This is a genomic window from Phytopseudomonas daroniae, assembly GCF_004327275.1.
Classification (GTDB): domain Bacteria; phylum Pseudomonadota; class Gammaproteobacteria; order Pseudomonadales; family Pseudomonadaceae; genus Aquipseudomonas; species Aquipseudomonas daroniae.
This window is the reverse complement of record NZ_QJUJ01000016.1, coordinates 1-57,101: the sequence shown is the minus strand read 5'-3', so window position 1 is coordinate 57,101 and position 57,101 is coordinate 1. Positions and strand designations below refer to the sequence as shown.

Genomic DNA, 57,101 nt, shown 5'->3' with positions numbered 1-57,101 from the left:
TCTCGACAGAGGTCTGGGGTTTCGTCTTTTCGGCACGGGAAAAAGGCCGCAGGCAGGCAGGGGGCGAGCGAGGGTGTGCGGGCAAGCTACAGGTCGCACGTCGGAGCCGGCTTGCCGGCGGGCCGCGGTTCAAGAGCATCGCCGGCAAGGCTAGGCGCCCCCGCAGCTCCTACAAAGGCGCGTCCGACCTGACACGCAACAAACGTAGCCCGGTGTTGAGCTAAGTGATGCCCGGGAAATGTTTGCAAGCGGAAATAATCGGCATAACTGTGCGTAGCTACCGGGGTCTCGTTTAGAATGGTTCGATCCTTTCGAGAATTCCATCCATGCCCGAGTCGGCCGAGCAGCAGTCGTTCGCTGAAGTACCTCTGACGGAGCTGGTCGCATGCCATGAGTGTGACCTGCTGATGCGCAAGCCACACATCAGTGATGGTGAACGTGTGGAATGCTCGCGGTGCGGCTACGAGCTGTATAACCATCGGCACCAGGTGGTACGCCGGAGCCTGGCGTTGGTGCTGGCGGCGCTTCTGTTGTACGTCCCTGCGAATTTCCTGCCGATCATGCATTTGAATCTGCTGGGGCAAACCACTCAGGATACGGTCTGGAGCGGTGTGCTCGGGCTGTATGACAGCGGTATGCAGAGCATCGCCGTTGTGGTGTTTCTGTGCAGCATGGCAGTACCGCTGCTCAAGCTTCTCTGTCAGTTACTGGTGCTATTGAGCATCAGCCTGAAGCTCGGCCGTGGCTATGGATTGCTGCTGTATCGCATCTATCACCACATGCGTGAATGGGGCATGCTCGAGGTCTATCTGATGGGTATTCTGGTTTCCATCGTCAAATTGGCCGATATCGCCGCGCTTTCTCTGGGTTTCGGGTTGCTCTGTTTCATTGCGCTGCTACTGGTGCAGGTCTGGCTGGAGGTGACTATGTCGCCCCATCAGATCTGGGAAGCCCTGGCGGGGGAGGATGTCAGTGCGCGCCATTGATGCCGGGCTGCTGATCTGCCACGAATGCCATCAACTCAACCGCCACCAGCCTGAGCTGAAGCGACAGTTCTGTTCGCGCTGCGGAGGGCGGATACACCCGCGCCAGCCCAACAGTCTGATGCGTACCTGGGCGCTGCTGCTCACCGCGGCCATTCTCTATATTCCCGCGAACATACTGCCGATCATGACGGTCAATTCCCTCGGCAAGGGCCAGCCGGACACCATCATGTCTGGCGTCATCACTCTGGTCGGTCATGGCATGTTGCCGATTGCGGCGGTGGTGTTTATCGCCAGTATCGTGGTGCCGACCTTCAAGCTGGTCGGCATTGGTCTGCTGCTTTATTCGGTGCAGCGCCATCAGCCGATGTCGGCTCGCCAACGAATTTTGATGTACCGCTTCATCGAATGGATCGGCCGCTGGTCCATGCTGGATATCTTCGTCATCGCCATTCTCGTGGCAGTGGTCAGATTCGGCAGCCTGGCGAGCGTCGAGCCAGGAATGGGAGCGGTGGCTTTCGCCAGTGTGGTGATCCTGACCATGCTGGCAGCGCTGACCTTCGACCCTCGCTTGATTTGGGATAACACGGAATCGGATGACGACCATGAATGATCTGCCCACGGCCAGGACGCGTCCGGCCTCCAACTGGTCTGCGATATGGGTGCTGCCGCTGATCGCGCTGCTGATCGGTGGCTGGCTGGGTTGGCGTGCCTACAGTGAGGCGGGCATCGAGATCCAGGTGGTATTCGCTAGCGGCGAAGGGATCGAGGCGGGCAAGACCGAGGTGGTCTACAAGGGCATGTCGATCGGCAAGGTCACTGGCCTGGCTTTGGATCAGAGCGAGAAGCAGCGCGGGGTGATCGCCACGCTGGAGATGAGCAAGGACGTCGAGTACCAGCTGCGTTCCGGCACGCGCTTCTGGCTGGTCAAGCCGAGTGTGAGCCTGGCCGGTATCACCGGGCTGGAGACGCTGGTCTCCGGGAACTACATCGCTGTCAGTCCAGGGAACGGCGAGCCGACCTATGATTTCCAGGCGCTGCCTCAGGCGCCGCCCTTATCGGATGAGCAACCCGGCCTGCACCTGACACTCAAGGCCGAGCGACTTGGCTCGCTGAACCGTGACAGCCCGGTGTTCTACAAGCAGATCCAGGTCGGTCGGGTGAAAAGCTATGAGCTTGCCGATGATCAGACTTCGGTCGATGTGAAGGTATTCATCGAGCCCGCCTATGCCGATCTCGTGCGCAAACATACGCGTTTCTGGAATGCCAGCGGCATCAGCGTCGACGCTAATTTCTCCGGCGTTAAATTCCGCAGCGAATCCCTGGCCAGCATCGTTGCCGGTGGTATCGCCTTCGCCACGCCCGAGCATCGTAAGGACAGTCCGCCTACCGACCCGAGCAAGCCGTTCCGGCTCTACGAAGACTTCGATGCCGCGCAAGCGGGTATCAAGGCGGTGGTCAAGCTGACCGACTTCGAGGGCCTGCAGGCCGGGCGCACGCCTGTCATGTACAAAGGTATCCAGGCGGGAACGTTGAAAGTCCTGAAGGTCGATCCGGATCTGAAAAGTGCCACGGCCGAATTGGCCATGGATCCACTGGCCGAGGATTATCTGGTCGAAGATAGCCAGTTCTGGGTGGTCAAACCGTCGATCTCCCTGGCAGGTATCACCGGTCTGGAAGCGCTGGTCAAAGGCAACTACATCGCCATTCGCCCCGGTGAACTGGGGGGAACGCCGCGTCGTGAATTCGTTGCCCGGGCCAAGGCGCCACCATTGGATCTCGGTGCCGAAGGCCTGCACCTGGTGCTGTTCAGCGACACCCTCGGTTCAGTGGATGTGGGCAGCCCCATCCTCTATCGGCAGATGAAGGTGGGCACGGTGCAGAGCTTTCAGCTGGCAAGGGACAACAAGCAGGTGGTGCTCGGTGTGCACATCGAGCCGGAATACGCCGGGCTGGTGAATCGCACCACGCGCTTCTGGAATGTCAGCGGCATAACCCTCAAGGGCGGCTTGTCCGGTATCGAGGTCAAGAGCGAATCCCTGCAGACCCTGATGGCCGGTGGCATCGCTTTTGAAACCGACGACCTGAAAGCGCCGGCCGAAGCCAAGCGGGTGCAGCGTTTCAACCTGTATGCCGACCGCGATGCGGCGATGCAGCACGGTGATGTGCTGAGCATCCGCGTGGCGCGTGGTGACGGTCTGTCTCCCGGCACCGAGATTCGCTTCAAGGGACTGCAGATCGGCAAGATCGAGCGTGTCGAGCTGACCGACGATTTGCAGGCGGTAATGCTGCATGGTCGAATCACCACGGCGGCGCAGCAGGTGTTGCGACCCGGTTCGCGCTTCTGGGTGGTCAAGCCTGAGCTGAGTCTTGCCGGTGCTGCCAACCTCGATACGCTGATCGGTGGTCAATACATCGAAGTATTGCCTTCGAACCAGGGCAATGGTCGGCAGAGCGAATTCGTCGCGCTGGAGCAGCCGCCTGAGCAGGTCGCCGAAGAGCCTGGCCTGCGCTTGGTGCTGAGTGCCGCGCGACGTGGTTCTTTGAAGGCCGGTGCGCCGGTTACCTACCGGGAAATTCAGGTCGGTAAGGTAACGGGTTACGAGCTGGGCGCCACGGCGGATCGGGTGCTGATTCAGGTGCTTATCGAGCCGCGTTATGCCGGGTTGGTGAAAACCGGCAGCCGTTTCTGGAACAGCTCGGGTTTCGGTATTGATGTTGGCTTGTTCAAGGGCATGACGGTACGTACCGAGTCTCTGGAAACCCTGATCGCTGGCGGCGTTGCCTTTGCCACTCCGGAGGGTGACAGCAACACGGCCAGAGCCGGGCAGACCTTCGCGCTGTTCGATGAGTCGCAACCGCAATGGCTGGAGTGGGCACCCAAAATAAGCCTACCCAAATGATGTGACCGAAAACGAAAAGGGCCGCTAATGCGGCCCTTTTGCGTTGTACAGCGATATCAGGCCGGCTCGGCCGCATCCTGCTCGCTGCTTGCCGGTGCTTCGACTTGCTCGCGGCGCTTGATGTACTTCCAGTCCGCTTCGTCGATATAGATGCCGTTCGGCCCGCTGCCACCTTCCAGGTCGATGGCCACGGTGGCCGATACCTGGGGTTTTACCGAGGCGAGAATCGGCACGAAGCCCAGTTGCAGGCTGGTTTCGATCAGCGCCTGCTGGTTGCGCTCATCGATGTCCGCCGCCTCGTCGAGGTAGTAGGGCAGGCGTACACGACCGGCCTGATCGCGATCCATCAGGTGCAGTAACAGATACATGTTGGTCAGCGCCTTGATGGTCATCGTGGTGCCGTTGGAAGCGGCGCCATCGATATCGGTGTGGATCACCGGCTGGCCGTGCACCTTGGTGATCTCGAAGGCCAGTTCGAACAGATCCTTGAGGCCCAGCTGGTTGCCGTTGGCGGCGACCAGGCGCGCCAGGTACTCCTTGGCCTCCTCGTTCTTGGCATCCTGTTCGCTGGACTGACTGAGGTCGAACACCGACAGGGTTTCGCCTTCTTCGTACTGGCCAGCGCTGTGAATGATCTGATCGATATGTCGCAGGGCGTCCTTGTTCGGTGCGAGGACGATGCGGAAGCTCGAGAGGTTGGAAACCTGACGCTTGTTGATCTCGCGGTTGAACAGCGCCAACTGGTGTTCGAGGTTGTCGTAGTCGCTGCGGATATTGCGCAATGTCCGCGCAATGTCCGTCACCGCCGCTCGGCGTGCCTTGGCCAGGGTCAGTGCTTCGTCCTGGCGGTGAGCGTAGGCGTTGACCAGCAGCTTCAGGCGGCGCTCCATGTCGTCTTCGCTGTCGAACTTGGCGACGCCCTTGAGACGCACCTGGGCGTACAGCGCCTCGATCTGCCCGTCGATGCGCTGCAGACCCTGCCAGGTGTCCTGATAGTCATTGAGCAACGGCAGCAGGTTGTCCAACGAGTCGTCGACCGGTTCCATGTACGGCGTGCCGAAGGGCAGGTCGGCGGGCAGCAACTGGCGACGGCGTAGGGCATCTTCCAGCGTGCGTTCCTTTGCCTCCAGGTCGGCGATCTGACGGCCGACCAGTTGCAGCTTGGCGGATAGCTGCTGGACGCGCTCGGTGAAGGCATCACTGGCGCGCTTGAGTTCGTCCTGGGCGGCTTCCAGTTGCGCGAGCTTCTCCAGCTTGCTGCCTTCCTCGGCTGTCAGCGTCTGGCTGCGGCGGAAGTCTTCCAGCGCCTTCTGGGCATCGAGCACGGCCTGATACAGCTGCTCGGCCCGGGCCTTGCTGGCGGCGCGGTCGGCGGCGACCGATTGCTGGGTCTTGAGCTGCTTGTATTCGCGGTCGAGGCGATCCTTCTGGTCGCGCAGGGCGGCGCGGTCGGCCAGGGCCTGCAGGGCCGGCGGCTCGATGTGCGACAGGTCGATATCCAGGCCGGGCACCTGAAAGCGCTCGCCCTTGAAGCCGTCGAGAATGGCTTCCAGGGATTTGACCCACACGTCGCCGTCGTCGAGCTGAATGCCTTTCTCGCCCAGCGGCAGGCTGAACAGCTGGCCGTTGAACAGGCGCATCAGGCGATCGACGTCGGCCTGGGAGAATTCTTCACGCAGGCGCGAATAGCTGTTGTTGTCGGCGTGGTCGAGCTGCTGCTTGACCGACTTGAGGCGTTTTTCCAGATCGCGCAGACGCTCGTCCAGGTCTTCGCTGGAGAATTGTCGGGACTGAGCCAGGGCGCCGGCCAATTCATCGTGGGCGTCCTTGGCGGCAAGCAGCTGGGCTTCCAGCACTTTGACGTCATCGACCAGGGCGAAGCGGTTCTTCAGTACCGCCAGTTCGCCGAGCCAGCGCTGGATCTCGCTGATCTCGCGCTCCATGCGCATCAGTTCCTGGGTGCCGCCACGCTGATCGTTCTGCAGGCCGTCCTGCTCGTTGCGGTAGTGCTCGGCCTGAATCACCAGCTCTTCCTTGCGGGCATCGGCGTAGTCGTGCCAGGTGCCGAGCAGCGAGTCGAGCAGCGGCGACAGGCGATGCAGCTTGCCGCGCAGGTTTTCGCGCTGGGTGACGCCCGAAGCCAGGGCCTCGATCAGCGGGCCGGCGGTGACCAGGGCCTGATAGTCCTGCTCCATGCGGCGCACATCACGGAAGGCTTCTTCGGTGGCGGCGATGTAGTCGACGCTGCCGGAACGCAGGCTGTGCTCGAAGGCATCGAGGAACAGCTGCTTCAGTTTCGCCGCGGTGATCTCTCTCATATGGAGAAGGTTGATAAACAGCGCGCGGAAGGTCTTCAGGCTCTGCTCGCTGGTCGAACGCAGCGGAATCAGGGTCAGATCCAGCGGAATGCTGGTGTGTCCGCCGACCAGCAGGCGACGCAGTTCGTCCGGCTTCAGCTCATAGGCGGTGATACCGGCCTGGCCGAGGTTCTTGAACAGCTCGCGCTGACGCAGGCAGGTACCACCCTGCTGGTAGTGATCCAGATCCAGTTCGCCTGCGTAGGCGAAGAACTGGTGGCCGAAGCCGCCACCCGGCCCGCGCCCGGCCACGCCGATCACGTGTGGGCCGTGGGGCAGGGCGACTTCGACGAGGATGTAGCTGGTGTCGGTGGCGAAGTAGAACTTGCGCGACTGCTCCAGGCTGTACTTGCCGAAGCTCATGTCCGACATGCGTGCCAGGATCGGAAACTGCAAGGCGTTGATCGATGCGGATTTGCCGAGGTTGTTGGCGCCATACACCGACAGCGGGTTCTCCAGCGGGAACAGGCCGAGGCTATAGCCGGCGGTATTGAGCAGCGCGAAGCGGCGGATGCCGTAGCGTTCCTGGGTCATGCGTCTTGCTCCTGTGCGGCGCGCTCTTCGGCCAGGGCACGTGCCATGGCCTCTTCCTCGGATTCTTCGACGGTATCGTCGAGGGTGATGATCGGGTCACCACTGTCATCGTCGATCAGCACCGGCGCCGGCAACGACAGCTCCGTGCTGTGCAGGCTGGCCGCCAGGTCGCGGTCGTGCTGCACCGACAGGCAGACGTCGAGAAAGCGATGCATCGGTGGCAGAAAACGGTATACGCCGTTGCTGTCCTCGGCGAAACCGAGCTGGGTCAGACGGCGGATGATCTTGTCTTCGAGTTCTTCGTGGGTGGTGACTTCGGCCTGCTGGAACAGGTCGCGGTACTTGTCGAGCAGGGCCGGCAATTCATCGCGGCCGATGCTGCCTCCGTCGAGTACCGACAGCGGGTCGCGGCCCTGGTCGGCGAGGTGTTCGACCATGATGAAGGTGAACAGCGCCAGACGCTGGGCGGTCTTGTTGACCTGGGCGGCAGCCTGCTCCGGCACGAAGTAGTAGAAGCCGCGCGGGTCACACACCAGTTCGAAGCCCATCGCCCTGAACAGGGCGCGATACTGATCCTGCATGGTGGAGAGCTGGGCGTAGCATTCGGGCTCGCTGCGCGACAGGTGATAGCCCTTGAACAGTTCGCGGAAGATGGCCGCGAGCTGGGTCATTTCTTTCAGGTCGATATTCATATGCGATGCTCGTTGGCAGCTGGAGCCCAGGCTGCAGCGGATGATTCGTGGTGGCCGATGGTGGATAAATAGCGCGTTGCCCACGTGCCGCTCTGGGGTAGGGTGGACGTCGCTTCATCCGTCCACCGCCCGGCGGTCGCCAAGGTGGACAAAAAAAGCGTTGTCCACTCTACGCAGCACTCAGGCATTGGGGCGGCCCACCAGTGCGAAGGAGCTCAGGCTCACCTCGTGTTCGCGGGTCAGGTACTGGCGGCGCTCCAGGCGATCGCGCTGGAAGCGGCTTTCCCGGGACAGGCGCGAGAACCAGTAGAGCAGTTCGTCGGTGGCGCCTTCGGGCTCCTGCTCCAGTAGCCAGACCATCAGATCCGGCAGCGGCAGGGCCTGCTCGCAACGTTCGATCATTTCCCGGGCGGTCTTCGGCGCACGCGGGCTGTCGCCCTTGCGCTTGCCGCTGGCCTTGGGGAAGTGGTTGGGCTTGGCCTCGAAGCGGGCCAGGGCGTAGACATAGGCCTCGACCTGGGACGCGCTGCCGAGGAAATTGCTCTGCGGCCGAGAGAACAGTGGCATGGCAGCCTGGGGGACGGCATCGATGCCTTTCTTGCGGATCACCGACAGGGCCAGGGCTGCGCCACGCGTCACGGCGTTGTGTCGGCGTGCCTCTTCACGCAGCGGTAGCAGGAGCTCGCGGGCCTTGCGCAGTGTCAGCTGGGCTGTGGTCTGCATTTCCAGGATGCGCGCGTGAGTGCGCAGCAGCAGGTCGTCGTCGACCAGTTGGCCGAGGCGCTGCTGTTCGCCGAGCAGTTTGAGCAACACCTGCTCGACGCGGCGTACACCCTGCTCGAAGGCACCGTCGGCGGCGACCAGTTGGATCATCGGCTCGACGTATTCATCCCAGGTGGCCAGCACTTCGGCGTAACGCTGACGCAGGGGAATCTGCCGGTCGCTGGTCTTGGCCCGTTCGGCCACGCCCATCAGCGCCTGCTCATCGTTGCCGAGCTTCTTCAGAACATCGCGCACACGCATGTCGAGCAGGCGCAACTGGCGGGCCAGGTCGTTGCCGTCGCGAATCTCGAAGGCGTCCTGGATATAGCCGGCCAGGCGCTCGAGATGGCGCAGGTAGGCTTCGATTTCCAGGCACAGACCGAGACGGTGCTCGCGGCGCAGGTAGGCGAGAAAGTCATGGATCTGCGCGTTCAGCTCGAAGCGGTTGGGGCTCTTGGCCACGGGCACCAGGATGTCCAGGCGGATCCACTGATCGAGCAGGGCGGTCACATCCACGGGCGTGCTTTGCGGCGGCAACTGAGCGGTGAGCTGGTTGCGCAACTCCACCAGGCTCAGGGTGCCGGCATCGAAGCGTTCGCAGAGCGGTTCGAGCAGCGCCCAGTGCTCGGCAAGGGCGCGCAATACGCGTTTGGGGTCGATCATCGCGGGGCTGTCGCTCGATTTCGAAAAAACGCCAATTGTACGGGAAAGCGGCGCCAAGCTCTAAGTGACACGCTGCGCATCACGAGAGCTTGTCACGCGGTCGTCATGGCGGGTGGGCATGCTTTGCGGCGGATCGACCGATCATCGCGTGTCCGGCTCGCGGCCCGAAATATCCGCAAATGGACAAAATATGCTCAATGGACTTTCGATATGCGTCGGTTGTCGGCACAATTCGCGTCCGCTTTTTTCAGGAGGCTGGCGGGCTCCTGTTGGCCGACCTTTATTACGGACTGCGCAATGATCAAAACGCCGTACTACCTCATCGACAAACAGAAGCTGCTGGGCAACATGGAGAAGATCGCCTACGTGCGTGAACACTCCGGTGCCAAGGCGCTGCTGGCCCTCAAGTGCTTCGCCACCTGGTCGGTGTTCGACCTGATGCAGCAGTACATGGACGGCACCACGTCATCCTCGCTCTACGAGCTCAAGCTCGGTCGCCAGAAGTTCGCCGGCGAGACCCACGCCTACAGCGTGGCCTGGGCCGACGACGAGATCGAGGAGATGCTGGAAAACTGCGACAAGATCATCTTTAACTCCATCGGCCAGTTGGAGCGCTTCGCCGAGGCGTCCGTTGGCAAGGTGCGTGGCCTTCGGGTGAACCCGCAGGTGAGCAGTTCGGACTATCTGCTGGCCGACCCGGCGCGCCCGTTCAGTCGCCTGGGCGAGTGGGATCCGGTGAAGATCGAAGCCGTCATCGGGCAGATCTCCGGCTTCATGTTCCACAACAACTGCGAGAACGGCGATTTCAGCCTGTTCGACCAGATGCTCGGTCATATCGAAGAGCGCTTCGGTCACCTGCTGCACAAGGTCGAATGGGTCAGTCTCGGCGGCGGCATTCATTTCACCGGCGAAGGCTATGCGCTGGACGCGTTCTGCGCGCGGCTCAAGGCCTTCTCCGAGAAATACGGCGTGCAGGTCTACCTGGAGCCTGGCGAGGCGGCCATCACCCAGAGCGCATCGCTGGAAGTCACCGTGCTCGACACCCTGTACAACGGCAAGCACCTGGCCGTGGTCGACAGCTCCATCGAAGCGCACATGCTCGATCTGCTGATCTACCGTCTCAATGCCAAGCTGGCGCCCAGCGAAGGCGAACACACCTATATGGTGTGCGGCAAGTCGTGCCTGGCCGGAGACATCTTCGGTGAGTACCAGTTCGATCGTCCACTGGCCATTGGCGATCGGCTGTCGTTCGTCGATGCGGCGGGCTACACCATGGTCAAGAAAAACTGGTTCAACGGCCTGAAAATGCCGTCCATCGTAGTGAAACAACTCGACGGTAGCGTCGAGGTGGTTCGTGAGTTTGGTTTTGAAGACTACCTGTCGAGCCTGTCGTAGAGGCGGCAGCTATAAGGCGGGAGCGGCCTGCCGTAGGGTGGACGACGCTTTATCCGTCCACCGCTCTGCAATCGCAATGGTGGATGAAAAGAGCGTCATCCACCCTACGTCTGCTTGCGCCTTGCTCCGGCCATCGATGTCGGGATGGAACAAGCCTGATTCTCGTGAGCCGGTTCTTGATAACGCAGCAACTGTCATAGAAATGCAGTACTCAGGAGGTGAAACAATTGAAGAAGAACGTTCTTATCATTGGTGCAGGAGGTGTCGCCAAGGTGGTGGCCCACAAGTGTGCGCAGCACAACGACGAACTCGGTCGTATTGCCATTGCGTCACGGAACATCTCCAAATGCCAGGCCATCATCGACAGCGTGCATGCCAAGGGCAGCCTGAAACAGGCGGCCGAGATCAAGGCATTCGCGCTTGACGCACTGGATATCGAAGCGACCAGGACGCTGATCCGCGAGACGGAATCGCAGATCGTCATCAACGTCGGTTCCGCCTTCCTCAACATGTCGGTGCTGCGTGCCTGCATCGATACCGGCGCTGCCTACCTGGACACCGCCATTCACGAAGAACCGGGCAAGATCTGCGAAACGCCGCCCTGGTATGGCAACTACGAGTGGAAACACCTCGAGGAATGCCAGCAGAAGAACGTCACCGCCATTCTCGGCGTGGGCTTCGACCCGGGTGTGGTCAATGCCTATGCGGCGCTGGCCCAGCAACAGCATTTCGACCGCATTGATTCGATCGACATTCTCGACGTCAATGCCGGCTCCCACGGCAAGTATTTCGCCACCAATTTCGATCCGGAGATCAATTTCCGCGAGTTCACCGGGCAGGTCTACAGCTGGCAGAACAGCCAGTGGACGACCAACAGCATGTTCGAGGTCAAGCGTACCGATGATCTGCCCGTCGTCGGCGAGCAGAACCTGTACCTGACCGGCCACGATGAAGTGCACTCTATTTCCAAGAACCTGAACGTGCCGAATGTGCGTTTCTGGATGAGTTTCGGCGAGCACTACATCAACGTGTTCACCGTACTGAAGAACCTTGGCCTGCTCTCCGAGCAACCGGTCAGGACTGCCGAAGGCCTCGAGGTCGTGCCGCTGAAAGTGGTCAAGGCCGTGCTGCCCGATCCCGCCTCGCTGGCGCCGGGTTATACCGGCAAGACCTGCATCGGCGATCTGGTCAAAGGCAGCAAGGATGGCCAGCCGCGCGAAGTCTTCATCTACAACGTCGCCGACCACGAAGAAGCCTACGCCGAGACCGACAGTCAGGGCATCTCCTACACCGCGGGCGTACCACCCGTGGCAGCTGCCCTGCTGGTCGCCCGTGGCGAGTGGGACGTGCAGCGCATGGTCAACGTCGAGGAGCTGCCAGCCGAGCCGTTCCTCAAGGCGCTGGACGTGATGGGCCTGCCGACGCGCATCAAGGATGAGCACGGCGATCGCCCCTGGGATCAGGCGCTTTGAGCCTAGCCCGATGAACGAAAAAAGGATCGCCTCGGCGATCCTTTTTCTTTGGGCATTGGTTGGACATTGGGGCTACCCGCAGCAGACGATTCACGCGACAATCAGCGCCCTTGAAAATCGAAGTACCGGGTACCTGACGTTTGAACACCGAGCTGCGACGCCGCGCCTATCTGGATGCCATGCAAGTGGCCAGTTGGCTGCCCCGTGTCGAATTGCCTTTCGCAGCGCCTTCGCGGCCCGAGTTGCTGGTTTCCTTCGAGCCAGAGCCGGAGCCTGAAGTTGTCGCGCCACCCCAGGCACTGGCGAAGCCACCGGAGCCTGTGGTCGTTCCGGCAGGCAACGAGGTGGTTCGCGAGCGGCCACGCATCGAGGTGCCCAAGCCCGGCTCCGCAATCAGAACCAATGAGCCCGTAGCGATTGCCGAAGTCAGTGCGCCGCCACCTCGTGAGCGCCCGGCCCCGCCGCCACGTTTCGCCCTGCAGCTGTTGCGCGCCGGAAGTTGTGCGCTGCTGGTCGAGCTGCCGACTGGCGAGCCTTTTCAGAGCCGCGATCCGGCCTACCTGCTGCTCAAGGATCTGTTGCGCGCCGCCGGCCTGCCGGACAGCCCACAGATCATCGGCGAGCCGGTACGCTGGCCGCTGCTGGTGCGCGGCAATATGGATCAGGGGCCGCAAGCAGCGTTGGACTTCGTGCAGAGTTTCATCGGTGCGCGACTGGAAGAGCAGGAGCCCTGCGTCTGCCTGTGGCTGATCGGCTTGCCGGCTATTCGCTTCGCGGGCGACGCGGATGGCGATGCCTACAACCGCGAGCTGCAGGTCGAAGAGCTGGGTGCCGCCTGGGCGCTCCCCGGCCTGGAGCTGTTGATGGATGAGCCACAGCGCAAACGTGAGCTGTGGCAGGCGATGCAACGGGTTAGGCGGCGCTGGTTGGAGGCGTCGGCATGAGTGACGCGATTTCCTTCCGCCGGGCGACCGAGGCGGATATCGATGCGGTGCTGAAGATCGAGTACGCGGCCTTCAGCCACCCGTGGACACGCGGCATCTTTCTCGACAGCCTGAAGTCTTACGAAGTGTGGCTGATGTTCGAAGGCAGCCAGCAGGTCGGCCATGGGGTGATCAACGTGATCATCGACGAGGCCCATCTGCTCAATATCACCGTCAAACCGGAAAGCCAGGGTCGCGGGTTGGGCTTGCGCTTGCTGGAGCAACTGATGTTACGCGCCGCTCAGCTCAAGGCTGGCGAGTGCTTTCTCGAAGTGCGCTCCAGCAATCAGGCCGCTTACCGTCTGTACGAGCGCTACGGCTTCAATGAAATCGGCCGGCGACGTGATTACTATCCGGCGCCGGGGGGCCGTGAAGACGCCCTGGTGATGGCTTGCACGTTGGTCGAATGAGTCAGCGGCGTGCCTGACGGCGCTCTCCGTCGACCAGGTTCAAAGCGTATTCATTCGACAATAGTGGTGCCTGCTCGTCGCCATCACGGCTATCGACTGTGCGATCGACGGGCGTACCGTCGCGGGTGAGGCCGGCTTCGGGCTGGCCCTTGGGCGAAAACGCCTTCACCACATCATGAAGAAGAACGGACGGCTCTCTCAGGTTATCGATGACCTGCTGCCCGGTGGTTTCCGGCGTTTTGTCAGCCATGACGAACTCCAGAACCGTCGGCCTTGGCGACTGAACGATTCAGCGTTTCGTACGTCATGCTCCAGCCCGTGAAGCGTGAGGTTGAGTGGAAATCGTCTTGTCAAAAAGGGCGATGCATCCGTATGGTGCACATCGATCCTTTCGCGAGCCACAGGCATGAGCGACCTGAAGCACCTGTTCGATAACAATGAGCGCTGGGCTGAAACCATCACCCAGAACGACCCGGACTTCTTTCCCCGCCTGGCTCGCCAGCAGACGCCGGAGTATTTGTGGATCGGCTGTTCGGATGCCCGGGTGCCGGCCAACGACATCGTCGGGCTGCTGCCCGGTGAGTTGTTCGTGCACCGTAATGTGGCCAACGTCGTGCTGCATACGGATCTCAACTGCCTGTCGGTGATCCAGTTCGCCGTCGATGTGCTCAAGGTCAGGCATATCCTGGTCACCGGTCATTACGGCTGCGGTGGTGTGCGGGCGGCCATGCACGATGTGCAATTCGGTCTGATCGATGGCTGGCTGCGCAATATTCGGGACATCTACTACGAGCAGCACGAGCACCTGGCCGCTCTTGCGGACGAAGAGGCGCGTGTCGACCGCCTTTGCGAACTGAACGTGATGAAGCAGGTGGGCAACGTCAGCCACACCAGCATCGTGCAGAACGCCTGGCACCGTGGTCAGCAACTGTCGGTGCATGGCTGCATCTATGGTTTGAAAGATGGTCGCTGGAAGGATCTCGGCGTTACCGTCAGTGGTGCCGAGCAACTGCCCGAGCAGTACCGCCTGCGCCCACCGCAGTCATGAAAATGAGTGGATCCTCACGCCAGCTGGCGATTGCCGGTGTTCTTGTGGCCGTACTGTGCTGGGCCGGCAATGCATTGGTGGCGCGCGCCTTCGCGGGTGAGATTCCGCCGTTTGCCCTGGCATTCTGGCGCTGGAGCCTGGCTTTGATAATCGTGCTGCCGTTCGTGGCGCTGCCGCTGTGGCGTCATCGCGCCGCATTGCGGCATGCCGGCTGGCGCCTGCTGGTCATCGCCGCGTTCGGCATCGCCGGTTACAACACCTTCCTGTACAGCGCGGCGCAAACCACTGCGGCGATCAACATTACTCTGGTCAATACCTGCATCCCGTTGATGACTTTCATCTGTGCCGGGCTGTTGCTGGGCGAGTGGCCGGCACGCCGAGCCTGGTGGGGAATGGGCTTGGCGGTATTGGGTCTGCTGGTGCTGATCAGCCGTGGCGACTGGCAGATACTGGCCGGGTTGGCATTCAATCGCGGTGACCTGATCATGCTGCTGGCGGTGATCGACTGGGCGCTCTACACCGTATTGCTGCGGCGCTGGTCGTCGTACCTGGCGCCGATCCCGCCGCTGGCGCTGCTTGGCATCTTCATGCTGCTGGGCGTGCCGCTGATCCTGCCGCTATACCTCTACGAACTCTCCACCGGTGCTCAGGTGCTGGCGACCCCTGCCAACCTGGCCGCCATCGCCTACACCGCGGTATTCGCTTCGCTGCTGGCCTATCTCGGCTGGAACCACGGAGTGAAAGTGCTCGGTGCATCGACGGCAGCCATGGGCAATTACCTGATGCCGGTGTTCACCGCGATTCTTGGCTGGATCCTGCTGGGCGAGGCGCTGCAGATATTCCACTGGACGGGTGGCGCGATGATCTTTGCCGGCCTGCTGCTGGCGACGTTGCCGAGGCGGTCGCAGCAAGCGGTGGGCTGAAGCAGCCCACCAAGTAGGAAGCGTAGGGTGGATCGGGGCGCGTAGCTGACGCTCTTGTCATCCACCTTTACACGCCACCAACCTGCTCAACGATAAGCAGCCAGCACCTGGTCGATCTGCAGATCCAGGCTTTGCAGGCCGCCGCCGGACAGGTACCACAGTGGTGGATCCAGATAGACGATGCGCTTGGCCTGGGCGGCCGGTGTGCTGGCCAGCTGCGAGTTCGCCAGCGTGGCGACATCCAGAGGTGTGGCACCGATGGCGGCGCTGCGGTCGATGATAAAGATCACGTCCGGGCTGGCGGCTGCGATGTCCTCTGCCGTCAGCGGCTGTGGGCGCTGGCGGGGGGCGTCGGGCGCTTGCGGTTCGGGGGCGGGCAGGGTGCGCGGCGCCTGCAGCAGCGAATAGATCACTGGTTGTTCGGTAGGCGAGAAGCGGCCATCGTTATGGGTCAGCACCAAGGTGCGCTTGCCCGACGAGGCGACGATCTGGCGGGTCTTTTCGGCTTTGTCGTGCAGCGTGGCAAGCGCCTGCTTCGCTTCGGCGGACTTGCCGAAGATCTGCCCGAGCAGGTTGACGTTATGGGCCACACCCGTGAAGTAGTCGTCAGCGGCGATACCCATATCCAGGGTCGGGGCGATCTGCTGCAGTGCGGCGCGGCTTTCGCCCTGGCGCCCGGTGACCAGGATCAACTCCGGTTGCAGGCTGCGCACGGTGTCCACATCCGGTGTCTTCATGCCCCCGGCGTCGCGAAGATCACCGCTCTTGTCCGCCAGATATGGCGGCACACTGGCGGGAGTCGCTATAACGCGGTCGCCAACGCCCAGGGCAATCAGGCTGTCGTAACTGCCGTAATCGAAGGTGACGACCCGCTTTGGATCGTGAACGACTTCGACCTGCCCGTCGGCCTGGGCGATGCTGACGGTGCCCGGCTGTTGCTGGGTATTGTGGCTGCAACCGGCGATTGCCAGTGCCAGCAGGGTAAGCAGAGTGACCTTCTTCACCTGAATGATGCTCCTTGTTGTGATGGGTCGCGGCTGACGTGCCGAAATCCTCAGGTCGGGGAACATAGCACTCGATGCTGATCGAGAAACTTTCTCAACGGGTAAAGATTGCAAACGTTGCCAGACCAGGACGGCAAAGCCCGTAACTACGGCCTTCGTAGGGCTAATTTCGGGCTGTGGAAAACTTTGTTCGGTGATACGGGGTCTATGTCCGTGGCTGGTGCCCACGCAAACGTGACGTTGTCATGGGCGCAAAGGCAATTCGGATGCTAGTGTTATGCCATCTGTAGACGGATGAATCGTGAGTTAATGGATTACTCGGCTACCTCTCGAACTCTCAGATCATGCGCCGTCACCCTGCTGACGGCGTCTTTCGTGCCTCGTCGCGGTGTCCGCTGGAACGGACTGATGTTGCTGACGCTGGCGCTCTGCCTGAGTGGTTGCGCCCGCGACCAGGACAACCGGGCTTTTCTCAGCAACAGCTCTCCCGCCAACCCCGGCGAACTGTTCCAGACCCATTCCGACCGCCTCGCCACCATCGGCATGCGCAATAACCTCAACAGCCTCTATCGCCTGATGGAAAAGCTCTACCAGCGTAACCCACGGGAATGGCGCAAGAGTGGCCTGGGCGACCGCGAGGCTACCCAGCGTGCGGTGCAACAGGCCATCGAGGCGAGGCAGCCGCCGCCATCATTGGCCGGCCGGCAGGATATCGTCGCGCTCAGCTATGCGCTGAGCGCCGAATTTGAAGGTGACCGGGTTGGCGCCTTCATCTATGCCATCGGCAGCATGCTGGTGACCGCCCATGGAGGGCGTACCCAGTTCTATCTCACCGATTCGATCGACGCCCAGTTCGTGCACAACGCCGCGCGCAATATCGAGAAGGCCACCTGGATGCTGGCGACCCGACGTGATGCCCAGGGCAATCCGTTGCTGCTGTCCAACGAGATATCCGAGCAAGGCCGCAACCTGAGCTTCGCCGTGGAGTTCGGCAAGATCGTCGCGCGCCTGGATTATCTGAGTGATGTGCTCGACGAGCGTTACCGGCGTATCGGCGTGAATTACGCCCACAGCCTGCTGTTTCTCAATTTTCTGCCGGTGCAGTAACAGCTCGCCACCTGAAACCGGCGAGCTGTTGCAGCGATCAGACCTTTCTGACGAACTCGGACTTGAGCTTCATCGCACCGATGCCGTCGATCTTGCAGTCGATGTCGTGATCACCGTCGACCAGGCGAATGCCCTTGACCTTGGTGCCGACCTTGACCACCAGCGACGAACCCTTGACCTTGAGATCCTTGATCACGGTGATGGTGTCGCCGTCCTGCAGTACGTTACCGACTGAATCCTTGATCACCTTGGCGTCGTCGCCGACCGCTTCGTTGGCGTTGGGCGACCATTCGTGGGCACATTCCGGGCAAATCAGCAGGGAGCCGTCTTCGTAGGTGTATTCGGAGTTGCAGGCGGGGCAGGGTGGCAGCGCGCTCACGGGGGGATCCTTCTGAGACCATTAATAAAAAGGCCGTAGATTATATAGGGTTTAACGGTTGTCAGGGGATCGCTGCATCAGGGCGGTGTTGGTCATGGAATAACCTGACAACTATTGCCCGTTGTACGGTGTGGGTGTGGATAACCCGAACTCATGTCGGGTTCGGTACCTCCAACCGATAGCAGCCGCCTGATCTGGGATCGGGCACTGCATCTACCGATGATTCACCGGGGCGCGAACGGGCGGCCCGTCATAGCCAGTGGAGGCGCTATGTTTTTACCCAAGTTGCAGGGTGTCAGCCTGTTCCAGGTGATGAAGACCACGGTGAACGATTTCATCGAGGACGAATTACCTACCTACGCGTCGGCTCTGGCTTTCCAGATGTTCTTCTCGCTGTTTCCCTTTCTGTTGTTCCTGGTCGCGCTGATCAGCCTGCTGGATATGCAGCCGTTCTTCGACTGGTTGCGACAGCAGGCCGAACTGGTGCTGCCACAATCCACGGTCGAGCTGGTCAATCCGGTCATCGATCAGTTGCAGACCCAGAAGGCCGGTCTGTTCTCGATCGGTATCGTGGTGGCGCTGTGGACGGCCTCATCGGCAGTGCGCTCGGCCATGGATGCGATGAACAAGGCCTACGGCGTTAAAGAGGGCCGCAAACCCTGGAAGCGCATCCCCTTGTCGCTTCTCTACACCGTCGGCATTGCAGCAGCACTCCTCACGGCGGCGGCGCTGATGGTGCTCGGTCCGCAGGTAATGAGCTGGCTGGCGCAACAGATCGGCATCGAGCAGATCGTGGTGACTCTGTGGAACTGGCTACGCTGGCCGATAGCGGTGTTCCTGCTGATGGTCGTGGTGGCGGTGGTGTACTTCGTGGCACCGGACGTTGAACAGCGCTTCCGCTTCATCACGCCGGGTTCGGTGCTGGCCGTGGTGGTGTGGATCGGTGCATCGCTCGGCTTTGCCTATTACGCGCAGAACTTCGCCAACTACAACGCCACCTATGGCAGCATCGGGGCGATCATCGTGTTCCTGTTGTACCTGTACATCTCTTGCGCGGTGCTGTTGTTTGGCGCCGAGCTCAATGCCGTCATCGAGCATTATTCGCAAGAGGGCAAGGAGCCGGGCGAAAAAGAGGTCGAGCCAGACGCTGATCCTGCCCGGTGACCCGCACTCTCAGGGCTGCGCTGGTGGCCAGGTCAGTTGCCCGCTGTCGCTGAAGCGGCGAGTGCCGAACAGGCCATCGGCGAGTTTGCCGCGTAGCTGATACGGCAAACTCTGGCCGGGCTGATAGCCGCTGGCGCCCCAGGCCTGGCGAAATACCGAGTAGGCGGAAATGGTCACTGGCACGCTGATCACGGTTTCGCCGAAGCGCGGTACCTGGCCGCTCTGGTCGCTGACGCCGCGTGCCAGAGGCTGATCGTTTATATCCAGCTGCAGCGACACGCCATTGAAGTCGATGGCGCTCTCGTTGGGGTTCTGTACCCGCAGCTTCACTGCAAAACGCATTTCCAGCCCCTCGCCGGGTAGCGGTTCCAGACCGACCAGGTCGATCTGCAGCGGGTCGCGCGGTGCCAGCGTGGCGCAGGCGGTGAGGGCCGATATCAGCAGCACAATGGTCAGGTGACGCAGTGATCCTGCGAGGCGCATGGCATTTCTCCGACGGTCGATCATGCAATTGTGACCGCGGGCGGCGGCTTTCGGCTCAGGCTGTGCGCAAGGCCTGGCTATACAGCAGCATATCGATCATCGCTTCCACCATGGCATGGGCATGGGCGCCGAGATCGTAGGCTTCGGGGTTGAGCAGCCAGTGGGCCTGAATGCCATCCATGTAGGCATGCAGGCAGATAGCCGCGCGTTGGCAATCCAGATCGGCGGGCAGTTGGCCGCGATTCACGGCATTGCGTAACGTCCTTGCAATGCGCTGATCGCAATCTTGGTTGAATGCCTGCATCTGCTGGCGCAGGTCGCCGAGCTCCGCGGTGTATTCGCATTTGTATTGCAGGATTTCTCCAACGCGGCGACATTGAGCATCGCTGTGCATGCGCAGAAGTAGCTGCACCAACAACTGGCGCATGTTGCCCAGTGGGTCGGGCTCGTCCTCGCTTTCGCAGGCACGGGCCAGTTCTTCCTGGGGCAACATGAGGCGGTCGAGCATGGCCTGGAATACGTCGACCTTGTTCTGAAAGTGCCAGTAGATAGCGCCCCGAGTCACGCCGGCCGTAGCCGCGATGTCCGCGAGGGAGGTGCCGGACACGCCCTTGGCATAGAACACCCGCTCGGCCGCATCAAGGATGTGCGTTCGGGTTTCTTCGGCTTCCTCTTTGGTGCGTCTCGCCATCTGAGCAGGTTCCGCGTGTTGAAAAGATCGATAAGTGGATGAAAACCCTGGATCAGGGTTACGGACAGGCCACAGTGTTACACAAAAGATGCGTTTACAAACATTCTCGGATGTAAGTATATTTGCGCTCTATTCCCAGTATCCACCTCGGCTATCTGCCAGGTACCGCCCGCGCGGCTCGAATCAATATGACAATGAGGTTCTTTCAGATGCAGAAGAAGCCAGCCTTCGCCGCTTTGGTTTCCGCTATCGCTCTGGCCACGCTGACGCTCGCTGGTTGCAGCGAAGATGCCGCGCCACCACCCCAGCAAGCGCCTACCGTAGGTATCGTTACGCTGCAGGCCGAGTCCTACACCCTGACCACCGAGTTGCCGGGTCGTACCGCTGCGTACCGCATTGCCGAGGTGCGTCCGCAGGTCGATGGCATCATCCAGAAGCGCCTGTTCCAGGAAGGCTCGGAAGTCAAAGCCGGCCAGCAGCTGTATCAGATCGATGCGTCGGTCTACGAGGCGGCCTCGAAGAGCGCCCAGGCGACACTGGCATCGGCCAAGTCTCTGGCCGAGCGTTACAAGGATCTGGTCGCCGATCAGGCCGTGAGCCGCCAGGCCTACGACGAAGCCCAGGCGGCGCGCCTGCAGGCAGAGGCTGCGCTGGAGCAGGCTCGCATCAACGTGCGTTACACCAAGGTGCTGGCGCCAATCGCTGGTCGTGTCGGCCGTTCTGCGGTAACCGAGGGGGCTCTGGTCAGCAACGGCCAGACCAACGCCATGGCGACCATCCAGCAGCTCGACCCGATCTACGTCGACGTGACCCAGCCGACCAAGGATCTGCTGCGCCTGCGCCGCGAACTGGAAAGCGGTCAGTTGGAGAAGGCCGGCGAGAACGCTGCCAAGGTTCAACTGCGGCTGGAAGACGGCAGCAACTACGAGCACGAAGGAAAACTGGAATTCACCGAAGTGTCGGTCGATGAAGGCACCGGTTCGGTAACCCTGCGTGCCGTGTTCCCCAACCCGGATCATAACCTGCTGCCGGGCATGTTCGTTCACGCGCGGCTTGCCGCTGGCGTCAATCAGAAAGCCATCCTCGCACCGCAGCAAGGTGTGACGCGCAATTCCAAGGGTGATCCGACCGCGCTGGTGGTCAATGCCGAGAACAAGGTCGAGTTGCGTCAGCTCAAGGCCGAGCGTACCGCCGGCAACCGCTGGCTGGTTCTCGAGGGTCTGAACCCTGGCGACAAGCTGATCACCGAAGGTCTGCAGTTCGTGCAACCAGGCGCCGAAGTGAAGACCACCGAAGCGAAGAATGTAGCTGAACCGCAGGCGTCGGCTTCCGACCAGGCTGCCAACCGCTAAGGAGCGATTACACGATGTCGAATTTCTTCATCGACAGGCCGATCTTTGCCTGGGTGATCGCGCTGGTGATCATGCTGGCGGGCGGTCTGTCCATCCTCAAGTTGCCGGTCAACCAGTACCCGAGCATCGCGGCCCCGGCCGTTAGTATTCAGGTCAACTATCCGGGTGCTTCCGCACAGACCGTGCAGGACACCGTGGTTCAGGTGATCGAGCAGCAGCTCAACGGTATCGACGGGCTGCGCTACATCAGCTCGGCGAGTAACTCCGATGGCAGCATGGAGATCATCGTTACCTTCAACCAGGGCACCAACCCGGATATCGCCCAGGTTCAGGTACAGAACAAGTTGCAGCTGGCGACTCCGATGCTGCCTCAAGAGGTTCAGCAACAGGGGCTGCGGGTTACCAAGTCGGTGAGGAACTTCCTGCTGGTTATCGGCGTGGTTTCTACCGACGGCAGCATGACCAACCAGGATCTCTCCAACTACATCGTCGCCAATATGCAGGATCCGATTTCGCGGACTCCAGGTGTCGGTGACTTCCAGGTATTCGGCGCCCAATACGCCATGCGTATCTGGCTGGATCCAGCCAAGCTCACCAACTTCCAACTGACCCCGGTCGATGTACGTACTGCTGTGGAAGCGCAGAACGTACAGATATCTTCCGGTCAGTTCGGTGGTCTGCCGGCCGCGCCTGGTCAGCAGCTCAACGCCACCATCATCGGCAAGACCCGACTGCAGACGCCGCAGGAGTTCCGCGACATTCTGCTCAAGGTCAATCGTGATGGTTCCCAGGTACGCCTCGGCGATGTCGCTCGAGTCGAACTGGGCGGTGAGAACTACAACGTTCGCGCGCAATTCAATGGTAATGCCGCTTCCGGTCTGGCAATCCGCCTGGCCACGGGTGCCAACGCCCTGGATACCGCCAAGGCGATTCGCGCCACCATCGACGAGTTGAAGCCCTTCTTCCCGGCAGGGATGGAAGTGGTCATGCCTTACGACTCCACGCCAGTGGTGCAAGAGTCGATCAACGGCGTGATCACGACCCTGATCGAAGCCTTCGTGCTGGTCTTCCTGGTGATGTACCTGTTCCTGCAGAACTTCCGGGCCACCCTGATCCCGACCCTTGCTGTACCCGTGGTACTACTGGGTACGTTCGGTGTGCTCGCGGTGTTCGGTTACAGCATCAACACCCTGACCATGTTCGCCATGATTCTGGCCATCGGCCTGTTGGTGGACGATGCCATCGTGGTGGTCGAAAACGTCGAACGGGTGATGCGCGAAGAGGGGCTGTCGCCGCTCGAAGCGACGCGTAAATCCATGGGCCAGATCCAGGGCGCGTTGGTGGGCATTGGCGTGGTGCTATCGGCAGTGCTCTTGCCGATGGCCTTCTTCGGCGGCTCGGTGGGGGTGATCTACCGGCAATTCTCCATCACCATCGTTTCGGCCATGGTGCTTTCGGTAATCCTCGCGCTGATCTTCACACCGGCACTGTGCGCCACCCTGCTCAAGCCGATTGCCAAGGGCGACCACCACGAGAAGCGTGGATTCTTCGGCTGGTTCAACCGCACGTTTGAGCGCAGCGTCAATGGCTATGAGCGTGGCGTACGCAGTGTCATCAAGCGCAAGGCTCCGTTCCTGATCATCTATGCGGTAATCGTCGCGGCGATGGCCTGGCTGTTCACCCTGATTCCGTCGGCGTTCCTGCCCGAAGAAGATCAGGGCGTTCTGTTCGCCCAGGTGCAGACACCATCGGGCTCCAGCGCCGAACGTACCCAGGCTGTCGTTGATGACATGCGCAAGTACCTGCTGGAAGACGAGAAGGATGTGGTCAACTCGGTATTCACCGTGACCGGCTTCAACTTCGCCGGCCGTGGCCAGAGTTCGGGTATGGCATTCATCATGCTCAAACCGTGGTCCGAGCGTACGGCCGCCGGCACCAGCGTGTTCGATCTGGCGCAGCGTGCTCAGGGCCGATTCTTCGGCGGTGAGTTCCGCGATGCCATGGTCTTCGCCTTCGCCCCGCCAGCGGTAATGGAAATGGGTAACGCCACCGGCTTCAATCTGTTCCTGCAGGATCGTGCCGGCGTTGGTCAGGCCACGCTGAACGAAGCCCGTGACAAGTTCCTGCAACTGGCACGAGAAAACCCAGCTCTGGCTAGCGTTCGCGCCAACGGCCTGCTGGACGAGCCGCAATACAAGCTGCTTATTGATGACGAGAAGGTACGCACCCTTGGTGTCTCCCTGTCGGACGTCAACAGCACCCTGCAGGTCGGCTGGGGTGGTAGCTACGTCAATGACTTCATCGACAAAGGCCGGGTCAAACGCGTCTATCTGCAAGGTGAAACCACCTCGCGGATGAGCCCGGAAGATCTCGACAAGTGGCATGTTCGTAACGATCAGGGCCAGATGGTGCCGTTCAGCGCGTTCGCCTCGGGTGAGTGGACATATGGTTCGCCCAAGCTGTCGCGCTACAACGGCGTGAGCGCTATCGAGATCCTCGGTGAGCCGGCTCCTGGCCGCAGTTCGGGTGAGGCCATGGCCGCGGTCGAGGAGATTGCCAGCCAACTGCCGCAAGGTATCGGTTTCGATTGGACGGGGCAGTCCTACGAGGAAATCCTTTCCGGTTCTCAGGCGCCAGCGCTCTATGCGCTGTCCCTGCTGGTAGTGTTCCTCGCCCTGGCGGCTCTGTACGAGAGCTGGTCGATTCCGTTCTCGGTCATGCTCGTGGTTCCGCTGGGTATCATCGGCGCGCTGCTGTTCACCCTGGGTCGTGGGCTGTCGAACGACGTGTTCTTCCAGGTGGGGCTGATCACGACCATCGGTTTGTCGGCGCGTAACGCGATTCTTATCGTCGAATTCGCCAAGGCGTTGCACGAACAGGGCAAGAGCCATGTCGAAGCCGCAGTGGAAGCTTGCCGCATGCGTCTGCGTCCCATCATCATGACCTCGCTGGCGTTCATCCTCGGCGTGGTTCCGCTGGCGGTCTCCAGCGGCGCGGGGGCAGGCAGCAAGCACGCCATCGGTACCGGTGTGATCGGTGGTATGTTCACGGCCGCGGTTCTGGCGATCTTCTGGATCCCGCTGTTCTACGTGCTGGTCAGCTCCATGTTCAAGGACAAGAGCGCCAAAGAAACCAACGAGAAGGAGGCCGGCCTGTGAGGCAGTCCCTGTTGTCTCTGGCAGTCGCGAGCATCGTGCTCAGCGGCTGCACCATGATCCCCGACTACCAGCGCCCGCAGGCGCCGGTAGAAGGTGCCTGGCCCCAGGGCCAGGCGTACGAGGGCAGCACGGTTCAGGGCTCGGTCGCAGCGGCCGATCTTGGCTGGCGCGAATTCCTGCGTGACCCGGCGCTGCAGCGGCTGGTGGAAACCGCGCTGAACAACAACCGCGACCTGCGCGTCGCAGCGCTGAACGTCGAGGCCTACCGCGCCCAGTACCGCATCCAGCGCTCCGAGCTGTTCCCCAGCATTTCGGCCGATGGCAGCGGTTCGCGTCAGCGCCTGCCGGCTGACCTGTCGCAGACCGGTAGCTCGACCGTCAGCGGGCAGTACAGTGCCACCGTCGGCGTAAATGCCTGGGAAGTGGATTTCTTCGGACGTCTGCGCAGCCTCAACGAGCAGACCCTGCAACAGTACTTCGCTACCGAGGAAGCGCAGCACAGTACGCAAATCAGCCTGATCGCCAGTGTGGCCAACGCCTACCTGACCCTGCAGGCCGACGAAGCACTGCTACGTCTGACTCGCGACACCCTGGGCACCTTCCAGCGCAGCCTGGAGCTGACTCAGCGCAGCTTCGACGTCGGCGTGACCGACGCCCTGGCCCTGAGCCAGGCCCGTACTTCGGTGCAGACCGCTCAGGCCAACCTGGCTCAGTACACCCGTCTGGTCGCCCAGGATCGCAACGCCCTGGGCGTGCTGCTGGGCGGCGCCGTGCCGGCCGACCTGCCGCAAGGTGAAGGCCTGGACAAACAACTGCTGGCCGACATCCCGGCTGGTCTGCCGTCCGATTTGCTGCAGCGTCGTCCGGACGTGCTGCAGGCCGAGCGTGAACTGCTTGCCGCCAATGCCAGCATCGGTGCCGCGCGTGCCGCGTTCTTCCCGAGCATCAGCCTGACCGCCAATGCCGGGACAGCCAGCAGCCAGCTGTCGGGGCTGTTCGATGGTGGTTCGGGTACCTGGCTGTTCCAGCCGCAGATCAACCTGCCGATCTTCACGGCCGGGCGTCTGCGCGCCAACCTCGACTATGCCGAGATCCAGACGAACATCCAGGTGGCGAGCTACGAGAAAGCGGTGCAGACCGCCTTCCAGGAGGTCGCCGATGGCCTGGCTGCTCGTGGCACCTACGGAGAGCAACTGCAGGCTCAGCGCAGCCTGGTGGAAACCTCGGAGAGCTACTACAACCTCGCCGACCGCCGCTTCCGTACCGGCGTGGACAGCTATCTGACCCTGCTCGATGCTCAGCGTCAGCTGTTCAGCGCACAGCAGGAACTGATCGGTGTGCGTCTGTCGCAGCTCACCAGCGAGATCAACCTGTACAAGGCACTTGGTGGTGGCTGGAACGAACGTACCCAGACCGCGGCCCGCGCACCGCAATCCTGAGCCACTTCGTTCAGGCCAAAAAAAGCCCCGGATTTCCGGGGTTTTTTCATATCTGCGTGCCGCCCGTTACGGGATCTGCGCGCGAGCCGAGCCGTTCATCTTGTGGCGAACCAACTGGATCATACCCGGCAGGATCGACACGATGATGATGCCGATGATCAGGTAATGCAGGTTGCTTTGCACCGCAGGCAGGTTGCCGAAGAAGTAGCCACCGTAGGTGAACAGAGTGACCCAGAGAATCGCGCCGACCACGTTGTAGGCAGCGAAGTGGGCATACCTCATCCGGCCCATACCGGCTACGAATGGCGCGAAGGTGCGTACGATGGGCACGAAGCGCGCGAGGATGATGGTCTTGCCGCCATGACGTGCGTAGAAGCCTTGAGTGATGTCCAGATAACGGCGGCGAAAGATCTTCGAGTCCGGGTTGCTGAACAGCTTCTCGCCCATGAAGCGGCCTATGGTGTAGTTCAGCGCATCGCCGAGAATCGCCGCGGTGATCAGTAACAGCACCAGCAAGTGTACGTTCATGCTGCCGTGTACGGCGATCGCGCCCGCCACGAACAACAGTGAATCACCTGGCAGGAAGGGCGTCACCACCAGGCCGGTTTCGCAAAACACGATCAGGAACAGGATCGCGTAGATCCACGTGCCGTATTGGGCGATCAGGGTCGCCAGGTGCTGGTCGATATGTAGAATGAAATCGATAACCAGGTGAATGAATTCCATCAAGGGCTCCAACTGTATACGCAGGCCCGCTGCGATTCAGGGCGGGCGGTGGGGCGGCATTATGCTTGCGTCAATGTGCAAAGGTGCGTGTTACACGGGGTCAGGCAGGCTTTTGAGCAGTGCTGAGGGCAAGCGTTCCGTCAGACGGGCACGGGGCGACGAAAGCGCCAGTAATTGGGGGAGGGGCGCTGCCGTTAGCGACGCGCGGTCTCGGTGATATGCAGTTCGGTGGTTTGCGCTTCCTTGGCCGGTACGGCGAGCGGTTCGCTGCCCGTGGCGCCCAACAGGGCGCGCTGCTTGGCATTGGCCGCCATCCGCTCTAACCAGGCCAATTGCAGATCGCGGTACTGCGGAGCCACTACCGCGCTGTTCAGGCGTGCCTGCTCTTGCCAGAACTCGGCGTCGCCGCGCCACCAGGGATCTTCGCCTGGCGCAGGCGTGTTGGTGACGACTGGCGTCGTGCGCGCCGCAATGGTCGGTACCGCGGTGACGACCTCTGGCGCAGCCGGTTGCGACACGGGTCGCAGCAGGGCGAACAGGTAGGTGCCTCCATAAGCCAGCGCGGCGCCAACGGCCATAGCCGCGGCACCGCGTATCAGCTCGCTACGCGGGCTGTAGGGTTTACGAACTGAAGCTTTCATCATCCATCCCTAGAAGAGAAAGGGCCGACACGCACGCATGGCGGACACGTTTGTGAATGATAGCTACTTGCGCGGCGCTAATGAGCTTTTTTCCGTGTCGGCATGCTGCGCCAGAGCGCTTACTTGGCCTTGATGATGCGCTGGATGGTGCCGGTATTGTTGTTCAGCAATACGTAGTCGGTACCGATCTTCACCCAGTGCTCGTGTTCCTTGTCCTCCGGCTCGGGCAGGTTGTGCTTTTTCAGATCCTTGATGGCGTAATCGTCGCGCCAGTATTTGTGCGGCGCGGGCGTGCCTTCCTTGAGTTGACCGATGTGCATCGGATCCTTGGATTCCGGGTCTTCCTGATCGGGCTGCTGCTGCAACACCTGATTCTGGTAAGCCTCGCGGGCAGGTTCCTGCTCTGCAGGGTCGGCCGCATGGGCGAAGCCGGTGACCAGCAGAGTGCCGAGCAATACACTGAGGGTAGGCGTGGTTTTCATGGGTGACTCTCCTTATTCCGTGTCCATGATTATGGACAGGAACAGGTTGCAGAAAACTCAACCTAAATTTGCAGGGGGTCGCTGGCAGAGCGTTAATTCGACGAGCGCTGGACTTGATGTGGAGGTCTTGCACGACCCACATGCTGCCGAACGGTGTCTTTTTTCCATGAACTTCGGCGCACTTGATACGCCTATTGTTCAAGTTCCACTATTCGAGTCAGTCATGCCCGTTTCCGTATTTCTTGCCCTGGTATTCGGCTGCGTCGGTGCTGTGCTGATGGGCATTGGTCTGTCCCGTCGTCGTGCCAGCCGGGATTGGCAGCAGGCGCAAGGACGGATCATCGCCAGCGCCTGGGGGCTCAACACGCCGAGCCGCTACCCGCGTTTCGAATGGCGCGACGAACACGGCCACCTGCATACGCATGAAAGCAGCATGAGCAACTGGCGCCACTACCGCAAAGGCGATGTGGTGCCGGTTCGCTATGACCCCGCCTTCCCCAAACACGCGGTGATCGACACCCCGGTACAGCGCGGCGCTTCGTTCTTCTGGCTCGGGGTGTTGTTGTGCAGCATCTCCAGCATCTTTCTGGTGGTCGAGCTGCTGCTTGAATAGTCGATCACTGTCGGCTTGCGACGACTCAGTACATACGTCCAATTCGATAAAGCTGCCCTGGCGGCATAGCGGCTGCTCGTTATGTGCCTGATCGCACTCCGACCGACACGCCGCTGGCCCTTGCAGTGGCGTCGATATGGCTGATGCCCAGATCGCGGCTATTGCTGCTTTATGATGGATCTGTTGCCACTCGCAATGTCCGTCACTTCGACTACTTGGGAGTAGCGGTTATAGACCCATGGGATGAGTGAGGGCGGTGAGGAGGCGCGGCGTAGTCACTGGCGCAAACAAAAAGGGCTTACCTTTCGGTACGCAGTCACTTGAACTGGATTGGTAAGTAGCTGTTATCAATGGTGTTTGTGTGGTGGTTGCGAGTTAGGTATACATACAGGCATACACGGTGCCAGCTGCTGGGGCTGGTCAGCGTCAGTTGGCCAGCGCCTGGATAACGTGCGTTGGGTCGTTATGGATAGCGCGCAACAAGGCCTTGGCTGGCCCCGTTGGTTCGCGCCGGCCCTGCTCCCAGTTGCGCAGGGTGCCAAGCTGAACGTCGATCATCGCGGCGAACCGGGCCTGGGTCAGACCGGTGGCCTTGCGGATTTCCTTCACCTGCAGTGCGTCTACAGTGAACTCCCTCGATGGCTGCCGCTCGCCTCGATGGATTTCATCCATTTGCTGGACGCTTTCCAACAGGTCGTCGAAAAATTTGCTCATGGTGATTACCTCCACCGTTCGATGATGTGCTTGAGCGTCTTGCGCTCGTCTGCGCTCAAATCGTCTTTTTCGTTCTTTGGGTAGATCAGCAGTAGTGCGATCTGCGAGGCTGCCGAGAAGTGGTAGTAGATAACCCGCGACCCGCCGCGCTTGCCGTGCCCGCTGGAGGCCACCCGCACTTTGCGGATGCCGCCTGTGCCTTCGATAACATCACCCATCTCTGGGCAGTAGGCCAGGAGGCGTTGGAAGGCCGCATAGCTATCGTCATCCAGCAGCTCGCGTAGCCGCTTGGTGAAAATTGGAGTCTCGATAAAGATCATGCTTGAAATGTACGCCATTGACGTACAGCTCGCAACTGCCGATCTATTCAGAGGTCTTTAACATGCAGCGCGTCTTGGCTGACACAGCTGTCAGCGTGTCCGAACTGAAGAAAAATCCTTCCGCCGTGCTTAGGACTGCCAACGGCTCACCAGTTGCCGTACTCAGCCGCAATCGGATCGTGGGGTATATGGTTCCGGCCGACCCAGGTGCGCCAACACCTAGGGCTTTGGATAACGTCGAAACCCTCAAAGGAAACAACGTCATGGGCAAAAGTACCATGGAACCCGCGCAAAGCTACGCTGGCGCTGAGCTGATCGATCCTGATATGCGGATCATCCGCATGCCTGCGGTCGAAATACTGACCGGGTTGAAGCGGGTGACTATTTACAAACACCTTGAGGATGACCCGAACTTCCCGCGTCAGGTACCGCCTGAGCGACAGCAAACAGCGTGGCGCTCCGGTCGGCTGGGTTGCTGGCTGAGGTTCAGGCTTGGGTGCATAGTCGCAGCGCTTTGTGCGAGGAGGCAGCATGAACCTGATCACCAATCTTCGTGCAGCTTCCCATCGCCGTCCGGCAGTTGGTGCTCTGCATTCCGACTTCAACCTTGCGGGCCGCCTGGCTCGCTACAACGCTCATATGCGGCGCGCTCGCGCCCTAGAAACCATGAATGTTGGAGGTTGAAATGAATACTGCAGCCAAGTTGGTTCACCAAGATTCCACGGTTTCCCAACCCCGCCTTCGCCAGCGTGTAAAGGCGACCAAACCGGCAGAGGTACGGGAGCTTTATGGCTTCAAGATCCTGGGCGACAAAGTCCAAGGGTATTTCGTGCTGGGGACGGCCGCGGGCGGCGAGGGGCTGGAGCCGGTAGGGCCACTCCCGAATGAAGGCCAGGCCAACAAGGTAATTGCCAACCTCAGGGAGTACTTTCCTGATGAGCAGTATCGAGTCGACCTTCGGGAAGTTGAGTTCAAAGGGCAGTTTGAGCTCGGCCAGCAGCATCAGTCGGCAATGCTCCGTGTACGTGGGCGATTGAACGCTGCCTATGCAGAACGCCATGGGCTTTTCCGTGTCATCGACGGCTGGACGTATGCCTATTACGTCAAGTTGAAATCGGTTGGGCTGGTGTTCGAGCGTGTTGGTGGTGATGACGACCTTCCGATCCATGTCACTCATGGTATCGACCCTACCAAGTCCGACAAAGCCACTCCTGTCGGTGTCATTGGCCCGTTCGAGCATGAGGAGGAGGCAGAGGTCGCACTCCTGGCTATTGCGAAGCTGTTTCCGGAAGAGTCGTTCGATATCCACTGCTCGCAGATCGCCAGTAGTATTTGCCTTCCCATGAAGCTGCCGAAGGAGCAGGAGGTTGCCCGCCAGAAAGTCACGGCACTTTCGGCTCGTTGGCGTCATCTCGGTGGGTTCGTGAACTACTACACCCTTGATGACGCTATCCAGCGTGCGCCATTCGGCAAGTTTGGGCCGTTCCCTACCCTAAAGGCAATGCGTACGGCGGAGAAAGCCATCAAGGCTCATCATCCTGGCGCGTTGGTAGTTCGTTGCCAGCGTGGGCTGGATGAAGACATGGCCAGTGCCAGCCATGCCGACCTCTGCATCGAGTACACCAAAACCCTCGAAAAACTCGCTGCCCTAGGAGCCTAACCATGAATATCGAAAAACACCGCATCAGCGGTGCAGGCACCTCTTTGCCTGAGAAAAGCCAAGTACTTGTAGTGATTGCTCTTGAGGCTGAGTTGGCCGAGGGCATCACACTGACCCGGGAAGAGGTTCACCACTTCAACCACGCCCGCGATATCTATGACGAATTGCGCCGGGCGCTGTTCGACGCGGTAATGCCGGCGATTGGTGGCAGCCACCATCCCGTGAGTGTGCGGCTCTACGACTTGTTGCAGGAGTTCCATCTGCATTCCGGCGGCATGGTGGCCAGGCATCGCCAGGCAATGGAGCGGATGGATCAGGAACGGGAGGTGGAGGCATGAGCACCGTCGACTTCGGAACCACCTTCGAGCGCGCTCCGGGCGGATTGGTTTTCTACTTCGTCGGCACCCCTTCGGTGTTGGTAAACGATCTCCCCAGAGCCCGGATGGTCAGCCCCTTCGTTTCCCGCGAGGAGTATCCACGGCATGAACGATGTGGAACTGATTCCTGATGACGCGAAACCATGGGTGGATATGTCGCTCTGGCAGGCGCCCGGCGGCGGTTTGGACGCAGTCCGAGACTCCGCCGGGCGCGCCCAGAGCGCCCGGTGACGTCCTTGTAACACGTCAGATAAACGAAGTTCGCCAACCAGACAAAACCAGAGTGATACATAAATGAGCAAGCCAAAAGACTTCACCCGGATTGATATCGAAACTGGGCTGGTCAATCAGAACAGTCGGCTTTTTGTTGACCCCGCCTGTTCTGGTTTCGTGGATCTGTCAGGCGTCCGCTTGCTCCGTTGCGGTGTTGATACCGTGCGCCAGTTGTACCGGGGCCTGATCCGCCCGGACGTGATGAGCCTGTTTGAGAAACCGGGCGTCATGGTCGAATTCGCTGATCAGATCTGGCACTCGGGTCGGGTCAGCAAAGACTCTGGCTACCAGTACAAGCTCCAGAATGCTGACCTGGGCATCATCTTGCTGATCAAGAACTTCAACGCCAAGATCAACGCCATCGGCCCACATCTGAAAATCGAAGTCTCGCCCCATGCCATCGACGCTCTGTCACCTGAGCGTCTGCAGGAACACATGGACTACTACGCTGCAGCAGTCCTGAGCCATCGTGAAATCAACCAATGCGCCGTCCATCTCGCTCTAGACCTGCAGGGCTGGAAGCCACCTGTGGATCTGGTCGCCCGCATGCACTGCCGGGCTCGCACTCAGCGTGATATTTCGGGCATCAATGAAATCAACTGGGCGACAAAATCCAGCACCTACGGTCGTGGCGAAACCTCCATGTTCGGCTCTGCCAGTGGCGTGCAGCTCTGTATCTACAACAAGACTGAACAGGCCCGCGCTACCGACAAGCTCGACTACTGGGAAAGCGTCTGGAAGCGCCGCGACAGTTTCGACCCGCAAGACCCGGACAACTACGATCCTGACGCTGATGTGTGGCGTGTAGAGCTGCGCTATCACCACTCGATCATCCAGCAATTTGCCAGTGGCTCTATCGATCTGAAATCCGGTGCGCTGATTGATACCAGCTCCTTTGCTGCCTTCGCTGGCCATCTGGACGGGCTCTGGCAGTATGGCCTTCGCCAATTCAAGCTGCTTGCTCGCCCTGGTTATTTTGAGCCTATCTGGACGCTGATCCGTGATGACGTGCGCGTCGATCTGCTGGTGGATTCGCTGCTCGATGACACTGAATACAAGCGCTACTACAAAACCTCGCGTGGCTTTTCCGGCAAGAACGTTGAGCTGTTCCTGGGAAACTTCGTAAGCCTGCTGGCAAGGGAAAAGGTGAGAGCAAAAAAGGCGTTTAAGACCCTGCAGCAATGGGACTGCTGGCCGGTCATCCGTGATCACTACGCCGCCAAGGAAATGACCCAGGACGATCTCTACAAACACATCAAGCATCTGCTGCAGGAACGTCATGTGCGGTGGGGTAGGGCGGTATGACGGCGCGTAAGGAAGGCAAAACGTGGACTGCGGACTTCTACGAAAACGGTCGTTCTGGCCGTCGAATCAGGAAGTACGGATTTCTGACTAAATCGGCTGCCCAGCGCTATGAGTCAGACTACTTTGCTACGTTGCAGCAAACCGGCAGGCCGCTTGATGACCGTCTTTCCGGTCTGGTCACCTTGTGGCACTCATTGCATGGCAGCAGCCTGAAGGACGTGAAGGGCCGACTCTCTCGCACGCTGGCTGTCGTTGAACGCCTCGGTAACCCGCTGGCCTCTCAGTTCGATGCGCTAGCCTGGGCTCGCTATCGGCAGGCCCGGTTGAAGGATGTTTCGCCCCACACCGTCAACCATGAGCAGCGTTACCTATCGGCTGTTTTCTCTGAGCTGATCCGCCTCGGTGCATGGCATGGCGTCAACCCGCTGGCCAAGATCCGCCAGATCAAGACCGACCAGACCGAGCTGACGTTTCTGACCCTGGATCAAGTCGGTCTGCTGCTCGATGAGTGCAGGAAGTCCACCAACAACCACACCTACCCGGTTGCTTTGATCTGCTTGGCAACTGGGGCTCGTTGGGATGAGGCCGAAAGTCTGAGCCGTGCGGCGCTATTCGGGGGCAAGGCCCATTTCCACAGGACAAAGAATCGTCAGTCCCGGTCGGTGCCGATCCCTAAAGAAGTTGAGGAGGCTGCGTTATCCGTTGCCATGCCAGGATCTGGCCGACTGTTCATGCCCTGCAGGGCTGCTTTCCGTAGCGCGTATCAGCGTTGTGGTTTCCATACGCCGGGTCAGCTGACCCACATTCTGCGTCATACCTTCGCCAGTCATTACATGATGGGGGGAGGGGATATTCTCAGCTTGCAGCGGATCCTGGGTCACTCGTCTATCACAATGACCATGCGTTATGCGCATCTATCGCCTGATCATCTGGAATCAGCGCTGAGGCTCTCGCCGCTGCAGCAGAGCGGCCACGCGTTCACTTGAATATCCAGAGCAATGATGTAGTATGTCTATAACGCTTAACGTTAAGGATTAAAGCGTGATTTTGAGCTTTAAGTGTCCAGAGACTCGGGCTCTGTTCGAAACCGGTGATTCGCGGCGGTGGAAGAATATCCTCAATGTCGCCACGCGGAAGTTAACCATGCTGCACGCGGCCACTGAGCTTCGAGACCTGCGTTCTCCACCCGGTAATCGACTTGAGGCGTTACAGGGAAATCGGATGGGTCAGTACAGCATTAGAATCAATGATCAATTCCGTGTTTGTTTCGAGTGGTCGGACGCCGGCCCGACGAATGTTGAAATAGTCGACTATCACTAGGGAGGTCGCACCATGGCAATTAACGGTATGCGCCCCATCCATCCGGGCGAAATCCTTCGCGAAGAGTTTCTAGAGCCGCTGGATATTTCCCCGGCTGCACTGGCGCGTGCGCTCCATGTATCTGCTCCCACGGTGAATGAAATCGTTCGTGAGCGACGTGGGGTGACTGCAGATATGGCTATTCGCCTTGGGCGCTATTTTGATACGTCTGCTCAGTTCTGGATGAACCTGCAAACCGACTATTCGTTAGCAACGACTTTTGCCGCCAATGGCGAAGAGATTGAGCACGAGATTGAGCCTCTGCGTGCCCAGGCATGAGGCCCGGTGGTCTGGGTGTAGTCTGTTTGTAGTCTGCCCCAGAAACAAAAAAGGGCTTACCTTTCGGTAAACCCTTGTTTTGTTTGGTGGCTACGCAGGGACTTGAACCCCGGACCCCAGCATTATGAATGCTATGCTCTAACCAGCTGAGCTACGTAGCCGAGTGGCGCGCATTTTCCGCATCCGTCAGTGTCGTGTCAACCCCAGTGGGCATAATAATTTACGCACTTTCAACCGTTTAGCCGTTTTTTGGCAAGGCGCGCCATGCTGATAGCCGCTGTGTCGAGGCGGGGCCTTGCAGGCTCGGGCTGTCTAGCCGAAGACGGGATCACGATGCGGGTAGGGCGTCCGTTCGATGGCGCGCTGCTGTTCCGGCGTCGGTGCCGCACGGCAGAGATCCGGCTGCTGGCCCTGCGGATATCCGCCCACGACGAGGAAGTCGTCGCTGCTGGCCAGGTTGCAATGACCGGTGCCAGCCGGCAGTACCAATACATCACCGCTGTGCAGGCTGAGTTCCCGGCCGCCCGGGCCGCCCAGCATGACCCGGGCTTCGCCCTGGATGACGCCGAGCACTTCGTGGGCATTGCTGTGGTAGTGGTGATAGTCATAGATGCCATCAACCCATTGCGCGGGCCAGGCATTTTTACCGAACAGACGCTGCGTGCCGGATGGCGCCGGCAGCCCCTCGTCCTTCAATGCCTGGCGATAGACGAGCACCGGGTGCTTGCCGTTGTTCGGCACCCAGTCGTTGCGCAGAAGCAGCAGTTTTTCCACTTTCGCCGTGACGGGAACTGGGGCGGATGTTGCTCCGGTAGCGCTCGATGCCTCACCGAGGCTGGCGAGGTAGTGGAGGATCAGGCGGCGGGAAAACGTGTCCATGACGAGCCCTCTCGAGGCAATGGCTTCATCTTATAGAGGGCAATGTTGCGCAGGTGTTGCGGTTATCGCTGGGAAGTGGGTGCCCGCGAAATACGAAGCCCCTCGGGCGGGCGCTCGAGGGGCTTCGTGGGCGGGCCTGGGGGGAGGTCAGACGTTGAAGCGGAAGTGCATCACGTCGCCGTCCTTGACGATGTATTCCTTGCCTTCCAGGCGCCATTTACCCGCTTCCTTGGCACCGGCTTCGCCCTTGAACTGGATGAAGTCGTCATAGGCGACGACTTCGGCACGGATGAAGCCTTTCTCGAAGTCGGTGTGGATCGCGGCGGCGGACTGTGGCGCGGTGGCGCCGACCTTGACGGTCCAGGCGCGGACTTCCTTTACGCCCGCGGTGAAGTAGGTCTGCAGGTTGAGCAGCGAGTAACCGGCGCGGATCACGCGGTTCAGGCCTGGCTCGGTCATGCCCATGGTCTCGAGGAACATCTGCATTTCTTCCAGATCGTCCAGCTCGGCGATCTCGGCCTCGATCTTGTTGCACACCGGTACCACGATGGCACCTTCTTCGTCGGCGATGGCCTGTACCACATCGAGCAGCGGGTTGTTCTCGAAACCGTCTTCGGCCACGTTGGCGATGTACATCACCGGCTTGGTGGTCAGCAGGTGGAAGGTCTTGGCCAGGCGCTTCTCGTCGTCACCCAGGCTTTTCAGCAGGCTGCGCGCCGGCTTGCCTTCGGTGAAGTGAGGGATGAGCTTTTCCAGCAGAGCTTTCTGCGCCACGGCTTCCTTGTCGCCGCCCTTGGCGGTACGGGTGACGCGCTGCAGTTGTTTCTCGCAGCTGTCGAGGTCGGCCATGATCAGTTCGAGGTCGATGATCTCGATGTCACGCTTGGGGTCGACGCTGTTGGCGACGTGGATGACGTTCTCGTCTTCGAAGCAGCGCACCACGTGGGCGATGGCATCGGTCTCGCGGATGTTGGCGAGGAACTTGTTGCCCAGGCCTTCACCCTTGGACGCGCCCGCTACCAGGCCGGCGATGTCGACGAATTCCATGGTGGTGGGGATCACGCGCTCGGGCTTGACGATTTCCGCCAGGGCGTCGAGGCGCGGATCGGGCATCGGCACGATGCCGCTGTTCGGCTCGATGGTGCAGAACGGGAAGTTCTCGGCCGCGATACCGGATTTGGTGAGGGCATTGAACAGGGTGGACTTGCCGACGTTGGGTAGGCCGACGATGCCGCAATTGAATCCCATGGTGTGTCCCTCGCGCCAAAGGCGGTAGATAAAGTTTAGAGAGTGGCTTTCTGGCTGTGCAGCTTGCGCATCGCTACCGGCCAGTCACCGGCGAGTATTTCCGGGAGGACGTCGAGGGCGAAGCCGATGCTGGTATCCAGCAGTTCCTGCTCGCCACGCGGAGCGCGGCCGAGCACGAAGTTGGAGACCATGCTGGCGTGCCCGGGGTGACCGATGCCAAGCCGCAGGCGGTGGAAATTATTCTGGTTGCCGAGTTGCGCGATGATGTCACGCAACCCGTTATGCCCACCGTGCCCGCCACCCTGTTTGAGTTTGGCGACGCCGGGAGGCATGTCGAGTTCGTCGTGGGCCACCAGGATTTCTTCGGGTTTGATCTTGAAGAAATTCGCCAACGCCGCCACGGACTGGCCGCTGCGGTTCATGAAGGTGGTGGGGATGAGCAGACGAACTTCGCGACCCTGATGGACAAACTTGCCCACCAGGCCGAAATACTTGCGATCGACGCTGAGATTGACGCGCTGGCTGTCTGCCAGGCGCTCAACGAAAAGGGCCCCTGCATTGTGCCGGGTCTGGTCGTATTCGGGGCCCGGGTTACCCAGGCCAACGATCAGTTGTACGGCAGTCATACAGGAGCCCTTTCCTAAAAGCAGTTCCACACCGAGGTATGGAGCTCGCCAATTACTCGGCGGTGCTTTCGCCTTCGCCTTCAGCTGCGTCTTCTACACGAACGCGCGGCAGGTGGATGCTGGCAACCGGCAGATCGCTACCGTGGGCCAGAGCGACCAGCTCAACGCCTTTCGGCAGTTTGATGTCGGACAGGTGAACGGTCTGGTCGATTTCGACGTTGGCGATGTCGACTTCGATGAATTCCGGCAGGTCTTTCGGCAGGCAGGAAACTTCGACTTCGTTCAGGCTGTGCAGGACTTCGCCGCCGCCTTTCTTGACGCCAACCGAGGTGGCTTCGTTGATGAAGTGCAACGGTACGTGGGCGGTCAGTTTCTGGCCGGCAACGACGCGGATGAAGTCAGCGTGCAGAACGAAGCCTTTGGCCGGGTGGCGCTGCAGGGCTTTGATCAGGACGTTTTCTTTCTTGCCGTCAACGGTCAGGTTCAGCACGTGGCTGAATGCTGCTTCGTTTTCCAGCAGCTTGGCGAAATCTTTGGCGACCAGGCTGATGGACAGGGGGGCTTTCTCGCCACCGTAAATCACGGCTGGAACCAGGCTGGCGTTACGACGCAGGCGGCGGCTCGCACCTTTCCCCAGGTCGGAACGCGCTTCGGCATTCAGGGTAAATTCAACAGTCATTTCACTTCTCCAGAATAACCAAACCGCCCGTTACGCTTGCGACCAGCGACGGGGCGGTTCAGTGGTATGCCTGGCCAAATGGCCAGGCGTTTTCATCAGCGGCACGATTTGCTGCGCGTTGGCCCTGCTGCGTTAGAAAGCGGCTCGGAATGCTCATTTACAGACTCGTAAACTCCGCTTCTTCGCCGCTTTCTGCCTTGCATGGCTCTAGCTCGCTAAATCGTGAGCATGCTCCTAGCGGAACATCGCGCTGATCGATTCCTCATTGCTGATGCGGCGTACCGCTTCAGCGACAACCGGCGCGATGTCCAGTTGACGAATACGCGAACAGGATTGCGCGGCGGCGGACAGCGGGATGGTGTTGGTCACCACCAGTTCGTCCAGTACCGAGTTCTCGATGTTCTCGATGGCGCGGCCCGACAGTACCGGGTGAGTCGCGTAAGCGAACACCTTGGCGGCGCCGTGTTCCTTCAGAGCCTTGGCCGCGTGGCACAGGGTGCCGGCGGTGTCGACCATGTCGTCGACCAGGATGCAGGTACGGCCTTCCACGTCACCGATGATGTGCATCACTTCGGAGTGGTTGGCTTTCTCACGACGCTTGTCGATGATCGCCAGATCCACGCCCAGGGACTTGGCCACGGCGCGAGCACGCACCACACCGCCAATGTCCGGGGAGACGATCATCAGGTTGTCGAAACGCTGATCTTCGATGTCGTCCACCAGTACTGGCGAACCGTAGATGTTATCTACCGGGATATCGAAGAAGCCTTGAATCTGATCCGCGTGCAGGTCGACGGTGAGAACACGGTCGATGCCTACGTTGGCGAGCATGTCGGCCACGACCTTGGCGCTGATTGCCACGCGGGCGGAACGCGGGCGGCGATCCTGGCGGGCATAGCCGAAGTAGGGGATGACTGCGGTGATTCGGGTAGCTGAGGAGCGGCGGAAGGCGTCGGCCATCACTACCAGTTCCATCAGGTTGTCATTGGTTGGCGCGCACGTCGGCTGAATCAGGAAGACGTCTTTACCGCGGACGTTTTCGTTGATTTCGATCATGATTTCGCCGTCGGAGAATTTTCCGACAGAGGCATCGCCGAGGGGGATGTGCAGCTGACGAACGATACGTCGCGCCAGATCGGGGTTAGCGTTCCCCGTAAAGACCATCATCTTGGACACGCGCAGTACCTGCCGGCTGAGGGTAACCTGGATGAGTATAAAAATGGCAGGGGCGGCTGGATTCGAACCAACGCATGCCAGGATCAAAACCTGGTGCCTTACCGCTTGGCGACGCCCCTGTATCGTGTGTGACGCAATGCTGCTCAATTCGGTATTACGAGCCACCCTTGGGTGGTTATGGCAGGGGCGGCTGGATTCGAACCAACGCATGCCAGGATCAAAACCTGGTGCCTTACCGCTTGGCGACGCCCCTGTAACGTATAACCGATGCTACGCATTTACTTCCTGACCAGTTCCTGAAGCCTGCGATGCAACATCGAAACGTTGGCACCTTGCGCAACAAAACTTGGCAGTGTGGCTGGAAGTTGGCGGGCGACTTTATCAGCATCGTCCCTGTTTGGGAAGCTCCCAAACACACAAGCTCCAGTGCCGGTCAATCTTGTTGGAACAAATTTGTTCAGCAAGATCAGGGCGTTACGAACTTCACTGTAACGCTTCTCGACGACCGACTGGCAGTCATTACGACCACCCCCCTCAAGAAGGCTGCGAACTTTAATGGGCGGCGTATCGCGTGTCAACTCAGGGTCGGAGAAAACTTCTGCTGTGCTGACAAGCACTTGCGGTACGGCGACGAGAAACCATGGCTCTGCCAGCTCGACCGGTGTGAGTTTCTCGCCAACGCCCTCGGCGAATGCTGCGCGGCCGCGTACGAATACCGGCACGTCGGCGCCCAGGCTCAGACCCAGCCCTGCCAGGCGATCCTCGCTCCAATCCAGTTGCCAGAGGTGAGCGAGGCCGAGCAGGGTGGTGGCGGCATCCGAACTGCCGCCGCCGATGCCGCCGCCCATGGGCAGGCGTTTATCCAGCCAGATGTCCGCGCCGAGACGCGTGTCGCTCTGTTCCTGCAGTTGCCGAGCGGCGCGCACAATCAGGTTGCTATCGTGGGGTACGCCATCGACCGCGGTGTGCAGGTGAATGACGCCATCGTCGCGCAGGGCAAAACCCAGCTCGTCACCGTGATCGAGAAATTGAAACAGGGTCTGCAGCTCGTGATAACCGTCTTCGCGACGGCCGAGGATGTGCAGCATCAGGTTGAGCTTGGCCGGAGCCGGCAGGATCAGTTCGGCGTGATCGGGGATGGCATGGGTCGTCATGGGGCTGTACTGATAACGGTGAAATTACGCTGATTATGCGTTGCCGCGGCAGATGATGCTGCAGGTTCTGGTGTTTTGTTGGGGGGGGCAACTTCAGGTGGATGGCGATGGTTCGTAGGGTGAATGACGCTCCACCCATCCACCATGAAGCCTACCAACCACCCGGCAACCTGACACCGTGCCCAATCGGAGGGAGCGGGGTGGGTTACTGGCCGAGCTGGCGCGGCTGCCAGTCCTTGATCACCAGAGTCACCTGGATGTCGTGACCCTCCAGGCGCAGGCGCTCGGGTAGCCAGTAGCCGTTCTGCTCGGCGTAGCGTGTGTAGCTGACTTCCCAGCCATCCTGGCTCAGTTGCGCCAGGCGACTGTCGCTGTCCAGCGTCAGGCGGCTTTTACTGTCCGGTGCGGGCAGGCCGCGAATCCACCAGAGCAGGTGGGACACCGGCAGGTTGAGGCCCAGTTGTTGTTGCAGGAGTTCTTCCGGCGATTCGGCCTGGTAGCGGCCCTGGTTGGCCACTTCCAGCTGCACGTCACCTGGGCGCCCGGTCAGGCGTGCGGCGCCGCGGCCCAGTGGACCGGACAGGCGAATGTCCGCGTAGTCCTGGCGTTGCAGCCAGAACAGCGTGCCGCTGCCGGAGTCGCGGGGGGCGCGGATGCCGACCTTGCCGTTGATCTGCCAGCCATCGAGGGTGCTGATCTGCTGCTTGTGCGCCTGCCAGCGAGCCGGATCGCCCTGGCCCTGTTCCACCGCTTCACGGGTGGACAGGCCGGAGCAGCCGGCGAGCAGGGTTACCAGGGCGAGTGCGAGTAAGGGGCGAAACTGCATCAGGGCCTCTCTGATCCGGTCAGGCGCAGCACGGTGCTGCGCAGAATTTCACTGTCGGGCTGTTCCTTCAGCGCGTCGCGCCAGATCTTTCTGGCCTCGCGCTGCTTGTTCTGAGCCCACAGGGTTTCGCCCAGGTGGGCGGCGACTTCATGATCCGGGAAGCGCTCGAATGCCTGGCGCAGCAGTTTTTCCGCTTCGGCCAGATTGCCCAGGCGGAAGTTCGCCCAGCCCAGGCTGTCGAGAATCGCCGGATCGTTGGGGTTGAGGGTGTGAGCCTGTTCGATCAGCTCCAGACCTTCCTGGTGGCGATCGGTACGGTCGACCAGGGTGTAGCCGAGGGCGTTGAGCGCCATGGCATTGTCCGGCTCACGGTCGAGAATGGTGCGTAGATCCTGCTCCAGCTGCTTCAGGTCGTTACGCGGTTCGGCCAGCATGGCGCGGGTGTAGAGCAGGTTCAGGTCGCCCGGATATTGCTTGAGCGCCTGCTGGATCAGCGTCCAGGCCTGGTCGGGCTGGTTCTGCTTGGACAGCGACTCGGCCTCGATCAGGTATAGCTGCAGCGCGTACTCCGGCTCGCTGTCGCGCGCTTCGGCCAGGTGCCTGGAGGCTTCGGCGCCACGGCCATTGGCGACGAGCAGATCGGTCATGCGTGCCTGGGCTGGCAAGTAATCGTTGCCGCCCCCGACCATGGAGTAGGCGAGCAGGGCTTCGTCCACTTCGCCCAGTGCTTCGTGGGCACGGCCCAGATTGTATTGGGCCGGGTCAACGTGAGCGTCGCGCGCGACCAGTTCTTCCAGGTAGACGATGGCTTCGCGCCAGGCTTCGGCTTCCAGGCAGACCAGCGCCAGGGAGAAACGCAGGTCGTCGTCTTCGGGAAACTGTTGCAGCAGCGAGGAGAATTCGCTGCGGGCGTCGTCCATGCGCCCCAGCTCGACCAACTGGCGGGCGTAGGTCAGGCGCAGGCGCTTGTCGTTGGGGCTCTGCTCGATGCCTTTCTTGAGCAGCGGCAGCGCTTCTTCGCCACGCCCCAGGCTTTGCAGCAGGCGCGCGTGCAGCAGCAGAGGAGCCGCCTGGTCATGCTTGGCGTCACTGTTCTCGAGCAGCTTCAGGGCTTCTTCGGGGCGGTCATCCTGCTGCAGGAGCAGGGCCTTGCCGAACAGCAACTGACCGTCGTTCGGGTATTTGCCGAGCAGGCGGTCGAAACTCTGCAGCAGGCCGGCGCGGGTGTCCGGATCGGTTTCCGCCGCCGACAGGGCGAGGAAATCGAAGTGCGTATTGCCCTGACGCTGAAGTACGCGCTCCATATACGTCATGGATTCGTCGTAGCGACCGGCGCGCGCCAGTTGCACGGCGGCGGCGCGTTGCGCATCGACGTTGGCTGGCGCGTTCTTGGCCCAGACCAGTGAGGTGTCCAGCGCTTCCTGATCGGCGCCCAGGTATTCGGCGATACGGAAGCCGCGCTCGGCGACGCCCGCATCCTGAGTCGAATTGGCCTGCTGGACGTAATTGCTCAGGGCGATATCGAAGCGATTGCGCTGGCCGGCCAGCTCGGCGGTCAGCAGTGCCAGCAGGGTTTCCTGGCTGAACGAACCGTACGCCTCAGGCGCCTCGGCCTGTGCTTCGTTGCCCGGCTCTTCCACGGGTACGTTACCGTCCGGTACGGACGGCGCAAAAGTCTGGCAACCACCCAAAAAGGCAAGGGCGGTCAGCAACGCGATGGGTCTATTCATAAGGGGAAATGCGACTAACCTGCGGTTTTGGCCATCATGACACAAGCCGTTGGGCAAGCCCATGGGGCAGGCCGTGTGCCCTGGCGATGTGAGGTTGGACTCTCTCAGTCGGCTACTGGTTGCATTCCCGGATGCTGTGCCTGGCTCAAGTCGTGGCGGATGTACTGGATAAGACCGCGTACGGCGGGTGTGATTCCGCGGTGGGCGGGAGTCAAGGCGTACAGAGTGCCTGAGGCCGGACGCTCCTGCGGGCAGGACGCCTGCAGGCTGCCACGCTGCAGGTCGTCGTGACAGGCGTGCAAGGGCAGGCAGGCCAGGCCGATGCCGGCACGGGCGGCGTTGAGCAGCGTTTGCAGGCTCGGTGAGCTGAACGCCGAGTTGTGCAGCGGTCGTTGGCCGTCGGCCAGCAGCCAGGGACGTGGCGACTGGGGCGTACCGAAGGCCAGCAGGTGCTGGTCGTCGACACTGTCCAGGCGCAAGGGGTGGCCGAGGCGTTCCAGCAACGCGGCATTGCCGACGATCACGTTTTGCAGGCGGGCGAGAGGGCGGGCGACGATATCGCTGCTGTTGCTCGGTGCTTCGTCCAGGCTCAGTGACAGATCCAGGCGCTGGGCGCTCAACTCGGTCTGCCCGTCCCTGTTGATCAGGGCGAAGCTGACTTTCGGGTGTCTGGCCTGAAAGCGGCCGAGCCGCTCGAGCAGCCAGTCACTGAAGATGGCGGGGGCGCACAGCTGGAGCAGCCCGCTCGGTGTGCCGTTGGCTTCCTGGGCCGTAGCTTCGGCCGCTTCGGCGGCGCTGAGCATATCCAGGGCGTGACGATAGATACGCTCGCCCAAGGCGGTCATGCTGAACGAACGGGTGCTGCGGTTAAGCAACTGCACCTGCAGGCGTTTCTCCAGCAGGATGATGCGCCGGCTGAGGCTGGATTTGGCGATGCCGGTGCGCTCGGCTGCAGCCGAGAAGCTACCTGCTTCGACCACGCAGATCAGCCAGTAGAGCTCGCCGAGGATGCTGGCTTGGGTTGCGGCCTTGAGTTGGGGTTTGTGGGACGCAGTGTTGTCGTGGGTGGAACGTTGCATCGTATTTACCTACATGACTTTGCGCTATCGTATTGCCCGCTTGACAGAGCGGCCTTTGCTGCAGCGGATGCGGCTTTTTCCAGCGGGGCGGATGGGCGGATTAATGATCGAGCGTATGCCGATCAATGTCGGGGGTAGGCGTAGTCATGCAGAACGGCTTTATTACTGCACCGCATATTCTGGTCATCGACGACTCTCCAGAAGAGCTTCGAGGCCTGATCGGATTACTGCGTCAACAGTCCTGGCGCCTGTCCCTGGCCAGTGATGCCCACCAGGGCTATCAGCGTGCCCTGGCCCTGAAACCAGACCTGATCCTGCTCGATGTGCGCATGCCCGGCATGGACGGCTTCACCTTGTGCCGCCTGTTGCGTGAGGCGCCGGCTACACGTCGGGTACCGGTGATCTTCCTGACGTCCGCCGGCGCGGTCGACGAACGGCTCGAAGGCCTGACGCTGGGCGGTGTCGATTACGTACTCAAGAGTTGCGAGCCCCAGGAAGTGCTGGCGCGTATCCGCATTCACCTGCAACTGGCCTGGCGCGAAACGTCGCTCGGCGCCGTTCCCTCTGCCGACGTGGAACCCGCCACTGACGCTGAGGTGCTGTTGCGCGCCGCCATGCGTCTGATCGCCCAGCACCTCGACGATATGCCCTCGCTGGCCGAGATCGCCCGTAAGGTCGGCACCCACGACAAGCGCCTGTCGGGTATCTTCCGCGAGCACCTGGGGATGACGGTATTCGCCTATATCCGCGAAGTACGTCTGAAGCAGGGGCTGGAATTGCTGGCCAATAGCGGCATGAGCATTCAGGACATCGCCGAACTGGTCGGCTTTCGCAGCGCCTGCAATTTCACCACGGCTTTTCGCGAGCGCATGGGCATGACGCCCAGCCAGTTCCGCCAGCAAGAACGGGCGCAGACGTGATGTCGTTTGCGCCTGGGTATCGATGAATGGACGTCGCGGGCGCGGTGCCGAGGTCATGAGTCGCTCGGTGCTGCTCGCCGTGCTGTTGCTGGGACTGTCGCCCGTCAATCTCGCCTCGGCCGCGACCTGCGATGCCGAGCTGGATCCTCCCATGCGCCTCTTCGAGGATCCTGCGGCGGGCTTGACCGCCGACCAGGTGCTGGCGTTGCCGGCGTCGGCCTTCGACGCCGCGAGCGCACAGCGCCTGACCCTCGAATACAGCCGCTCCGCCTACTGGTTGCGCTTCGAACTGGACAATCCCGGCGAGCACGAATGCCTGCGCTGGTTCACGGTGGGCGAGCCGCGCCTGCAGGACATCCAGGTGCATATCCGCCGTGGCGACGCCTGGCAGACGCTGCGCGGCGGCAGTGCCTACCCGCTGGAGCAATGGACGGTGGTGGATCGCCAGCCACGTTTTCCCATGACGCTGGCCGAGGGCGAGCGGGTCGATGTGCTGGTACGGGTGGCCAGCGACTCGCTGATCATCCTCGAACCGCGGCTGTGGTCGGACGAGCTGCTGCTGGAACGGCGCCAGTCCCTCTACCTGGCCGACGGCATCACCCTTGGCATCGTGCTGCTGGTGGTGCCCTTCAGCCTGATCCTCGGCCGGATCATGGCGACGCCATTGCTCATCGCCCATGCCGCGGCGGTACTGACCTATATCCTGTTCACCTGCGTGGTCAACGGTTACCTGATCCTCTGGCCCGCGGCGGTGCCCTGGACGCAGACGATCAGCACATGGCTCAGCATCCTCGCGTTCGCCTGTTTTCTCGGTTATGTCAGGCTGCTGCTCGGCGTTCGTCATCTTCCCAGGGGCTGGGGGCTTCTGTTCGGCCTGATCCTGCTCAGTTACATCGGCGGGCGAGTCTGGGACTGGCTGGGTCACGCCCCCGATGGACGCATCCATGTCGAGTGGACCTTGCGCCTGACCCTCTACCTGGTGCTGCCGGCCTCGCTGCTGGCGGCCTGGTTGCATGGCGTGAAGTTGCGCTGGATGGCCTGGGTGGTACCGGCGCTGTTCCTGGTGCAGTTCGCCGTGCGCCATCTGCTGTCGCTGGATCGGCTCGTGCCCTGGCAGTCTCGGGACAGTTTCCTCAGCCTGGCGTCGACCCTGCCCGGCGTGTTGCTGCTGGTCTGCACCCTGGTCACCGAGGTCGTTCTCGTCCGGCGCCGGGAGCAGCGCGCCCTGAGCGAGCTCGACGAGCAGCGTCAGGCCGAGCACGAGCGCCTGGAAAGCACGGTGGCGACGCGCACCGCGCAGCTGCGCGAATCGCTGCGAGCGCGCAGTTCGCTGATGGCGCGGATCAGTCACGATCTGCGTTCGCCACTGGTCAGCATCATCGACTACGCGCGCCTGCTGCGCAGCCAGCCGCAACCCGACTACCCGCACAAGATCGAGCGCAGCGCACGCCAGCAACTGGAATTGATCGACGAGCTGCTGGAGTTTTCCCGGGGTGAGTTGCAGCAACTGGAGCTCACCCTGGCGCCGGGCTACCTCTATGGCTTCCTGCGCGAGGTGGAGGAGGAGGGGCGTTTTCTCGCCACGCGCCAGGACAACCATTTCGAATGCCTGTTCGCCGCGGATCTACCGGCTATCGTGCAGGCGGATTTCCGCCGCTTGCGCCAGGTATTGCTCAATCTGCTGGGCAATGCCGCCAAGTTCACCCGCCATGGGCGCATCACCCTGGAGGTCAGCAGCGTGCCCGGGGCGGTCGGCGAATGCGTGGAGCTGTGTTTCCGGGTCAGCGACAACGGTATCGGCTTCGCCCCGAGCGAGCGGGACAACCTGTTGCAACCCTTCCGCCGCGGCAGCAACGTCGGCCAGATCCAGGGTAGCGGCCTGGGCCTGTCGATCGTGGCGCAGCTGCTGGGCCATATGGGCAGCGAACTGGAGATCGACAGCCTGGAGCAGGGCGGCAGCCGTATCGGTTTCCGCCTGCGCCTCACGCCGGCCAGCGAGCACGAGCTGGACATTGGGCTGCGCGACAGTCATGCCGGGGTCGCACCGCAGGAGAGCCACTGCATCCTGCTGGTCGACGACGTCGCCTTGAACCGTGAGTGGCTGTACGACCTGTTGAGTGGCTATGGTTTCGATGTGCTGCTGGCCGCGGACGGTCAACAGGCGCTCGAGTTGCTCGAACAGCAGGCGGTCGATCTGGTGATGACCGATCAGATGATGCCGGTCATGGATGGCTGGATCCTGTTGCAGCGCTTGCGCAGCGAGCGGCCGGGGTTACCCGTGCTGCTCTATTCGGCAACGCCGGCACGGCATCCGGCGCACCTGCCGGCCGATCTGGCATTCGATGGCGAGATACTCAAACCGGCCAATACCGGCCAACTGCTGGATCGTATCGGTGCTTTGCTGCCCGCGAATGCGCCGGGCGGCGGCGATGAAGCGGCGGGCGCCAAACCGGCTGCCAGGATCTGTTGAGGTTTCCGCACGACCGCGCCGGAGCCCTGCGGCGTGCGCTGAAACGTCAACAGACCCGAGCTCATGGTGCCCATGTTCCGACAGGGTGATTGCGTTATCTTATGGAGCCTGTGCGTCCTCGGCCTTTGCTGGGGCGGACGGTGTTTTGGCCGGCACGGATGAAAGGCGGGAAAAGTCGACGACAGCGAGCCTCCGATCTACCCGGGAGCGTTCGATTCGTATAAGAACAACGAGGTCAGCCGTGCTGTTCATCATCGTACGCCGGAGCATCTGCCGCGCAGGTTCGCTCTGGCTGTTGTCCCTGGCCGGGCCGACATTGGCGACGCCATTGCCCGACGATTCCGTCTGGCTGCTCGACGCGATCAACGTCAGCGCCCGCCATCGTGAAGAGCCGGCGCAGCAGGTGCCGATCGCCATCGATGTGCTGGATGACGAGCAACTCGGCGGCGCCGGCCTGTACCGGGCCGAGACGCTGGCGCAGCGCATCCCCGGTCTGATGTTGACGGCGCTCAATCCGCGCTATGCCGCTTACGGTATCCGGGGCCTGGGATCGAGTTCGGCGAACGACGGGCTCGACGGTAGCGTGGCGGTGTTCGCCGATGGCGTGTACCTGGGACGCCAGGGCATGTCGCTGCTCGATTTCGGCGATATCGAGCGGGTCGAGGTGCTGCGCGGGCCGCAGGGGACGCTGTATGGCAAGAACTCCACCGCCGGCGCCATCAATCTGCTGAGCCGGGTACCGAGCTTCGTCAGCGAAGGGCGCGCTGAGGTGAGCCTGGGCCAGGACGGTCTGCGTCAGTATCGCGCCAGCATCTCCGGTCCGTTGGTCGAGGGCGTGCTGGCGGCACGCCTGAGTGCTTATGACCTCGTGCGTGACGGCGCCATCGACAATCGCTACAACGGCGAAACCCTCGGCGAGGAGGATCGCCAGGGGTTGCGTGGCCAGTTGCTGTGGAAGCCCGGCGAGCGTTTCAGCGCCCGGCTGATCGCTGAGTACGCCGGCCAGGACGAAAGCGCCGTGCTCACCGCCAGCCAGTTCAGTACGGCGACCCGCCAGCGCGCGGCTTACCTCGGTTACCCGCTGTTGCCGGTCGCCCCCTATGCCCGGCGTGTACAGCACAACGAGGCCAACGACCTGGAAACGCTGCAGCGCGCGCTGACCCTGCAACTCGATGGCGAACTGGACAACGGCATGACTCTGACCAGCATCAGCGGTTATCGCGACTGGGTCTACGATGGCGAGCAGGACGCCGACGGCACGGCATTGTCCGTGGCCCGTTCCGCGGCCCGGCTCGATCATCACCAGTTCAGCCAGGAGCTGCGCCTGGCGCAGGCGTTCGGCGAGCGGTTCGATTACGTGCTGGGCCTGTACTACCTGCGTCAGCGCCTGCAGCGCCAGGTCAATGTGGCTTTTGGCGGTGATGCGGCGGCGTACTTTCTCGGCGATCGCCCGGAGACCGCCCAGCTCGGCATCACGCCGGCGATGATTCCGCCATCGCTGTTGCAGGGCGCGCGCCAGCGCTTCGAGGGCGAGCAGCATAGCGACAGTCAGGCGTTGTTCGGCCAGTTCACCTGGCGCCCCAGCGAGCGCCTGGCCATCACCCCGGGCCTGCGTTACACCCGCGAGCGCAAGCGCGCCAGCATTACCCGTGCGGTGTCAGGCCTGGCGCCGCTGGGGCCGGATCCGGTGTCGCAGCTCGGGGGCGCGCTGCTGCGCGATATCACCCTTGGCAGGGACTATGCCCGCCGCAATCGGCTCGAAGAGCACAATCTGTCCGGCCAGCTGGCGTTCAGCTATGCATTGAGCGAGGGCGTGGTCGGCTATGCCAGCTGGTCGCGGGGCTACAAGGCCGGCGGCATCAACCTCGACGTGACCAGCGCGCATGTCGCCCCGGTGTTCGGCAGCGAGCGGGCGACTTCGCTCGAGGTCGGCCTCAAGAGTCTCTGGTGGCAGGAGCGGCTGGCGCTCGACGTGGCGCTCTATCAGACCGACGTCGATGACTACCAGGCGCTGAGCAACAGCGCGCCGGCCAACGATCTCTCCCCACCCCTGCGCGATAACCTGATCAACGTCGGTCGGGTGCGCTTGCGTGGCGTGGAACTCGACGGGCGTCTGCGGGCCAGTGAGCGGGTGCAGTTGCGCCTGGGCATCGCCTGGAGCGATGCCCGCTATCGCTCGTTCGACAACGCCCCCTGTGCCCCGGAAAGCGGGCAGTGGTCGTGCGACCTGGCGGGCAAGCGCTTGTTCAACGCGCCACGCTGGAGCACCACGGCGGGGCTGGATTACCGGCGTCCGCTGGAACACGGCCTGGAGCTGCTCGCGGCGCTGGATCACAGCTGGCGCAGCGGCTACTACGGCGTGCTGGAAAGGGGCGCCGGCAGTTACCAGTCGGCTTACGGGGTGAGCGATCTGCGCCTCGGCATGGGCCGTGCGGATCAGCGCTGGGCCGTCGATCTGTGGGCTCGCAACCTGTTCGATCAGCGTTATGTCAGTGCCGTCTACGCCACCCTGGGCTCTGGCGACTACGCCGTGCTGCCGGGCGACGCGCGCACCCTCGGCGTGACCTGGCGCGGGCGTTACTGATCGGGCCACGCCGCTTCCGCCCCGGCCGCGGTGCAGGCTCGAACCGCCCGTTGGGGCAAACCCCGGACGGCGCCGCGTTCGCGCCCGTAGCCACGCTGAGGTGATCCCGGGACTGTTCGCCCCGGCGGCATCGAACGCTTGGGGAAAGTTCCCTTCCTCCACTCGATCGCGCGGCGTCCAGCACGTGCGCGCCAGGCTTTTGCCATCCGCTGCGGCAAAGGTGCTCGTTGCGCCGGGGCCTGCTTCCTTCTGCGTTTCAGCCCGGCCCGGCGATGGCCGACCTTTGCCGGGGCGCCATTTCGTTGCCTGAGCGAGACGCAGATTCCCGGCCGAAGCTCTTCTTCTGCCGCGCGGCGCTCCCTACATTGCCTGCCGTTCAGGAGGGTTCCTGCGGTGTGGCTGGCATTGTGAGGGAGAGGGCCCATGGGCCAGGGAAAGGCTGCCGCGCTCCGCTCGGTCACTTGCCTCTGCCAATTGTCCTGGCCTGCCGCCACTCACCCTTCTTGCCGTTTTTCGCGGGCGCCTGATGCCCACCTCCGGTGGCCGTACGGCGCCCCGGGCCGGCCTGGCGACATCGCCCATACCCAACGCCCCAGCCCAGTGCCGGGAACACATCATCGAGCACTCAGACCGCTTAGAGGACGTCATGCACATAGAATCCCCGTTCGCCAAACTTGCCCTCGCCATCTGCATCGGGCTTGCGCCCGTGGCGGTAACCGCTGCCGAACGGCAGGACAACCTGCTCGCCGTGGTGCAGGAGACCCTCGAGTTAAATCCCGAGCTGCAGTCGCGCCTGGAGGCCTTCTATGCGTCGACCGAAGACCGTCGTGAGGTGTTCGGTGGTTATCTGCCCTCGGTCGATCTGAGCGCCTCGGCTGGCCAGGCCAATCGGCAGTTCGACCGCCGTAGCGATTATTCGCGCAACTATGCGGAAATCTCCCTGACCCAGATGCTGTTCGACGGTTTTCGTGTGCGCAATCGCCTGAACCGTTTTGAGCACACCAGTCGGGTGCGCTACTACGAACTGCTGGACGAGGTCGAGAACAAGACCCTGGAAGCCAGCGAGGCCTATCTCGGCGTGCTGCGCCACCGCGAACTGGTGGTTCTGGCGCAAAAAAACGTGGCCAACCACCTGCGCACCAGCGAGCACGTCGAGCAGCGCGCCGGTTCTGGCGTCGGCAACCGCGCTGACCTGCAGCAGATCGAAGGGCGCCTGTCGCTGGCGCGAACCAACCTAATGACCGAGATCGCCAATCTGCAGGGCGTCACCGCGCGCTTCCAGCGCTTGGTCGGGCAGGCCCCGGGCGAGAATCTCGAATCGGTGTCGCTGCCCGAGGGGCGGATTCCGGCCGCTCTGGAGAACGTGCTGCGCACTGGTTACTCCAACAACCCGGCGTTGTATGCGGCGTTTGAGAATACCCAGGCCGCCGAGTCGGCCCTAGAGGAAACCAAGTCCAGCCGCTACCCGACCTTCGAGCTGGGCATGCGCCAGGGCATCTACAAGAACAACAACAGTTTCGATAATCGTACCGACCCCGATTCGTACGGCAGCGAGAACATCATCGAAGTGCGCGCGCGCTACAACCTGTTCCGGGGCGGCAGCGATCGCGCCGCCGAGCGTGCTGCCTACCGCCGTATCAACCAGGCCGAGAGCCTGCGTGACAAAGCCTGTGTCGACCTGCGGCAGACCGCGACCATTGCCTATACCGATGTGCTCAACCTGAACCAGCAGCGAACCTCCCTGGAGGCCCATCGTAAAGCCTCGGCAAGTGTGGTGCAGGCCTATCGCGAGCAGTTCGATATCGGCCGCCGTTCGCTGCTCGACGTGCTCGACTCCGAGAACGAGGCCTTCCAGGCCGAGCGCGCTGGCGTGAATGGCGACTTTGACCTGCAGATCGCCAAGATTCGTACCCTGCACAGCATGGGACAACTGCTGCAGAGCTTGTCGGTGTCCAGTGCCAGTATCCCGACCCTGGAGGACAGCCTCTCCGGCGATGTCGCGGTCGCTTCCAGCCGCTACTGCGCGACGGTTGCCGATGCGCAGTTGAACATCGGCCGCTACACCCAGGAGAGTATGGCCGAGGAAACCATCGAGCTGTCCGGCGACGCCCTGTTTGATGTCGGCAGTCCGATGATAAAGGTCGACTCGCGGGCGCGTTTGCAGCGCTTCGTCGACACCCTGGGTGGCACCGAGCTGCGTGCGATCAGCGTCGTTGGGCACACCGACGATACCGGCAGCGATGTGCTGAACCGCGAGTTGTCGCTGGCCCGCGCTACGGCGGTACGCGATTTTCTGGTGGAAAACGGGGTACGTGCACAGATCATCTCCACCTCGGGTGTCGCCGCCGACCAGCCGATCGCCAGTAACGCCACTGCTGAGGGGCGTTCGGCCAACCGCCGGGTGGCGCTGCACGTCAAGCGTGCCGAGTAACCCATAGATTAAGTGGGGAGGCGACCGGCCTTTCCGCGCCATTTCCTTCGATTGCCAGGATGTCATGGACGTACTTTCCGATGATCCCTTGAGTGCCTGCCTGCTGTGGTTGGCCGACGCTCATGGCATGGCCACTTCCCGCGATGCCTTGGTGGATGGCCTGCCACTGGTGGCCGGGTGTCTCTCACCGGCCTATGTCGCGAGAGCGGCCGAGCGCGTCGGCATGAGTGCCAGCCTGGCGCGGGTGGTACTGGGACGAATCACCCCGACTCTTTTGCCGTGCATCCTGCTGCTGGACGGCAACCGTGCTTGCCTGTTGCAGTCGCTGGATCTGCAGGCGGGTACGGCTCATGTCCTGCTTCCGGAACTGGGCATGCAGGGCGAGGAGCTGGCACTGGAGGAGCTGGCGGCGCGCTACAGCGGGCTGGCCATATACTGCCGCCGGGCGTTCAGCCTGAACCAGGCCGAGCGCGGTGACAAGGGAGACGATCCGCTGCGCGAACACTGGTTCTGGAGTGCGATCAAGGCCAACCGGCGGGTTTACCGTGATGTGCTGGCTGCGGCGTTTTGCATCAACCTGTTTGCCCTGGTCATGCCATTGTTCGTGATGAACGTGTACGACCGGGTGGTGCCCAACCAGGCCACCGATACCTTGTGGGTACTGGCCATCGGTGCACTGCTGGTGATCTGTGCCGACCTGGTGCTGCGCCTGTTGCGCAGCTGGTTCGTCGAGCTGGCGGCGCAGCGTGCCGACATCCTGTTGTCAGCACGGATCATGGAACGCATCCTCGGCATGCGCCTGGAGCACAGCCCGCAGTCGGTGGGCTCGTTCGCCTCCAGTGTCAACGCCTTCGAGTCAGTGCGCTCGTTCATCGGCTCGATGGTGATCGCCGCGTTGATCGACCTGCCGTTCTTCCTGCTGTTCATCCTGATCATCGCCATCATCTCGCTGCCGATGGCGGTGCCGGTGCTGGTCGGCGCGTTACTGGTGATCGGCTATGCACTGTCGGTACAGGGCCGGCTGCGCAAACTCTCGGAAATTTCCAGCCAGGCCAGCGCGCAGCGCAGTTCGGGGCTGATCGAAAGTCTCGGTGCGGCGCAGACACTGAAGAGCTTCAACGCCACCAGCCGCATGCAGACCCGCTGGGAGCAGGCCACTCAGTTCCTTTCCGGTTGCACCGGCAAGCAACGCCTGCTCGGTGGCTCGGTTGGTGCCGGAGCCTCCTGGGTTCAGCAGGTGGTGGCCGTCAGCATGCTGATCGTCGGCGTCTACCTGGTGATCGACGGGCAGATGAGCCAGGGGGCGCTGATCGCTGCCTACATGCTGTCGTCACGGGCCATGGCACCGGTATCGCAGACCGCCTCGCTGTTGACCCAGTACCACCAGGCAGCCACCGCCCTCGGTTCACTGGAGCAGATCATGGACAACGAGCAGGAGCGCCAGCCTGGCAAGCAGTTGGTGAGCCGGCCAAAGCTGCGCGGCGAGATCGAACTGCGTAACCTCACTTTCGCCTACCCGGGCGAGCAGCGCCCGGCGCTGGACGGGGTTTCCCTGCATATCCGTGCTGGCGAGCGAGTTGGCATCCTCGGCTGCGTCGGCTCCGGCAAGAGCACCCTGGAGAAGCTCATTCTCGGTCTCTACCGACCCACTGCCGGCAGCGTGCTGATCGACGGTCTGCACCTGGAGCAACTGGATATCGCCGAACTGCGCCGCAACATCGGCTACATCCCCCAGGACATCCAACTGCTCAGCGGCAGTGTGTACGACAACGTCACTCTGGGCATCGACCACCCCGAGCGGGAGCGACTGCACCAGGCGATCCATATCTCCGGGCTGAAGAATCTGGTCGGCGAACATGCCGATGGCCTGGCGATGCCGGTGGGCGAGGGGGGCCGGCGGTTGTCCGGCGGCCAGCGCCAGGCCGTCGCGGTGGCCCGGGCGGTGATGCCTGATAGCTCGATCCTGCTCTTCGACGAGCCGACCAGCGCCATGGACAGCCAGTTGGAGGCGCATGTCAGCCAGGCCCTCAGCCATTTTAGCCAGGGGCGTACGCTCTTGCTGGTCACTCATCGCACCAGCCTGCTGCACATGGTTGAGCGGTTAGTGATAGTCGATGCCGGGCGGATCATTGCCGACGGGCCCAAGCAGAGCGTACTGCAGGCCCTAGAGCGTGGCAGCATCAAAAGGAGCGCCGTATGAGCAGCGCGCCGCGGACTCCACCGAGCGAAGAGACCATGCTCGAACGTAAGGCCTTCGAGCGCCTGAGCCTGTTGTCGGCGGACGGGTCGTTCATCGACCGCCTGTTTCGGCGTTTCTTCGCCGCTTTCTCCGGCTCCAGCAGGGATTGGCGGATGGAGGCCGCGCAGACTGTCGAGGGCCAGCGTGAGCTGCGTGCCCGCGCTCTGCTGTACGCCATCGTCTTGATCTTCTTGCTGCTGTTGGTCTGGGCGGCTTTTGCCAGTATCGACGAAGTGACTCGGGGTGAGGGCAAGGTGATTCCCTCGCAGCAGTTGCAGGTGATCCAGTCGGTGGACGGTGGAGTGGTCGAGGAAGTGTTCGTCCGCGAGGGCGACAAGGTGGAGAAGGATGCCCTGCTGGTGCGCATCGACCCGACCCGCTTCGTCGCCAGCTTCCAGGAAGGCAGTGTCAAGGCCTTCGCCCTGCGTGCCAAGGTCGAACGGCTCAATGCACTGATTGACGAGACGGTCTATGCACCGAAGTACGAGCAGTCGCTGAACAGCGAAGAACTGGCCGTGGTTGCCCAGGAGCGTGGCTTCTACCAGGAAAGTGTCAAGGAACTGGAGCAACGTCTGTCCATTGCCCGCGAGCAGCACAGCCAGCGCCAGCGCGAACTGGACGAGACGCGAGCGCGCCTGCACGCGGCGGATCAGGCTTATATCCTGTCCTCCCGCGAGCTGGAAGTCACCCGGCCGTTGCTGCGCTCGGGTGCGGTGTCCGAGGTGGACATCCTGCGCCTGGAGCGTGACCAGTCCGCCGCCGATGGCGAGCGCCGCCAGGCGTCGGCCCGGGTTCGGCAGATCCAGGCCGGTGTGCAGGAAGCCGAAGCCCGTATCGCCGAGGTGGCGCACAGTATGCGCAACCAGTGGCGTTCGGAGCTCGGCGAGGCGAGCGCCCAGCTCAACAGCCTGGATCGCAACGTGCTCGGCCTGGCCGACCGGGTCAAGTATTCGGAGATTCGCTCGCCGGTAAAGGGCACCGTGCAGCGCATGCTCTACAACACCATCGGCGGTGTGGTGCAGCCCGGCCATGCGGTGTTGGAGATCGTCCCGGCCGACGACCGTCTGCTGGTCGAGGCGAAGATTTCGCCGAAGGATATTGCCTTCCTGCATCCAGGACTGCCGGCCACCATCAAGCTGCATGCCTACGATTTTTCCATCTACGGCGGCATGTCGGCGACATTGCAGCACATCAGCGCCGACACCATCACTGATGAGCGCGACAACACCTATTACCTGGTTCGTGCCATGACCACCGATACCGAGTTCGCCCGCAAGCTGGCGGTGATCCCCGGCATGACCGCGCAACTGGACATCCTGACCGGCAAGAAGACTGTGCTGGCCTACCTGCTCAAACCCATCCTGCGCGCCAAGGGCAATGCCCTGAGCGAGCGCTGATACTTTTGGAGTCGCCCAGGGTTCCGGCCCGGCGGCATGCAATCTCATAGCGAGGTCGACATGAACACTTCGGCAACCGTTGTAGCCCTGACAGGCCAGGCCTGGGCGCAGAGCGCCAATGGCGAGCGTCGCGAACTGCATGCGGGCGACCGCCTGCAGGGCGATGAAATCCTGATCACCGCACCTGGCGTCCAGGTTGACCTGGACTTCGGTGACAACCGCGTATTGAGCCTGGTCGGCGAACAGGATGTAACGCTCGACGAGTCGGTCGCCGAGGTTCGTGCGGCGCAGCCAGTCCAGCCGCTGGAGCAATCACGCGTGCAAACGCAGGCGACCGCAGGTCAGGGCGAGATTGGCGCTGAGCCTGTTGCGGAAGGTCACGGCTTCGTGCAACTGGTGCGCATCGGCGAGATCATCGAGGCAGATGGCGTCACCCCGCTGACCCTGGCGCGTATCCGCGAAGTGTTGCGGCCGCTGGGCATGAGCCTGCCGGATCGCGAGTTCGGGAATGACGAATGGCGTGAACATCGTGGCGGAGACCACGATGAAAGTGGCCCAGCCTCGCGTGCTCCGGGGTTGACCATCGAACTGCAAGGGGCCGGTTCGGACGGTGTCTACAACGAGGCCGAGATCGGCCCTGATGGTACGGTAACGGCCGTCGTCAGCCTCGACGACAAGGTTCGCGAAGGCGATCGACTGGTGATCAAGGATGGCGACGGAAATGTGCTGCTCGACCGGCCGGTAACCGCCGTGGATCTGCGCGATGGCGTACCGGTCGAGGTGCCGGTCGTGCCGGGGCAGAGCGAAGTGAGGGTCGAGGCCATCATCACCACGCCGCAAGGCTTCAGCGGTTCGAGCCGCGATGACAAACCGGTGGACAACGATGTCCCTGGCGTCACCGTCGAATTGCAGGGCGCCGGCCCGGACGGGGTGTACAACGAAGTTGAGATCGGCCCGGACGGCAGTGTTCCGGCGTTGGTTACCCTGGATGACAAGGTCAAGGTCGGCGACA

Annotated in this window: 52 protein-coding genes, 3 tRNA genes and 2 pseudogenes; 32 read left to right on the top strand and 25 right to left on the bottom strand. The window is 61.7% G+C overall.

The annotated features are described in order from the left end of the window. The first annotated feature begins 326 nt into the window (after nt 1-326). Genes DNK10_RS24990 through DNK10_RS24980 form a run of 3 tightly spaced genes read left to right on the top strand, consistent with a single transcriptional unit; the run spans nt 327 to nt 3,886 of the window. Nucleotides 327-986, top strand: coding sequence for a paraquat-inducible protein A (locus DNK10_RS24990; RefSeq protein ID WP_131193411.1), 660 nt, complete (start codon nt 327-329; stop codon nt 984-986). Next, nucleotides 973-1,596 (top strand): paraquat-inducible protein A, encoded by a 624-nt coding sequence (locus DNK10_RS24985; RefSeq protein ID WP_131182106.1) that lies wholly within the window; start codon nt 973-975, stop codon nt 1,594-1,596. The genes DNK10_RS24990 and DNK10_RS24985 overlap by 14 nt, the downstream gene beginning before the upstream one ends. Beyond that, nucleotides 1,589-3,886 (top strand): PqiB family protein, encoded by a 2,298-nt coding sequence (locus tag DNK10_RS24980; RefSeq protein WP_131193410.1) that lies wholly within the window; start codon nt 1,589-1,591, stop codon nt 3,884-3,886. The genes DNK10_RS24985 and DNK10_RS24980 overlap by 8 nt, the downstream gene beginning before the upstream one ends. A gap of 56 nt (nt 3,887-3,942) precedes the next feature. On the opposite strand, the gene mksF is transcribed toward DNK10_RS24980, so the two are convergent. From mksF to mksB, 3 genes are all read right to left on the bottom strand, one after another. Next, nucleotides 3,943-6,777, bottom strand: coding sequence for an Mks condensin complex protein MksF (gene mksF, locus DNK10_RS24975; RefSeq protein WP_131193409.1), 2,835 nt, complete (start codon nt 6,775-6,777; stop codon nt 3,943-3,945). Further along, a complete protein-coding gene (gene mksE, locus DNK10_RS24970; protein WP_131182109.1) occupies nt 6,774-7,469 on the bottom strand; it encodes an Mks condensin complex protein MksE in 696 nt (231 codons plus the stop codon). Before mksE ends, mksF begins: the two co-directional genes overlap by 4 nt. A gap of 180 nt (nt 7,470-7,649) precedes the next feature. Further along, entirely contained in the window at nt 7,650-8,894 is a 1,245-nt protein-coding gene (mksB, locus tag DNK10_RS24965; protein WP_131182110.1) for an Mks condensin complex protein MksB, read from the bottom strand. 297 nt (nt 8,895-9,191) lie between these two features. Here mksB and DNK10_RS24960 point away from each other — a divergent pair, with 297 nt between their 5' ends. The 4 genes from DNK10_RS24960 (at nt 9,192) to rimI (ending at nt 13,154) form a co-directional block, all read left to right on the top strand. Beyond that, nucleotides 9,192-10,289 carry a carboxynorspermidine decarboxylase gene (locus tag DNK10_RS24960; protein WP_131193408.1) on the top strand — a complete coding sequence of 366 codons (1,098 nt, stop codon included), beginning with the start codon at nt 9,192-9,194 and terminating at the stop codon, nt 10,287-10,289. A gap of 227 nt (nt 10,290-10,516) precedes the next feature. Continuing rightward, nucleotides 10,517-11,761, top strand: a complete 1,245-nt coding sequence (locus DNK10_RS24955; RefSeq protein ID WP_131182112.1) for a saccharopine dehydrogenase family protein — start codon at nt 10,517-10,519, stop codon at nt 11,759-11,761. 140 nt (nt 11,762-11,901) lie between these two features. Further along, nucleotides 11,902-12,705, top strand: coding sequence for an energy transducer TonB (locus DNK10_RS24950; RefSeq protein WP_131193407.1), 804 nt, complete (start codon nt 11,902-11,904; stop codon nt 12,703-12,705). Further along, complete coding sequence (gene rimI, locus DNK10_RS24945) at nt 12,702-13,154, top strand: ribosomal protein S18-alanine N-acetyltransferase (protein ID WP_131193406.1); 453 nt, start codon at nt 12,702-12,704, stop codon at nt 13,152-13,154. Before DNK10_RS24950 ends, rimI begins: the two co-directional genes overlap by 4 nt. 1 nt (nt 13,155) lies before the next feature. Here the strand turns inward: rimI and DNK10_RS24940 are convergent, their stop codons facing one another. Then, nucleotides 13,156-13,404 carry a hypothetical protein gene (locus tag DNK10_RS24940; protein ID WP_131193405.1) on the bottom strand — a complete coding sequence of 83 codons (249 nt, stop codon included), beginning with the start codon at nt 13,402-13,404 and terminating at the stop codon, nt 13,156-13,158. Nucleotides 13,405-13,560: 156 nt separating this feature from the next. Between DNK10_RS24940 and can the strand changes: the two genes are divergently transcribed. Beyond that, nucleotides 13,561-14,202, top strand: coding sequence for a carbonate dehydratase (gene can, locus DNK10_RS24935; RefSeq protein ID WP_131193404.1), 642 nt, complete (start codon nt 13,561-13,563; stop codon nt 14,200-14,202). A gap of 2 nt (nt 14,203-14,204) precedes the next feature. Next, on the top strand, nt 14,205-15,125 hold the full coding sequence (locus DNK10_RS24930) for a DMT family transporter (protein WP_131193403.1): 921 nt from the start codon (nt 14,205-14,207) through the stop codon (nt 15,123-15,125). An 86-nt stretch (nt 15,126-15,211) separates the two neighbouring features. Here the strand turns inward: DNK10_RS24930 and DNK10_RS24925 are convergent, their stop codons facing one another. Further along, entirely contained in the window at nt 15,212-16,129 is a 918-nt protein-coding gene (locus DNK10_RS24925; RefSeq protein ID WP_165496036.1) for an ABC transporter substrate-binding protein, read from the bottom strand. 408 nt (nt 16,130-16,537) lie between these two features. Here DNK10_RS24925 and DNK10_RS24920 point away from each other — a divergent pair, with 408 nt between their 5' ends. Next, nucleotides 16,538-17,236, top strand: a complete 699-nt coding sequence (locus tag DNK10_RS24920; RefSeq protein WP_341869472.1) for a hypothetical protein — start codon at nt 16,538-16,540, stop codon at nt 17,234-17,236. A gap of 37 nt (nt 17,237-17,273) precedes the next feature. Here the strand turns inward: DNK10_RS24920 and DNK10_RS24915 are convergent, their stop codons facing one another. After that, a complete protein-coding gene (locus tag DNK10_RS24915) occupies nt 17,274-17,615 on the bottom strand; it encodes a zinc ribbon domain-containing protein YjdM (protein ID WP_131182119.1) in 342 nt (113 codons plus the stop codon). 270 nt (nt 17,616-17,885) lie between these two features. Here DNK10_RS24915 and DNK10_RS24910 point away from each other — a divergent pair, with 270 nt between their 5' ends. Then, on the top strand, nt 17,886-18,779 hold the full coding sequence (locus DNK10_RS24910) for a YihY/virulence factor BrkB family protein (RefSeq protein WP_131182120.1): 894 nt from the start codon (nt 17,886-17,888) through the stop codon (nt 18,777-18,779). A gap of 9 nt (nt 18,780-18,788) precedes the next feature. On the opposite strand, the gene DNK10_RS24905 is transcribed toward DNK10_RS24910, so the two are convergent. Next, nucleotides 18,789-19,262: an LEA/WHy family protein gene (locus tag DNK10_RS24905; protein WP_131182121.1), complete on the bottom strand. Its 474-nt coding sequence runs from the start codon at nt 19,260-19,262 to the stop codon at nt 18,789-18,791. A 55-nt stretch (nt 19,263-19,317) separates the two neighbouring features. Beyond that, entirely contained in the window at nt 19,318-19,953 is a 636-nt protein-coding gene (locus DNK10_RS24900) for a TetR family transcriptional regulator (protein WP_131182122.1), read from the bottom strand. 209 nt (nt 19,954-20,162) lie between these two features. Here DNK10_RS24900 and DNK10_RS24895 point away from each other — a divergent pair, with 209 nt between their 5' ends. The 3 genes from DNK10_RS24895 to DNK10_RS24885 are packed head-to-tail and all read left to right on the top strand — an operon-like array spanning nt 20,163 to nt 25,902. Further along, a complete protein-coding gene (locus DNK10_RS24895) occupies nt 20,163-21,305 on the top strand; it encodes an efflux RND transporter periplasmic adaptor subunit (RefSeq protein WP_165493700.1) in 1,143 nt (380 codons plus the stop codon). Nucleotides 21,306-21,319: 14 nt separating this feature from the next. Next, complete coding sequence (locus DNK10_RS24890; protein WP_131193401.1) at nt 21,320-24,463, top strand: efflux RND transporter permease subunit; 3,144 nt, start codon at nt 21,320-21,322, stop codon at nt 24,461-24,463. Further along, a complete protein-coding gene (locus DNK10_RS24885) occupies nt 24,460-25,902 on the top strand; it encodes an AdeC/AdeK/OprM family multidrug efflux complex outer membrane factor (RefSeq protein ID WP_131193400.1) in 1,443 nt (480 codons plus the stop codon). The genes DNK10_RS24890 and DNK10_RS24885 overlap by 4 nt, the downstream gene beginning before the upstream one ends. Nucleotides 25,903-25,968: 66 nt before the next feature. Here the strand turns inward: DNK10_RS24885 and DNK10_RS24880 are convergent, their stop codons facing one another. The 3 genes from DNK10_RS24880 to DNK10_RS24870 form a co-directional block, all read right to left on the bottom strand. After that, on the bottom strand, nt 25,969-26,628 hold the full coding sequence (locus DNK10_RS24880; protein WP_131193399.1) for a DedA family protein: 660 nt from the start codon (nt 26,626-26,628) through the stop codon (nt 25,969-25,971). 194 nt (nt 26,629-26,822) lie between these two features. Next, nucleotides 26,823-27,269, bottom strand: a complete 447-nt coding sequence (locus DNK10_RS24875; protein ID WP_131193398.1) for a hypothetical protein — start codon at nt 27,267-27,269, stop codon at nt 26,823-26,825. A 119-nt stretch (nt 27,270-27,388) separates the two neighbouring features. After that, a complete protein-coding gene (locus DNK10_RS24870; protein ID WP_131193397.1) occupies nt 27,389-27,751 on the bottom strand; it encodes an RcnB family protein in 363 nt (120 codons plus the stop codon). A 223-nt stretch (nt 27,752-27,974) separates the two neighbouring features. Here DNK10_RS24870 and DNK10_RS25940 point away from each other — a divergent pair, with 223 nt between their 5' ends. Further along, nucleotides 27,975-28,364, top strand: a complete 390-nt coding sequence (locus DNK10_RS25940) for a DUF3592 domain-containing protein (RefSeq protein WP_165496035.1) — start codon at nt 27,975-27,977, stop codon at nt 28,362-28,364. 426 nt (nt 28,365-28,790) lie between these two features. Here DNK10_RS25940 and nadS read toward each other — a convergent pair whose 3' ends face one another. Beyond that, entirely contained in the window at nt 28,791-29,078 is a 288-nt protein-coding gene (gene nadS / locus DNK10_RS24855) for a NadS family protein (protein WP_131193395.1), read from the bottom strand. Nucleotides 29,079-29,083: 5 nt separating this feature from the next. Then, nucleotides 29,084-29,398 (bottom strand): type II toxin-antitoxin system RelE/ParE family toxin, encoded by a 315-nt coding sequence (locus DNK10_RS24850; protein WP_131193394.1) that lies wholly within the window; start codon nt 29,396-29,398, stop codon nt 29,084-29,086. A gap of 62 nt (nt 29,399-29,460) precedes the next feature. On the opposite strand from DNK10_RS24850, the pseudogene DNK10_RS24845 reads away from it, so the two are divergent. From DNK10_RS24845 to DNK10_RS24810, 10 genes and pseudogenes are all read left to right on the top strand, one after another. Further along, nucleotides 29,461-29,640: pseudogene (locus DNK10_RS24845) on the top strand (type II toxin-antitoxin system Phd/YefM family antitoxin); the annotation flags it as partial. 21 nt (nt 29,641-29,661) lie between these two features. Next, nucleotides 29,662-29,817: pseudogene (locus DNK10_RS26360) on the top strand (AlpA family phage regulatory protein); the annotation flags it as partial. A gap of 112 nt (nt 29,818-29,929) precedes the next feature. Next, complete coding sequence (locus DNK10_RS25935) at nt 29,930-30,082, top strand: hypothetical protein (RefSeq protein ID WP_165496034.1); 153 nt, start codon at nt 29,930-29,932, stop codon at nt 30,080-30,082. Between the two features lies 1 nt (nt 30,083). Continuing rightward, a complete protein-coding gene (locus tag DNK10_RS24835; protein ID WP_131193393.1) occupies nt 30,084-31,058 on the top strand; it encodes a hypothetical protein in 975 nt (324 codons plus the stop codon). Between the two features lie 2 nt (nt 31,059-31,060). Further along, nucleotides 31,061-31,396, top strand: a complete 336-nt coding sequence (locus DNK10_RS24830) for a hypothetical protein (RefSeq protein WP_131193392.1) — start codon at nt 31,061-31,063, stop codon at nt 31,394-31,396. After that, nucleotides 31,393-31,566, top strand: a complete 174-nt coding sequence (locus DNK10_RS25930) for a hypothetical protein (protein ID WP_165496033.1) — start codon at nt 31,393-31,395, stop codon at nt 31,564-31,566. Before DNK10_RS24830 ends, DNK10_RS25930 begins: the two co-directional genes overlap by 4 nt. 163 nt (nt 31,567-31,729) lie before the next feature. Continuing rightward, the gene (locus DNK10_RS24825) at nt 31,730-33,013 is read left to right on the top strand and encodes a hypothetical protein (RefSeq protein ID WP_131193391.1); all 1,284 of its coding nucleotides are present in this window, start codon (nt 31,730-31,732) and stop codon (nt 33,011-33,013) included. Then, nucleotides 33,010-33,999, top strand: a complete 990-nt coding sequence (locus DNK10_RS24820) for a phage integrase (RefSeq protein ID WP_131193390.1) — start codon at nt 33,010-33,012, stop codon at nt 33,997-33,999. Before DNK10_RS24825 ends, DNK10_RS24820 begins: the two co-directional genes overlap by 4 nt. 55 nt (nt 34,000-34,054) lie before the next feature. Further along, the gene (locus DNK10_RS24815; RefSeq protein ID WP_083328633.1) at nt 34,055-34,333 is read left to right on the top strand and encodes a type II toxin-antitoxin system RelE/ParE family toxin; all 279 of its coding nucleotides are present in this window, start codon (nt 34,055-34,057) and stop codon (nt 34,331-34,333) included. Nucleotides 34,334-34,345: 12 nt separating this feature from the next. Next, entirely contained in the window at nt 34,346-34,651 is a 306-nt protein-coding gene (locus DNK10_RS24810) for a HigA family addiction module antitoxin (protein ID WP_070881183.1), read from the top strand. Between the two features lie 84 nt (nt 34,652-34,735). On the opposite strand, the gene DNK10_RS24805 is transcribed toward DNK10_RS24810, so the two are convergent. The 12 genes from DNK10_RS24805 to DNK10_RS24750 form a co-directional block, all read right to left on the bottom strand. After that, a tRNA-Met gene (locus DNK10_RS24805) sits at nt 34,736-34,812 on the bottom strand. Nucleotides 34,813-34,963: 151 nt separating this feature from the next. Continuing rightward, nucleotides 34,964-35,530, bottom strand: coding sequence for a cupin domain-containing protein (locus DNK10_RS24800; RefSeq protein WP_131182140.1), 567 nt, complete (start codon nt 35,528-35,530; stop codon nt 34,964-34,966). 147 nt (nt 35,531-35,677) lie between these two features. Then, entirely contained in the window at nt 35,678-36,778 is a 1,101-nt protein-coding gene (ychF, locus tag DNK10_RS24795; RefSeq protein WP_131182141.1) for a redox-regulated ATPase YchF, read from the bottom strand. Between the two features lie 35 nt (nt 36,779-36,813). Beyond that, a complete protein-coding gene (gene pth / locus DNK10_RS24790) occupies nt 36,814-37,404 on the bottom strand; it encodes an aminoacyl-tRNA hydrolase (protein ID WP_131182142.1) in 591 nt (196 codons plus the stop codon). Nucleotides 37,405-37,456: 52 nt separating this feature from the next. Beyond that, on the bottom strand, nt 37,457-38,083 hold the full coding sequence (locus DNK10_RS24785) for a 50S ribosomal protein L25/general stress protein Ctc (protein WP_131182143.1): 627 nt from the start codon (nt 38,081-38,083) through the stop codon (nt 37,457-37,459). 234 nt (nt 38,084-38,317) lie between these two features. Then, nucleotides 38,318-39,259 (bottom strand): ribose-phosphate pyrophosphokinase, encoded by a 942-nt coding sequence (locus DNK10_RS24780; RefSeq protein WP_131182144.1) that lies wholly within the window; start codon nt 39,257-39,259, stop codon nt 38,318-38,320. A 44-nt stretch (nt 39,260-39,303) separates the two neighbouring features. Then, nucleotides 39,304-39,378 (bottom strand) — tRNA-Gln (locus DNK10_RS24775). Between the two features lie 59 nt (nt 39,379-39,437). Then, nucleotides 39,438-39,512 (bottom strand) — tRNA-Gln (locus DNK10_RS24770). Between the two features lie 25 nt (nt 39,513-39,537). Continuing rightward, entirely contained in the window at nt 39,538-40,413 is an 876-nt protein-coding gene (gene ispE, locus DNK10_RS24765) for a 4-(cytidine 5'-diphospho)-2-C-methyl-D-erythritol kinase (RefSeq protein WP_131193389.1), read from the bottom strand. A gap of 205 nt (nt 40,414-40,618) precedes the next feature. Beyond that, nucleotides 40,619-41,239 (bottom strand): lipoprotein insertase outer membrane protein LolB, encoded by a 621-nt coding sequence (lolB, locus tag DNK10_RS24760; protein ID WP_131182146.1) that lies wholly within the window; start codon nt 41,237-41,239, stop codon nt 40,619-40,621. Then, nucleotides 41,239-42,969 (bottom strand): tetratricopeptide repeat protein, encoded by a 1,731-nt coding sequence (locus DNK10_RS24755; RefSeq protein WP_131193388.1) that lies wholly within the window; start codon nt 42,967-42,969, stop codon nt 41,239-41,241. The genes lolB and DNK10_RS24755 overlap by 1 nt, the downstream gene beginning before the upstream one ends. Before the next feature lie 104 nt (nt 42,970-43,073). After that, nucleotides 43,074-44,048 (bottom strand): LysR family transcriptional regulator, encoded by a 975-nt coding sequence (locus tag DNK10_RS24750; RefSeq protein ID WP_131182148.1) that lies wholly within the window; start codon nt 44,046-44,048, stop codon nt 43,074-43,076. A gap of 146 nt (nt 44,049-44,194) precedes the next feature. Between DNK10_RS24750 and DNK10_RS24745 the strand changes: the two genes are divergently transcribed. The 7 genes from DNK10_RS24745 to DNK10_RS24715 form a co-directional block, all read left to right on the top strand. Continuing rightward, a complete protein-coding gene (locus tag DNK10_RS24745) occupies nt 44,195-44,968 on the top strand; it encodes a response regulator transcription factor (RefSeq protein ID WP_131193387.1) in 774 nt (257 codons plus the stop codon). Nucleotides 44,969-44,990: 22 nt separating this feature from the next. After that, nucleotides 44,991-47,438 (top strand): hybrid sensor histidine kinase/response regulator, encoded by a 2,448-nt coding sequence (locus tag DNK10_RS24740; RefSeq protein ID WP_131193386.1) that lies wholly within the window; start codon nt 44,991-44,993, stop codon nt 47,436-47,438. Between the two features lie 241 nt (nt 47,439-47,679). Further along, nucleotides 47,680-50,022 (top strand): TonB-dependent receptor, encoded by a 2,343-nt coding sequence (locus DNK10_RS24735; RefSeq protein WP_244216320.1) that lies wholly within the window; start codon nt 47,680-47,682, stop codon nt 50,020-50,022. 646 nt (nt 50,023-50,668) lie between these two features. Beyond that, nucleotides 50,669-52,453 (top strand): TolC family outer membrane protein, encoded by a 1,785-nt coding sequence (locus DNK10_RS24730; RefSeq protein WP_165496032.1) that lies wholly within the window; start codon nt 50,669-50,671, stop codon nt 52,451-52,453. Between the two features lie 64 nt (nt 52,454-52,517). Further along, a complete protein-coding gene (locus tag DNK10_RS24725; RefSeq protein ID WP_131193383.1) occupies nt 52,518-54,653 on the top strand; it encodes a type I secretion system permease/ATPase in 2,136 nt (711 codons plus the stop codon). Beyond that, complete coding sequence (locus DNK10_RS24720) at nt 54,650-56,089, top strand: HlyD family type I secretion periplasmic adaptor subunit (RefSeq protein WP_208738869.1); 1,440 nt, start codon at nt 54,650-54,652, stop codon at nt 56,087-56,089. The genes DNK10_RS24725 and DNK10_RS24720 overlap by 4 nt, the downstream gene beginning before the upstream one ends. 60 nt (nt 56,090-56,149) lie before the next feature. After that, nucleotides 56,150-57,101, top strand: a 952-nt coding sequence (locus DNK10_RS24715) for a hypothetical protein (RefSeq protein ID WP_131193382.1), incomplete at its 3' end; no start/stop codon positions are given.

Coding starts and splice junctions, on each gene's coding strand:
- DNK10_RS24990 (WP_131193411.1), top strand. CDS start 327: ATGCCCGAGTCGGCCGAGCAGCAGTCGTTCGCTGAAGTACCTCTGACG.
- DNK10_RS24980 (WP_131193410.1), top strand. CDS start 1,589: ATGAATGATCTGCCCACGGCCAGGACGCGTCCGGCCTCCAACTGGTCT.
- mksF (WP_131193409.1), bottom strand. CDS start 6,777: ATGACCCAGGAACGCTACGGCATCCGCCGCTTCGCGCTGCTCAATACC.
- mksE (WP_131182109.1), bottom strand. CDS start 7,469: ATGAATATCGACCTGAAAGAAATGACCCAGCTCGCGGCCATCTTCCGC.
- mksB (WP_131182110.1), bottom strand. CDS start 8,894: ATGATCGACCCCAAACGCGTATTGCGCGCCCTTGCCGAGCACTGGGCG.
- DNK10_RS24960 (WP_131193408.1), top strand. CDS start 9,192: ATGATCAAAACGCCGTACTACCTCATCGACAAACAGAAGCTGCTGGGC.
- rimI (WP_131193406.1), top strand. CDS start 12,702: ATGAGTGACGCGATTTCCTTCCGCCGGGCGACCGAGGCGGATATCGAT.
- DNK10_RS24940 (WP_131193405.1), bottom strand. CDS start 13,404: ATGGCTGACAAAACGCCGGAAACCACCGGGCAGCAGGTCATCGATAAC.
- can (WP_131193404.1), top strand. CDS start 13,561: ATGAGCGACCTGAAGCACCTGTTCGATAACAATGAGCGCTGGGCTGAA.
- DNK10_RS24930 (WP_131193403.1), top strand. CDS start 14,205: ATGAGTGGATCCTCACGCCAGCTGGCGATTGCCGGTGTTCTTGTGGCC.
- DNK10_RS24920 (WP_341869472.1), top strand. CDS start 16,538: ATGTTGCTGACGCTGGCGCTCTGCCTGAGTGGTTGCGCCCGCGACCAG.
- DNK10_RS24910 (WP_131182120.1), top strand. CDS start 17,886: ATGTTTTTACCCAAGTTGCAGGGTGTCAGCCTGTTCCAGGTGATGAAG.
- DNK10_RS24905 (WP_131182121.1), bottom strand. CDS start 19,262: ATGCGCCTCGCAGGATCACTGCGTCACCTGACCATTGTGCTGCTGATA.
- DNK10_RS24900 (WP_131182122.1), bottom strand. CDS start 19,953: ATGGCGAGACGCACCAAAGAGGAAGCCGAAGAAACCCGAACGCACATC.
- DNK10_RS24895 (WP_165493700.1), top strand. CDS start 20,163: ATGCAGAAGAAGCCAGCCTTCGCCGCTTTGGTTTCCGCTATCGCTCTG.
- DNK10_RS24890 (WP_131193401.1), top strand. CDS start 21,320: ATGTCGAATTTCTTCATCGACAGGCCGATCTTTGCCTGGGTGATCGCG.
- DNK10_RS24880 (WP_131193399.1), bottom strand. CDS start 26,628: ATGGAATTCATTCACCTGGTTATCGATTTCATTCTACATATCGACCAG.
- DNK10_RS24875 (WP_131193398.1), bottom strand. CDS start 27,269: ATGAAAGCTTCAGTTCGTAAACCCTACAGCCCGCGTAGCGAGCTGATA.
- DNK10_RS24870 (WP_131193397.1), bottom strand. CDS start 27,751: ATGAAAACCACGCCTACCCTCAGTGTATTGCTCGGCACTCTGCTGGTC.
- DNK10_RS25940 (WP_165496035.1), top strand. CDS start 27,975: ATGCCCGTTTCCGTATTTCTTGCCCTGGTATTCGGCTGCGTCGGTGCT.
- nadS (WP_131193395.1), bottom strand. CDS start 29,078: ATGAGCAAATTTTTCGACGACCTGTTGGAAAGCGTCCAGCAAATGGAT.
- DNK10_RS24850 (WP_131193394.1), bottom strand. CDS start 29,398: ATGATCTTTATCGAGACTCCAATTTTCACCAAGCGGCTACGCGAGCTG.
- DNK10_RS25935 (WP_165496034.1), top strand. CDS start 29,930: ATGAACCTGATCACCAATCTTCGTGCAGCTTCCCATCGCCGTCCGGCA.
- DNK10_RS24835 (WP_131193393.1), top strand. CDS start 30,084: ATGAATACTGCAGCCAAGTTGGTTCACCAAGATTCCACGGTTTCCCAA.
- DNK10_RS24830 (WP_131193392.1), top strand. CDS start 31,061: ATGAATATCGAAAAACACCGCATCAGCGGTGCAGGCACCTCTTTGCCT.
- DNK10_RS25930 (WP_165496033.1), top strand. CDS start 31,393: ATGAGCACCGTCGACTTCGGAACCACCTTCGAGCGCGCTCCGGGCGGA.
- DNK10_RS24825 (WP_131193391.1), top strand. CDS start 31,730: ATGAGCAAGCCAAAAGACTTCACCCGGATTGATATCGAAACTGGGCTG.
- DNK10_RS24820 (WP_131193390.1), top strand. CDS start 33,010: ATGACGGCGCGTAAGGAAGGCAAAACGTGGACTGCGGACTTCTACGAA.
- DNK10_RS24810 (WP_070881183.1), top strand. CDS start 34,346: ATGGCAATTAACGGTATGCGCCCCATCCATCCGGGCGAAATCCTTCGC.
- DNK10_RS24800 (WP_131182140.1), bottom strand. CDS start 35,530: ATGGACACGTTTTCCCGCCGCCTGATCCTCCACTACCTCGCCAGCCTC.
- ychF (WP_131182141.1), bottom strand. CDS start 36,778: ATGGGATTCAATTGCGGCATCGTCGGCCTACCCAACGTCGGCAAGTCC.
- pth (WP_131182142.1), bottom strand. CDS start 37,404: ATGACTGCCGTACAACTGATCGTTGGCCTGGGTAACCCGGGCCCCGAA.
- DNK10_RS24785 (WP_131182143.1), bottom strand. CDS start 38,083: ATGACTGTTGAATTTACCCTGAATGCCGAAGCGCGTTCCGACCTGGGG.
- ispE (WP_131193389.1), bottom strand. CDS start 40,413: ATGACGACCCATGCCATCCCCGATCACGCCGAACTGATCCTGCCGGCT.
- lolB (WP_131182146.1), bottom strand. CDS start 41,239: ATGCAGTTTCGCCCCTTACTCGCACTCGCCCTGGTAACCCTGCTCGCC.
- DNK10_RS24755 (WP_131193388.1), bottom strand. CDS start 42,969: ATGAATAGACCCATCGCGTTGCTGACCGCCCTTGCCTTTTTGGGTGGT.
- DNK10_RS24750 (WP_131182148.1), bottom strand. CDS start 44,048: ATGCAACGTTCCACCCACGACAACACTGCGTCCCACAAACCCCAACTC.
- DNK10_RS24745 (WP_131193387.1), top strand. CDS start 44,195: ATGCAGAACGGCTTTATTACTGCACCGCATATTCTGGTCATCGACGAC.
- DNK10_RS24740 (WP_131193386.1), top strand. CDS start 44,991: ATGAATGGACGTCGCGGGCGCGGTGCCGAGGTCATGAGTCGCTCGGTG.
- DNK10_RS24730 (WP_165496032.1), top strand. CDS start 50,669: ATGCACATAGAATCCCCGTTCGCCAAACTTGCCCTCGCCATCTGCATC.
- DNK10_RS24725 (WP_131193383.1), top strand. CDS start 52,518: ATGGACGTACTTTCCGATGATCCCTTGAGTGCCTGCCTGCTGTGGTTG.
- DNK10_RS24720 (WP_208738869.1), top strand. CDS start 54,650: ATGAGCAGCGCGCCGCGGACTCCACCGAGCGAAGAGACCATGCTCGAA.